General features: G+C 71.9%; 50 protein-coding genes (2 of these 50 running past the window's edge). 23 read left to right on the top strand and 27 right to left on the bottom strand.

The annotated features are described in order from the left end of the window. On the bottom strand, nt 1-1,216 hold the 5' portion of the coding sequence (locus ACFYRY_RS03665) for a TerD family protein (RefSeq protein WP_389141046.1). Its footprint begins 50 nt before the window's first position; the window shows 1,216 of its 1,266 coding nt (coding positions 1-1,216); the start codon lies at nt 1,214-1,216; its stop codon lies off the left edge, out of view. 297 nt (nt 1,217-1,513) lie between these two features. On the opposite strand from ACFYRY_RS03665, the gene ACFYRY_RS03670 reads away from it, so the two are divergent. The 4 genes from ACFYRY_RS03670 to ACFYRY_RS03685 all read left to right on the top strand — a co-directional run bounded on the left by ACFYRY_RS03670 (nt 1,514) and on the right by ACFYRY_RS03685 (nt 6,162). After that, nucleotides 1,514-1,960 carry a DUF6643 family protein gene (locus tag ACFYRY_RS03670; RefSeq protein WP_389139572.1) on the top strand — a complete coding sequence of 149 codons (447 nt, stop codon included), beginning with the start codon at nt 1,514-1,516 and terminating at the stop codon, nt 1,958-1,960. Nucleotides 1,961-2,002: 42 nt separating this feature from the next. Further along, nucleotides 2,003-2,830, top strand: a complete 828-nt coding sequence (locus ACFYRY_RS03675; RefSeq protein WP_389139574.1) for an MOSC domain-containing protein — start codon at nt 2,003-2,005, stop codon at nt 2,828-2,830. Nucleotides 2,831-3,009: 179 nt separating this feature from the next. After that, a complete protein-coding gene (locus tag ACFYRY_RS03680; protein WP_389139575.1) occupies nt 3,010-3,615 on the top strand; it encodes a hypothetical protein in 606 nt (201 codons plus the stop codon). A 111-nt stretch (nt 3,616-3,726) separates the two neighbouring features. Then, complete coding sequence (locus ACFYRY_RS03685) at nt 3,727-6,162, top strand: right-handed parallel beta-helix repeat-containing protein (protein WP_389139577.1); 2,436 nt, start codon at nt 3,727-3,729, stop codon at nt 6,160-6,162. On the opposite strand, the gene ACFYRY_RS03690 is transcribed toward ACFYRY_RS03685, so the two are convergent. Next, nucleotides 6,132-8,492: a hypothetical protein gene (locus ACFYRY_RS03690; RefSeq protein ID WP_389139579.1), complete on the bottom strand. Its 2,361-nt coding sequence runs from the start codon at nt 8,490-8,492 to the stop codon at nt 6,132-6,134. The two genes, ACFYRY_RS03685 and ACFYRY_RS03690, sit on opposite strands and share 31 nt — an antisense overlap. A gap of 291 nt (nt 8,493-8,783) precedes the next feature. Between ACFYRY_RS03690 and ACFYRY_RS03695 the strand changes: the two genes are divergently transcribed. Together ACFYRY_RS03695 and ACFYRY_RS03700 are read left to right on the top strand one after the other, a co-directional pair. Beyond that, nucleotides 8,784-9,614, top strand: coding sequence for a DeoR/GlpR family DNA-binding transcription regulator (locus ACFYRY_RS03695; protein WP_389139581.1), 831 nt, complete (start codon nt 8,784-8,786; stop codon nt 9,612-9,614). Nucleotides 9,615-9,676: 62 nt separating this feature from the next. Next, nucleotides 9,677-10,150: an SRPBCC family protein gene (locus tag ACFYRY_RS03700; protein ID WP_389139583.1), complete on the top strand. Its 474-nt coding sequence runs from the start codon at nt 9,677-9,679 to the stop codon at nt 10,148-10,150. 58 nt (nt 10,151-10,208) lie between these two features. On the opposite strand, the gene ACFYRY_RS03705 is transcribed toward ACFYRY_RS03700, so the two are convergent. Further along, nucleotides 10,209-11,330, bottom strand: coding sequence for a PLP-dependent cysteine synthase family protein (locus tag ACFYRY_RS03705; RefSeq protein ID WP_389139584.1), 1,122 nt, complete (start codon nt 11,328-11,330; stop codon nt 10,209-10,211). Nucleotides 11,331-11,673: 343 nt separating this feature from the next. Between ACFYRY_RS03705 and ACFYRY_RS03710 the strand changes: the two genes are divergently transcribed. Further along, nucleotides 11,674-11,997, top strand: a complete 324-nt coding sequence (locus tag ACFYRY_RS03710; RefSeq protein WP_389139586.1) for a hypothetical protein — start codon at nt 11,674-11,676, stop codon at nt 11,995-11,997. A gap of 187 nt (nt 11,998-12,184) precedes the next feature. Beyond that, complete coding sequence (locus tag ACFYRY_RS03715; protein WP_389139587.1) at nt 12,185-12,733, top strand: ATP-binding protein; 549 nt, start codon at nt 12,185-12,187, stop codon at nt 12,731-12,733. A 124-nt stretch (nt 12,734-12,857) separates the two neighbouring features. On the opposite strand, the gene ACFYRY_RS03720 is transcribed toward ACFYRY_RS03715, so the two are convergent. Genes ACFYRY_RS03720 through ACFYRY_RS03730 form a run of 3 tightly spaced genes read right to left on the bottom strand, consistent with a single transcriptional unit; the run spans nt 12,858 to nt 16,470 of the window. Beyond that, entirely contained in the window at nt 12,858-15,419 is a 2,562-nt protein-coding gene (locus ACFYRY_RS03720) for an ABC transporter permease (protein WP_389139589.1), read from the bottom strand. Continuing rightward, complete coding sequence (locus tag ACFYRY_RS03725; protein ID WP_389139590.1) at nt 15,416-16,174, bottom strand: ABC transporter ATP-binding protein; 759 nt, start codon at nt 16,172-16,174, stop codon at nt 15,416-15,418. Before ACFYRY_RS03725 ends, ACFYRY_RS03720 begins: the two co-directional genes overlap by 4 nt. Continuing rightward, nucleotides 16,171-16,470: an SHOCT domain-containing protein gene (locus ACFYRY_RS03730; protein ID WP_389139592.1), complete on the bottom strand. Its 300-nt coding sequence runs from the start codon at nt 16,468-16,470 to the stop codon at nt 16,171-16,173. Before ACFYRY_RS03730 ends, ACFYRY_RS03725 begins: the two co-directional genes overlap by 4 nt. Before the next feature lie 226 nt (nt 16,471-16,696). On the opposite strand from ACFYRY_RS03730, the gene ACFYRY_RS03735 reads away from it, so the two are divergent. The 3 genes from ACFYRY_RS03735 to ACFYRY_RS03745 are packed head-to-tail and all read left to right on the top strand — an operon-like array spanning nt 16,697 to nt 18,776. Continuing rightward, nucleotides 16,697-17,272 (top strand): TetR/AcrR family transcriptional regulator, encoded by a 576-nt coding sequence (locus ACFYRY_RS03735; protein WP_389139594.1) that lies wholly within the window; start codon nt 16,697-16,699, stop codon nt 17,270-17,272. A 14-nt stretch (nt 17,273-17,286) separates the two neighbouring features. Continuing rightward, nucleotides 17,287-17,871 (top strand): DUF4865 family protein, encoded by a 585-nt coding sequence (locus ACFYRY_RS03740; RefSeq protein WP_389139596.1) that lies wholly within the window; start codon nt 17,287-17,289, stop codon nt 17,869-17,871. Further along, a complete protein-coding gene (locus ACFYRY_RS03745; RefSeq protein ID WP_389139598.1) occupies nt 17,868-18,776 on the top strand; it encodes a phosphotriesterase in 909 nt (302 codons plus the stop codon). Before ACFYRY_RS03740 ends, ACFYRY_RS03745 begins: the two co-directional genes overlap by 4 nt. Before the next feature lie 52 nt (nt 18,777-18,828). Here the strand turns inward: ACFYRY_RS03745 and ACFYRY_RS03750 are convergent, their stop codons facing one another. From ACFYRY_RS03750 to ACFYRY_RS03760, 3 genes are all read right to left on the bottom strand, one after another. Beyond that, the gene (locus ACFYRY_RS03750) at nt 18,829-19,296 is read right to left on the bottom strand and encodes an RpiB/LacA/LacB family sugar-phosphate isomerase (protein ID WP_389139599.1); all 468 of its coding nucleotides are present in this window, start codon (nt 19,294-19,296) and stop codon (nt 18,829-18,831) included. A 66-nt stretch (nt 19,297-19,362) separates the two neighbouring features. After that, the gene (locus tag ACFYRY_RS03755; protein WP_389139601.1) at nt 19,363-20,601 is read right to left on the bottom strand and encodes an ROK family protein; all 1,239 of its coding nucleotides are present in this window, start codon (nt 20,599-20,601) and stop codon (nt 19,363-19,365) included. Nucleotides 20,602-20,637: 36 nt separating this feature from the next. After that, a complete protein-coding gene (locus ACFYRY_RS03760) occupies nt 20,638-21,288 on the bottom strand; it encodes an alpha-ketoglutarate-dependent dioxygenase AlkB family protein (protein ID WP_389139603.1) in 651 nt (216 codons plus the stop codon). 68 nt (nt 21,289-21,356) lie between these two features. On the opposite strand from ACFYRY_RS03760, the gene ACFYRY_RS03765 reads away from it, so the two are divergent. After that, nucleotides 21,357-22,490, top strand: a complete 1,134-nt coding sequence (locus ACFYRY_RS03765; protein WP_389141048.1) for a methyltransferase — start codon at nt 21,357-21,359, stop codon at nt 22,488-22,490. A 33-nt stretch (nt 22,491-22,523) separates the two neighbouring features. Here the strand turns inward: ACFYRY_RS03765 and ACFYRY_RS03770 are convergent, their stop codons facing one another. Both ACFYRY_RS03770 and ACFYRY_RS03775 read right to left on the bottom strand, forming a co-directional pair. Next, nucleotides 22,524-23,420, bottom strand: a complete 897-nt coding sequence (locus tag ACFYRY_RS03770) for a ketose-bisphosphate aldolase (RefSeq protein WP_389139604.1) — start codon at nt 23,418-23,420, stop codon at nt 22,524-22,526. 73 nt (nt 23,421-23,493) lie between these two features. Then, entirely contained in the window at nt 23,494-24,375 is an 882-nt protein-coding gene (locus ACFYRY_RS03775) for an SIS domain-containing protein (protein WP_389139606.1), read from the bottom strand. 428 nt (nt 24,376-24,803) lie between these two features. On the opposite strand from ACFYRY_RS03775, the gene ACFYRY_RS03780 reads away from it, so the two are divergent. Continuing rightward, a complete protein-coding gene (locus ACFYRY_RS03780; RefSeq protein WP_389139608.1) occupies nt 24,804-26,639 on the top strand; it encodes a glycoside hydrolase family 15 protein in 1,836 nt (611 codons plus the stop codon). A gap of 106 nt (nt 26,640-26,745) precedes the next feature. On the opposite strand, the gene ACFYRY_RS03785 is transcribed toward ACFYRY_RS03780, so the two are convergent. From ACFYRY_RS03785 to ACFYRY_RS03820, 8 genes are all read right to left on the bottom strand, one after another. After that, on the bottom strand, nt 26,746-27,345 hold the full coding sequence (locus tag ACFYRY_RS03785) for a hypothetical protein (RefSeq protein WP_389139609.1): 600 nt from the start codon (nt 27,343-27,345) through the stop codon (nt 26,746-26,748). After that, entirely contained in the window at nt 27,342-28,208 is an 867-nt protein-coding gene (locus ACFYRY_RS03790) for a carbohydrate ABC transporter permease (RefSeq protein WP_389139611.1), read from the bottom strand. Before ACFYRY_RS03790 ends, ACFYRY_RS03785 begins: the two co-directional genes overlap by 4 nt. Further along, nucleotides 28,205-29,149 carry a carbohydrate ABC transporter permease gene (locus ACFYRY_RS03795; protein WP_389139612.1) on the bottom strand — a complete coding sequence of 315 codons (945 nt, stop codon included), beginning with the start codon at nt 29,147-29,149 and terminating at the stop codon, nt 28,205-28,207. The genes ACFYRY_RS03790 and ACFYRY_RS03795 overlap by 4 nt, the downstream gene beginning before the upstream one ends. Beyond that, nucleotides 29,146-30,429 carry an ABC transporter substrate-binding protein gene (locus ACFYRY_RS03800; RefSeq protein WP_389139614.1) on the bottom strand — a complete coding sequence of 428 codons (1,284 nt, stop codon included), beginning with the start codon at nt 30,427-30,429 and terminating at the stop codon, nt 29,146-29,148. The genes ACFYRY_RS03795 and ACFYRY_RS03800 overlap by 4 nt, the downstream gene beginning before the upstream one ends. An 87-nt stretch (nt 30,430-30,516) precedes the next feature. Continuing rightward, nucleotides 30,517-31,293 (bottom strand): cupin, encoded by a 777-nt coding sequence (locus tag ACFYRY_RS03805; RefSeq protein WP_389139616.1) that lies wholly within the window; start codon nt 31,291-31,293, stop codon nt 30,517-30,519. Further along, on the bottom strand, nt 31,287-32,207 hold the full coding sequence (locus ACFYRY_RS03810; RefSeq protein WP_389139618.1) for a PmoA family protein: 921 nt from the start codon (nt 32,205-32,207) through the stop codon (nt 31,287-31,289). The genes ACFYRY_RS03805 and ACFYRY_RS03810 overlap by 7 nt, the downstream gene beginning before the upstream one ends. Then, complete coding sequence (locus ACFYRY_RS03815; RefSeq protein WP_389139620.1) at nt 32,204-33,319, bottom strand: Gfo/Idh/MocA family protein; 1,116 nt, start codon at nt 33,317-33,319, stop codon at nt 32,204-32,206. The genes ACFYRY_RS03810 and ACFYRY_RS03815 overlap by 4 nt, the downstream gene beginning before the upstream one ends. Nucleotides 33,320-33,468: 149 nt before the next feature. Then, a complete protein-coding gene (locus ACFYRY_RS03820; protein WP_389139621.1) occupies nt 33,469-34,239 on the bottom strand; it encodes a class I SAM-dependent methyltransferase in 771 nt (256 codons plus the stop codon). A gap of 254 nt (nt 34,240-34,493) precedes the next feature. On the opposite strand from ACFYRY_RS03820, the gene ACFYRY_RS03825 reads away from it, so the two are divergent. Continuing rightward, nucleotides 34,494-35,774 (top strand): sensor histidine kinase, encoded by a 1,281-nt coding sequence (locus tag ACFYRY_RS03825; RefSeq protein ID WP_389141050.1) that lies wholly within the window; start codon nt 34,494-34,496, stop codon nt 35,772-35,774. Beyond that, nucleotides 35,771-36,418, top strand: coding sequence for a response regulator (locus ACFYRY_RS03830; protein WP_389139623.1), 648 nt, complete (start codon nt 35,771-35,773; stop codon nt 36,416-36,418). The genes ACFYRY_RS03825 and ACFYRY_RS03830 overlap by 4 nt, the downstream gene beginning before the upstream one ends. A gap of 439 nt (nt 36,419-36,857) precedes the next feature. Here ACFYRY_RS03830 and ACFYRY_RS03835 read toward each other — a convergent pair whose 3' ends face one another. Then, a complete protein-coding gene (locus ACFYRY_RS03835; protein ID WP_389139625.1) occupies nt 36,858-37,475 on the bottom strand; it encodes a TetR/AcrR family transcriptional regulator in 618 nt (205 codons plus the stop codon). A 68-nt stretch (nt 37,476-37,543) separates the two neighbouring features. Between ACFYRY_RS03835 and ACFYRY_RS03840 the strand changes: the two genes are divergently transcribed. After that, nucleotides 37,544-38,878 carry an alpha/beta fold hydrolase gene (locus ACFYRY_RS03840; protein WP_389139627.1) on the top strand — a complete coding sequence of 445 codons (1,335 nt, stop codon included), beginning with the start codon at nt 37,544-37,546 and terminating at the stop codon, nt 38,876-38,878. A gap of 38 nt (nt 38,879-38,916) precedes the next feature. Here ACFYRY_RS03840 and ACFYRY_RS03845 read toward each other — a convergent pair whose 3' ends face one another. Then, a complete protein-coding gene (locus ACFYRY_RS03845) occupies nt 38,917-39,885 on the bottom strand; it encodes a helix-turn-helix domain-containing protein (protein ID WP_389139629.1) in 969 nt (322 codons plus the stop codon). Nucleotides 39,886-40,117: 232 nt separating this feature from the next. On the opposite strand from ACFYRY_RS03845, the gene ACFYRY_RS03850 reads away from it, so the two are divergent. The 3 genes from ACFYRY_RS03850 to ACFYRY_RS03860 all read left to right on the top strand — a co-directional run bounded on the left by ACFYRY_RS03850 (nt 40,118) and on the right by ACFYRY_RS03860 (nt 43,045). After that, the gene (locus ACFYRY_RS03850) at nt 40,118-41,032 is read left to right on the top strand and encodes an NAD-dependent protein deacetylase of SIR2 family (RefSeq protein WP_389139630.1); all 915 of its coding nucleotides are present in this window, start codon (nt 40,118-40,120) and stop codon (nt 41,030-41,032) included. A 48-nt stretch (nt 41,033-41,080) separates the two neighbouring features. Next, a complete protein-coding gene (locus ACFYRY_RS03855) occupies nt 41,081-41,953 on the top strand; it encodes an SDR family oxidoreductase (RefSeq protein ID WP_389139632.1) in 873 nt (290 codons plus the stop codon). Nucleotides 41,954-42,046: 93 nt separating this feature from the next. After that, nucleotides 42,047-43,045: a macro domain-containing protein gene (locus ACFYRY_RS03860; RefSeq protein ID WP_389139634.1), complete on the top strand. Its 999-nt coding sequence runs from the start codon at nt 42,047-42,049 to the stop codon at nt 43,043-43,045. A 60-nt stretch (nt 43,046-43,105) separates the two neighbouring features. Here the strand turns inward: ACFYRY_RS03860 and ACFYRY_RS03865 are convergent, their stop codons facing one another. The 3 genes from ACFYRY_RS03865 to ACFYRY_RS03875 form a co-directional block, all read right to left on the bottom strand. Continuing rightward, nucleotides 43,106-44,080, bottom strand: coding sequence for an alpha/beta hydrolase (locus ACFYRY_RS03865; protein WP_389139636.1), 975 nt, complete (start codon nt 44,078-44,080; stop codon nt 43,106-43,108). A gap of 225 nt (nt 44,081-44,305) precedes the next feature. Further along, entirely contained in the window at nt 44,306-45,529 is a 1,224-nt protein-coding gene (locus ACFYRY_RS03870; RefSeq protein WP_389139638.1) for an LCP family protein, read from the bottom strand. 58 nt (nt 45,530-45,587) lie between these two features. Continuing rightward, nucleotides 45,588-47,597: a bifunctional polysaccharide deacetylase/glycosyltransferase family 2 protein gene (locus ACFYRY_RS03875; protein WP_389141052.1), complete on the bottom strand. Its 2,010-nt coding sequence runs from the start codon at nt 47,595-47,597 to the stop codon at nt 45,588-45,590. A gap of 399 nt (nt 47,598-47,996) precedes the next feature. Between ACFYRY_RS03875 and ACFYRY_RS03880 the strand changes: the two genes are divergently transcribed. The 4 genes from ACFYRY_RS03880 to ACFYRY_RS03895 all read left to right on the top strand — a co-directional run bounded on the left by ACFYRY_RS03880 (nt 47,997) and on the right by ACFYRY_RS03895 (nt 51,844). Next, on the top strand, nt 47,997-49,127 hold the full coding sequence (locus ACFYRY_RS03880) for a GNAT family N-acetyltransferase (protein ID WP_389139640.1): 1,131 nt from the start codon (nt 47,997-47,999) through the stop codon (nt 49,125-49,127). 76 nt (nt 49,128-49,203) lie between these two features. Continuing rightward, nucleotides 49,204-50,382 (top strand): acyltransferase family protein, encoded by a 1,179-nt coding sequence (locus ACFYRY_RS03885; RefSeq protein WP_389139641.1) that lies wholly within the window; start codon nt 49,204-49,206, stop codon nt 50,380-50,382. Between the two features lie 153 nt (nt 50,383-50,535). Beyond that, nucleotides 50,536-51,090, top strand: coding sequence for a hypothetical protein (locus ACFYRY_RS03890; RefSeq protein ID WP_389141054.1), 555 nt, complete (start codon nt 50,536-50,538; stop codon nt 51,088-51,090). Between the two features lie 175 nt (nt 51,091-51,265). Continuing rightward, nucleotides 51,266-51,844, top strand: coding sequence for a hypothetical protein (locus ACFYRY_RS03895; protein ID WP_389139643.1), 579 nt, complete (start codon nt 51,266-51,268; stop codon nt 51,842-51,844). A gap of 137 nt (nt 51,845-51,981) precedes the next feature. On the opposite strand, the gene ACFYRY_RS03900 is transcribed toward ACFYRY_RS03895, so the two are convergent. The 3 genes from ACFYRY_RS03900 to ACFYRY_RS03910 all read right to left on the bottom strand — a co-directional run. Continuing rightward, on the bottom strand, nt 51,982-54,111 hold the full coding sequence (locus tag ACFYRY_RS03900; protein WP_389139645.1) for a SpoIIE family protein phosphatase: 2,130 nt from the start codon (nt 54,109-54,111) through the stop codon (nt 51,982-51,984). A 112-nt stretch (nt 54,112-54,223) separates the two neighbouring features. Further along, nucleotides 54,224-55,015 (bottom strand): response regulator, encoded by a 792-nt coding sequence (locus ACFYRY_RS03905; RefSeq protein WP_389139647.1) that lies wholly within the window; start codon nt 55,013-55,015, stop codon nt 54,224-54,226. Continuing rightward, nucleotides 55,012-56,178 carry the 3' portion of an ATP-binding protein gene (locus tag ACFYRY_RS03910; RefSeq protein ID WP_389141056.1) on the bottom strand. It continues 492 nt past the right edge of the window, so only the last 1,167 of its 1,659 coding nucleotides appear in the window; its start codon lies beyond the right edge, outside the window — the gene reads right to left on this strand; it ends in the stop codon at nt 55,012-55,014. Before ACFYRY_RS03910 ends, ACFYRY_RS03905 begins: the two co-directional genes overlap by 4 nt.

The raw sequence follows: 56,178 nt of genomic DNA on the forward strand, positions 1-56,178 counted from the left end.
CGGTCCGCTGCGGGCTCACGCCGCGTTCGGGCACCAGGTAGCGGGCCTCGCGCCGGACCACCAGGTCGCCGCCGGTGTTGGTGATCAGGGCGAGCGCGCACACCGTCGAGGGGACCGTGCACTCGTCGAGGGAGAAGTCGACGGGTGCGCCGTGCTGCGGTTGGAGCGTGACCGTGGCGTGCAGGTCGGCGAAGGAGCGCGCCCCTTGGTAGATGGTCACGAACACGAGGACCCGGCGGAAGGCCTGCGTGTGGTCGAGGTTCACGGTGAGGTTCTCGCCGCCGGCGACGGCGCCGGTGCGGTCGTCACCGTCGAGGTGGATGTACGGCGGCCGGTGCAGGGCTCCGAAGGCGTTGCCCAGGGCCTGCACGACTCCCTTGCTGCCGTCGCTGAGTTCGTACAGGGCACACAGGTCGAGGTCGAGGTCCGCGTGCGTGGCGACCGCTCGGCCGCGCTTGCTGCCCCAGCCGGAGAACTGTTTGTGGACCTCCCAGTTGAGGTTCACGCGCAGGGCGCCCGAGGTGCCGCCCTGCTTGGTGAGCGAGACGGACGGGGCCGCCTTGGTGAGCGTCACCTTCGTCAGGCGGACGGGTGCGGCGGGAGGCGCCGAGGGGGGCGGCGGAGGCGGTGCCGGTGTCGTGGGAGGTGCGGTGACCGGAGGTGCGACGGGTGCGGCGGGAGACGGGGCGGCGTGCTGGGGTTCGTCCACGGTGATGCCGTAGTCCGTGGCGAGGCCCGCCAGCCCGCTGCCGTAGCCCTGGCCCACGGCCCGGAACTTCCAGGCGCCCTGCCGACGGTAGAACTCACCGAGCAGGAAAGCGGTTTCGACGGTGGCGCCGGGGCTGTCGAAACGGGCGGTCACCGTGTCCCGCTCGGCGTCCCTGACCTCGATGTAGAGGTCGGGGACGGCGGCGAAGGCGGCGCCGTCGGCGGAGGCGGCCAGGACCACGGTCTCGATCGCGGGTTCCACGCGCGCGAGGTCGACGACCAGGGTGTCGGTCACCCTGCCGCCCTGCTCCCGCTTGCCCTCGTACCGGACGGCGCCCGAGGAGTGCACCGGCTGGTTGTAGAAGACGAAGTCACTGTCGGAACGGACCTTTCCGGCCACCAGCAGCAGCGCCGAGGCGTCCACGTCGGGCACGCCCGGCCCGGAACGCCAGCCCAGTTCGACGCGCAGGGCCGTCGTCGGCACCGGAGCGTTGGATCCTTTCGGCATCGACATGCCTGCCCCCATCACGTGTCAGCGCGCCAGGCCTTCCCGGTCCGCCCCGTCCTGTTGTCTACCCGTCAACCTATTGCCCGGGACGCCGAACTCCCATGAGCGGTGCGGGACGACGGTCCCCGACCCGTCGGTAACCCGCCCGGAACTCGGCTTTTACCAAAAAGTCGCCGGGCACGCCGCCCCTTTTTGCGAAGTTCGCTCACATTGGGGGTCCCGCGTCACCCCCGACACGTAAAACAACCCTCTTATCGGTCTCCCCAACCAGCACATCGTGGGCTTAACTTATGTGCCATGACCTCCCCCCGCTCCACTTATGGCGGCGGCTACTACTCCGCCTCCTTCCCGGACACCCCGATCTACGACTCGCTCGTGGCCGAGCGGGGTACCCCGCAGATCGCCCCGATCCGGGTCCCCGCCGAGTACGCCACGCCGGGCAGTCACCTGCCGGCGCTGCCGTCGGCACTGCCCGCCCTTCCCTCCGGCCCCTCCCAGCCCTCCTACGGTTATCCGCAGGCGCAGCAGCCGGCCCCGCTCCAGCAGGCGCCCGCCGCGTACATCCCGCAGCAGGCAGGCATGCCGCGCGGCTACCCGAGCCAGCAGCCCCAGCAACCGCGCCCGGCGGGGGCCGGCATGGGCACGGGCTACGAGGCGATGCGCCCCGCGGCTCCTCGCCCGGCACAGCCGAACTACCAGGATCCGTACAACCAGCAGCAGCAGCAGTACCGCGGCGGCTACTGACGCGTCTGGGGGGTTGTCGGCACCACCTGGCACGATGGCCTCATGGGGAACCCGCGACTGCAGTCGATTCACGTTCATCCGGTCAAGGCGTTCCGGAGCCTGGCGCTCCGGGAGGCCGACGTGGAGCCCTGGGGGCTTGCCGGGGACCGGCGTTGGGTGCTGATGGACGACGGGGGAAAGGTCGTCACTCAACGCCAGCAACCACGGCTCGCGCCTGCCGTCGCCGAACTCCTGCCCGGCGGCGGCATCCGGCTGTCCGCGCCCGGCATGGAATCCTTGACGGTTCCCGTTCCGAGGCCGAGCGGCACGGTGCCCGTGGACATCTTCCGGGAAACGGTCGAGGGAGTCCTGGCGGAGGGCGAGGCGGCGCACGCCTGGTGCAGCACGTATCTCGGCATCGACGTCCGGCTGGTCCACATGGACGACCCGGCCACGCGACGGCCGGTCGACCCGCAGTACGCCCTGCCCGGTGAGACGGTGTCCTTCGCCGACGGCTTTCCGCTGCTGCTCACCTCCGCGGCTTCCCTCGACGCCCTCAACTCCCTGATCGCCGAGGGTGATCACGCGCACGAGGGCCCGCTGCCCATGAACCGTTTCAGGCCGAACGTGGTGGTGGCGGGCACCGCGGCCTGGGCCGAGGACGACTGGTCGCTCGTCGCCATCGGCGAGGTCACCTTCCGGGTCGCCAAGGTGTGCGGGCGGTGCGTCGTGACCACGACCGACCAGGCCACCGCCGAACGTGGCCGGGAACCCCTGCACACCCTCGGCCGGCACCGCCGTCTCGACGGCAGACTCGCCTTCGGGCAGAACCTGGTGCCCCGCTCCCGCGGCACGATCCGGGTCGGCGATCCGGTCACCGTCCTCGAATAGGTCCGGAACCCGCTGTGGCACGGACCCCGGGAACCCGGCCCGGGGGTCCGGGCGTTGGAATGTCCGTGAGAAGTTCATGAGAGGTCCCGGCGCTGGTGATTTCGCTCTCTCTTTGACCGGGTCCGCGCGTGAACAGCTGTGTCGGGGGTTATCACGGAGCGGGAAGGGGGTGCGGGAGGGTGCGCGCAATCACCGGACTCTGGCGTTGGCGGCACAACCCGCTGCGCCGGGGAACCGATCTGGCGGAGGCCTGGCTGTCTCTGGCGGCTCTGCTGCTGGTCCTGGTCGCCGGCCCGGTGCTCGGCTGGCTGGTCGGCGGCGTCGCCCAGGACGCGCTGCAGCGCTCCGTCCGCCAGCAACACGAGTCCCGTCACGAGGTGACGGCGACCGTGGTCCGCGAACTGGGCCACTCCCCGCTGGACACCGACCCCGAGACCACCGCCGGGCGGGACCTGCGCAGCCGGGTGACCGCCGACTGGCGCGGACCGGACGGGACAGCCCAGCACGGCACGGTGCTGGCCGCGCTGCGCAGCCCGCACCCCGGCGACCACTTCACGCTGTGGACGGACCGGCACGGCCGCATGGCGGCCCGCCCGCTGGACTCCGCCACCGCCACGACCCACGCCGTGCTCGCCGGGGTCGGTGCGGCCCTGCTGACCGCGGGCGTCGTCGAGGCCGGCCGACGACTGGCGCTGTGGCGCATGGTCCGTCGCCGGTACGCCCGTTGGGACCGGGCCTGGGACCGGGCGGGCCCGGACTGGGGCAGGACCGGCACCGGCAGCTGACGGCCTTCCGGCTCTGGTCAACCCACGGTCTGCGCGCACGCTACGGTGGACCGGCCGAACGCATTCGGCATCGACAACCCGCGTACCACGAGGTGGGGGCACAGCAGCGCCATGGCACAGGGCACCGTCCAGGTGACGCACACCGGCACATCGAGGTGGCGGCGCCGCACAGGTGAGTACGCGTCGCTCGCCGCTGCCCTGGAGGCCGCGGCCGACGGCGACGTCCTCACCGTCGCCCCCGGCACCTACCGGGAGAACCTCGTCGTCCAGCGGGCGGTCACCCTGCGCGGCCCCGACGGCTCCCCCGGGTCGGTGCGGATCGCGCCCGTGGACGGGGTGCCGCTGACCGTACGGGCCTCGGCCGTGGTCCAGGACCTGCACATCGAGGGCCAGGACGCCGCCGCTCCCGCCCTGCTCGTCGAGGAGGGCTCGCCGGAGCTCACGGACGTACGGATCGTCACGCGGTCCGCGTCCGGCATCGAGGTGCGCGGCGGCGCGCGGCCGACGGTGCGCCGCTGCACCGTCGACAACCCGGCCGGCATCGGCATCGCGGTACTCGACGGCGGCGGTGGGGTGTTCGAGGAGTGCGAGGTCGTCGCGGCGGGCCAGGCCGGTGTCGCCGTACGCGGCGGCGCGCACCCGCGCCTGGACCGCTGCCGGGTGCACCACACCTCGGGGGTGGGCCTGTCGGCGACCGGTGAGAACTCGGCGCTGGAGGCGGTGGGCTGTGAGGTCTACGAGGTTCGCGGCAGCGGTGTCCAGGTCACCGGCCGGGCGACCGCCCACCTCACCGACTGCGATGTGCACCGCACCACCGCCGACGGTGTCACGCTCGACACGGACGCCGTGCTGACCCTGGCCGACTGCCGTATCCACGACATCCCGGAGAACGCGGTCGACCTGCGCTCACGTTCGGTGCTCACGCTGACCCGGACCACGGTGCGTCAGTTCGGCCGCAACGGCCTGTCGGTGTGGGACCCGGGCACGCGCGTGGACGCCAACCAGTGCGAGATCTTCGACAGCACGGGTGACTACCCGGCCGTCTGGGTCAGCGACGGAGCGACCGCCGTACTGGACTCGTGCCGGGTGCACGACGTGCCGGACGCCCTGTTCGTCCTCGACCGCGGCTCCCGCGCGGACGTCGTCGACAGTGATCTCTCCCAGGTCCGCAACACCGCCGTGTCGGTGAGCGACGGCGCCACCGCCCAGCTCGACGACTGCCGGATCCGGGACGCGGCGACGGGTGCCTGGTTCCGTGACCACGGTAGTGGCGGCACCCTCAACAACTGCACCGTGGACGCCACTCAGACCGGTGTGATCGTCACCAAGGGCGCCGACCCGACGATCGAGCGCTGCACGGTCGACTCCCCCGCGGAGGCGGGCTTCTACGTGTCGGCGGGCGGCCGTGGGAGCTTCCTGAACTGCCGGGTGACGGGCAGCGGCGGCTACGGCTTCCATGTGATCGACGGCTGTCGCACGACGCTGCGGAAGTGCCGCACGGAGCGGTGCGCGCGCGGCGGGTACGAGTTCGCGGACGCCCCGGACGCGGCATCCGGAGCGGGCCCCGTGGTGGAGGACTGCACCAGCGACGAGAGCGGCGGCTTGAGGCCGCCCACCGCGCGGGCGACCGCCGTGGAGACGGTGCCCCACTCGCCGAGTCTGCTGGGTTCCATCCCCGGGCAGCGCAGCACCGAGCAGGTCCCGCTGGTCGCCGCCGCGGAGCCTGAGCAGCCGGCGCGGACCTCGAAGGCGGTGCTGGGTGAGCTGGACGCGCTGGTGGGCCTGGACAGCGTCAAGCGCGAGGTGCGGGCCCTCACCGACATGATCGAGGTGGGCCGGCGCCGTCAGCAGGCGGGTCTGAAGGCCGCGTCGGTCAAGCGCCACCTCGTCTTCACCGGCTCCCCGGGCACCGGAAAGACGACGGTCGCCCGCCTCTACGGCGAGATCCTCGCCTCTCTCGGGGTTCTGGAGAAGGGCCATCTGGTCGAGGTGTCCCGCGTGGACCTGGTCGGCGAGCACATCGGCTCCACCGCGATCCGCACGCAGGAGGCGTTCGACCGGGCGCGCGGCGGAGTGCTGTTCATCGACGAGGCGTACGCGCTGTCGCCGGAGGACTCGGGCCGTGACTTCGGCAAGGAGGCCATCGACACGCTGGTGAAGCTGATGGAGGACCACCGGGACGCGGTCGTGGTGATCGTCGCGGGTTACACCGCCGAGATGGAACGGTTCCTGTCGGTCAACCCGGGTGTGGCCTCCCGCTTCTCACGGACCATCACCTTCAGCGACTACGACCCCGAGGAGCTGCTGCGGATCGTGGAGCAGCAGGCCGAGGAGCACGAGTACCGGCTGGCGCCGGGCGCCACGGACGCACTGCTGAAGTACTTCGCGGCGCTCCCCAAGGGCCCCGCCTTCGGCAACGGCCGTACCGCCCGGCAGACTTTCGAGGCGATGGTCGAGCGGCACGCGAGCCGGGTCGCGCACCTCGACGACCCGAGCAAGGACGACCTGACGCTGCTCTACGGCGAGGACCTGCCCGACTCGCCCTGATCCTCTCCTTCGCGTCGCGGGGTGGGCAGGTCGGGCCGGAGCCGGCCCAACAGCCGTTCGCGTTCCTCGGCGAAGGCGGGGTCGGCCTGGTAGTCGGAGTGTCCGAGGATCGCCGCGGGCAGGGGGTGGCGCGCCGTACGCCCGTACACGAGCGGGTCCTTGAGAGCCTCGCGGTCCACCTCGGGGCCGCAGGCGCCGGTCAGGCGGACGGGGCCGCCGATGGGGTCGGTGGACCTGTACAGGTTGCGCCAGCAGTCCACGTCCTGGTGCAGGGCGCTGAGCGCCGCGGGGCCGAAGTGGGCCGGGAACCAGCGGCCGTAGAGGCGCTCCAGCGGGGAACCGTAGGTCAGCAGCGCGACGCGTCTGCGGACGGACGGGGTGAGCTGCCAGGCCGCGGCGGCGGCGAGCACGCTGCCCTGTGAGTGACCGGAGAGGACGAGCCGGCCACCGGTGGCCCGGGTCCAGGTCGCCATCCGCCAGGTCAGGTCGGGGACGGCCCGCTCGGCGTAGCAGGGCGGGGCGAAGGGGTGGGCGGCGCGCGGCCAGAAGGTGCCGACGTCCCAGAGGATGCCGATGGTGCGGCGCGCGGAGGGATCCTTGTAGGCGCGTCGGCCCCAGGTGACGAAGAGTATGAACCCGAGTCCGATCAGCCAGGAGCCCAGCGCCTGAGAGGCCTCGGCGGCGCTCTCGACGACGGCGTACGACCGCTGGGCCGCCGCGCCGGGTGTCTGGTCGGTGGTCATCGCACCGACCAGGGCCGCGGCCCCCAGAAGCAGGGTCGCGGCGGAGGTGACGGCGACGATCAGGGGCGCGCGGTCGGTGAGGGTGGCCATAGCGCGGATGCGGGCGATGCGACGGGTGCGGGTGAGGTCCTGCGGCTCGTCGGGGTAGTCGCGCTCCACCGCGGCCATTTCGAGACGGCGCAGCTGCCAGGTACGTCGTGCCAGCCAGCCGAACAGCGCCAGCAGTCCGAGGAGCAGCGGCGGGATCACCGACGCCTGCCAGGTGAGCAGGACCGGCGGGCCGGGGATGTCGGTACCGGTGCCGTCCAGCCAGTCGGAGACCCGTTGGGAGACGCCGCCGGACATGACTCCGCCGAGCGCGCAGGCCAGCATCGCGACGGCCGGGCCGCCCAGCCCGCGCATCGCGGCGCGCGCGTCGGGGTGCGCGCGGTGCAGTACGCGGGCGACCACGCCGAGGGCGATCACCAGCAGGCCCTGAATCAGGGCGATGCCGCCGAAGGTCGTGTCGCCGGGGAGCCGGCCGGCCGACGTCCACTCGGGGCGCTCCCAGCCGGCGTACACCGCGGCGAGGACCAGCAGGGCGACGGCGGCGAGCGGCAGCCGTCGTACGAGATGCTGGTCGAGTTCCCGGTCGAGGCGGTGTTCGCTGCGGCCCCGGCGGCAGACCACCCACACCACGCCGGCCGCGGCCACGGCCAGCGCCGCCTCCAGGAGCCGGCCCAGGACGTCGAGGAGTGCGGGGCCGCCGGGCCGGTGGTCGAAGCGCGCGGCCGAGGTGCCCACCGCCGCGGCGACCGTCAGCAGGCCGGCGGCGGTGTGGGCGGCGCGCAGCCGGGCGACCAGGCGGCGTCCGTACCAGAACCCGGGCCGGCTCAGTGCGGTGCGGCCGGTCTCCTCCTCGGGCTCCGGGGGACGGGACATTGGCTGCTGGGACTCGTAGGCGCTCCAGGTGCGGTGGGACAGGTACCACAGCAGGGCGGTGAGGGCGGTCGGGATCAGGGCGGCGACCACGAGCCGACGTCCGGGCCTGCTCCACCAGCCGCCGTCCGAGACCACGGGTGACAGGAACCCGAGCCAGGAGTGCCGCTCGGCGCACGCGCGGGTGCCCGCGCACTGCCAGGCCGCGAGATCCAGGGCGACCTCGCAGGCGGCGGCGACCAGCAGCACGGTCAGGGTGAGGCCGGCGAGTCGTACCAGCAGGCCGTACAGGCGTACGGTCCGTTTGCGGCCCCGGGCGGTGGGGCGCATCCAGTGGGCGAGGTTGACGACCATGAACGGCAACAGCAGCAGCCACAGGGCGCGGGTGCCGTTGCCGGAGGTGAGGTTGCACCAGACGTACGCCTCCGGCACCGGCCGCCCGCGGTGGTCGGCGGGCCGGGACTCGGCGTCGGCGTCCTCGGCGCGCCGGAAGACCGCCGCGATGTCGTCGCCGGAGATCCGCACCGTGCGTGGATCGTCCAGCATCTGTTGGGGTGTGGTTCCGCCGACTCCGTGAACCAGGAGTTCCAGGGCGGTTCCGGCTTCCCCGGGTTGCGGAACGCAGTCGTCCGCTCTCCGGGTCGAGGCATTGTCCTGCGCAGGTTCCACTGTTCGCACTTCCCCCGTGACGTGCCGTCGGCATCTGTCCGTGCGGCACCAGGATCGCCCCTGGGAAGCGCGGCGCACACCCTCCGTCACGGATTGTCCCCGATCCGTGTGACAGCCGAGGCCCGGATGTCGCCCTCGCTGACATGCGGGAGTCCGGACGGTCAGTGGCGCGACCCGGCGCGGCGCGTGCGAGGATGGGGCGTCCGCGCACCGGGGACGGGCAAAATGGCCTAGTCGGAGCTGGTGCGCGTGGCGTGTCGGGCGGCTTGAGGCGAAAGGACCGGAGCGTACGTGAGCGAGAATCAGAACCTCCTCGCGGAGCAGCGGCGCGCCCTGATCCTGGACGAGGTCCGTCGCCGTGGTGGTGTCCGCGTCAACGAGCTGACCCGCAAGCTCGGCGTGTCGGACATGACGGTGCGGCGCGATCTGGACGCGCTCGCCCGCCAGGGTGTGCTGGAGAAGGTGCACGGCGGTGCCGTTCCGGTGGTCGAGGCGAGCACGCACGAGCCGGGGTTCGAAGCGAAGTCGGGTCTGGAGCTGACCGCCAAGGAGGACATCGCACGGGCCGCGGCGGAACTGGTCACGGCGGGCAGTGCGATCGCGCTGTCGGGCGGTACGACGACCTACGCGCTCGCGCACCAGTTGGTGGACGTGGCGGATCTGACCGTCGTCACCAACTCGGTGCGGGTGGCCGATGTCTTCCACGCGGCGCAGCGCACCTCGGGTCCCCGGCAGGGCGCGGCCACGGTGGTACTGACCGGCGGGGTGCGCACTCCGTCGGACTCGCTGGTGGGGCCGGTGGCCGACCAGGCGATCGCGGCGCTCCACTTCGACGTACTGTTCCTGGGTGTGCACGGGATATCGGTCGAGGCCGGCCTGTCCACGCCGAACCTCGCGGAGGCGGAGACCAACCGGCGGCTGGTGCAGTCCGCGCGGCGGGTCGTGGTGGTCGCCGACCACACCAAGTGGGGGACGGTGGGCCTGAGTTCCTTCGCGGCGCTGGAGCAGGTGGACACGCTGGTGACGGACGCCGGGCTGTCGGGCTCGGCCCGCGCGGAGGTGTCGGAACATCTGCGGCGGCTGGTCGTGGCGGGCGAGCCGGACGATGCGGCAGACGGGTGACTGACCGTCAGCTAGGGTGATATGGCCCGGTCAACTACCTCTCTTTCCGCGGGGGTTCGCCCATGGCTCGCCAACTGCGTCCGGTGGAACTTGAGTTCGTCGAGGTCGCGCCCGTTCGTTTTTTCTTCGAGCAGGAGATGTCCGCCGCTCCGGAGGCCGTCTTCGCTGCGCTCGCCGACGACGTGCCCGGCTGGTCCGAGTGGTTCGCGTCGGTGACGTCCGCCCGGCCCGTCGACGGCGGAGCCCGGCGTGACATCCGGCTCAAGGGCGGGGGCCGCTTCCTGGAGACGGTGATCGCCGTCAAGCCGCCCGAGGTGTACGGGTACCGCGTCGACCGGACCAACGCGCCGGGAGCCCGCGCGCTGGCCGAGGAGTGGCGGCTCATCCCCTCGGGCGCCGGTACCCGGGTGCGGTGGACCTTCGCCGCCGACGGGACGGCGGCTTTCCGGCTGGTGGTGAGGCTCGCCCGCCCGGGCCTCGGACGCGCCTTCCGGGGTGCCGTCACCTCGCTGGACCGGCGACTGGCCGCGCGCTGAGACCGGGGGGTCAGCGTAGAGAGGGCGTGCGGGCGGGGCTTTGGTCTTCAGGACCCTCCTAGCGCCAGACGCCCGTCTCCAGCAGCGAGGTGATGGCCGCGGAGTACGGCGCGATGTCCAGGCCCTGCTCGGCGAGCCAGGCGTCGGAGTAGTACTTGTCCAGGTAGCGGTCGCCCGGATCGCACAGCAGCGTCACGACGCTCCCCTGCCGGCCCTCGGCCACCATCTCGGCGACGATCTTCAGCGCGCTCCAGAGCCCGGTGCCGGTCGAGCCGCCCGCCCTGCGGCCGATGGCCCGCTCCAGGGCCCGTACGGCGGCGACGCTGGCGGCGTCCGGGACCTTCATCATGCGGTCGATCGCGCCGGGCACGAAGCTCGGCTCCATCCGGGGGCGGCCGATGCCCTCGATACGGGAGCCGCAGTCGCACGTGACGTCCGGATCGCCGGTGGTCCATCCCTCGAAGAAACACGAGTTCTCCGGATCGGCGACACAGATCCGGGTGTCGTACTGCATGTAGTGGACGTAGCGCGCGAGGGTCGCCGAGGTGCCGCCGGTGCCGGCCGTGGCGACGATCCACGCGGGCTCCGGGAACCGCTCCAGCCGGAGTTGGCGGAAGATGGATTCGGCGATGTTGTTGTTGCCGCGCCAGTCCGTGGCCCGTTCCGCGTAGGTGAACTGGTCCATGTAGTGGCCGCCGGTCTCCACCGCGAGGCGGGCGGACTCCTCGTACATTTTGCGAGAGTCGTCCACGAAGTGGCACTGCCCGCCGTGGAACTCGATCAGGCGGATCTTCTCGGCGCTTGTCGTGCGCGGCATCACGGCGATGAAGGGCACACCGATCAGCTTCGCGAAGTACGCCTCGGACACCGCCGTCGAACCGCTGGACGCCTCGATCACCGGGCACCCCCGCCGGATCCAGCCATTGCACAGACCGTAGAGGAACAGCGACCGGGCCAGCCGGTGCTTGAGGCTGCCGGTCGGGTGGGTCGACTCGTCCTTCAGGTAAAGGTCGATGCCCCACCGCTCCGGCGTCGGGAAACGGAGCAGATGGGTGTCGGCCGAGCGGTTGGCGTCGGCCTGGACCTTGCGGACGGCTTCTTTCAGCCAGCCGCGGTAGGCGGCGTCGCTGTGGTCGACGTCGAGGGTTTCGCCGGTCCGGGTCGGTTGGGGGGTACTCACGGCGGGGCTCCTTAAGCTGCGCGCCGACAGCGGGTCGCGCGGCCGACACGCCGATCATAGACACCTCCCGCACGCTTCTCACCTGCATAAACACACCTTTGAGCACCTCAAAGGCGCCCCTGGGGGAGTGCGGCGCGCAGACCTGGGGGCGCATTCACGCGAGTGCTCCGGACACTCTCGGCGAGGGGGCCGTGCACACTGGTGCTCGACGGCGGGGGCGGGCAGACTGCCCGACGGGACGAAGGTCCCGAGCGGGGGCGCACACTGGATCACGACGCGAACAGGACAACGGCCCATGCGGGAGCGGGGGTCGGTGCCCACACGCACGAGGGGGCGGGGCGGGATGGCGGAGCCTGAGTTCACGGCGACGGGCGTGCGGATCGGGAAGTGGCTGCGCTCGCTCACCCGGGCCGGGCAGGTCCGGATCAGCGACGGCAGGCTCGAGTTGCTGACCAGTTACGGCAGTGAGATCGACAGCGCGCCGGTCCAGGCGGTGCGCGCGTCCAGGCCCTGGTTCGCGCCGGAGGACCGAGCCCTGGCGGACCTCAACGGCAAGCGCTACCTGCTGACCCTCGGCGAGCACGATCCGGCCCCCGGCGAGCCGGGGCCGCCCGCGGCACGCCGGTTCATCGAGGCCGTGCGGAAGGCTGCGGGGCGTAGCCACTGAGTCACCATGAGTTGCGGGACCGCGCCCCTTACGTCACGCTGGTCTCACGTCACTCTGGGTTTACCGGCGACAACGCTGCGAACCAGCCCCGCCGGCCACGACAGCAGGCGGCTGTGGCACGCAGACACTTGCTGGATCGATCCGAACTCCGTGTTCTTCCGGACCTCTACGTCGGGGAGTCGCAGCCGTGATCAGTCACCCAAGCAGGCACTGCACGGTGGAGCTCCAAGCCCTGCCGTCGCGGATCGGCCAGGTCCGCAGAATCGTATCGGCGCAGTTGCGCTACTGGCATCTCGATCCACTCATCGACCGGGCGGCACTCGGTGTGACCGAGTTGTTGACCAACGTCCACCGGCATGCCAAGCCCGACAAGACGTGCACCGTGGAGATCGAGCTGGTGCTCGACCGGCTCAAGGTCTCGGTGCGCGACCACGACCCGCGTCTGCCGGTCGTGGGATCCATCGAGAACGCGGACGCGCTCGCGACCTGTGGGCGTGGGCTCGCGATGGTCGCCGCGGTGAGCGAGAGCTGGGGCGTGCGGCCGGACGGCGAGTCCGGCAAGGTCGTGTGGTTCACACTGCCGACGAAGACGTCGTCGTCCGCACGGACGAACTCCGCGCGTCCACCGCGGCGCAAGGTCGTCGAGAAGCCCGCGCACCGCTTCACGGAGGCCGAGCAGCCGGTCGACCCGCGCAGGCCGGAACACGCTCCCGCCCGGTCGGCCGTTGCCGGTTGACCGGGCGGTGACCACTGTGCCACCGGGGCGCTGCGCTCGTCGGCGCTGATCCCTCCAGTCGCGGCCACGCACACGGAGTTGGTCGTTCGGGCACCCTGGAAGTGGGTGTCCGCCTGCCGTGGCCTCACTCCGTGGCGATGGCTCGCAGCACGTCCAGGCGGGCCGCGCGTCGGGCCGGGCGCAGGCCCGCGAGGGCGCCGGTCGTGACGCCGATCAGCGCCACCACGCCGAGTCGCAGCGGTGACACCGCGAAGGCGAAGGCGCTGTCGCTCGTACCGTCCGAGGCCTTGACCAGCACCCACCCGAGGAAGGTGCCGAGGGTGAGCCCGCCGACCGTACCGAAGGCGGCCACCAGGACCGACTCCCAGCGGACCATGGCGCGCAGTTGGGACCGGGTCTGCCCGACGGCCCGCAGGAGGCCCAGTTCACGGGTGCGTTCGTGGACCGCCAGCGTCAGGGTGTTGGCGATACCGAGGAGCGCGATGAGCACCGCGAGGGCGAGCAGCGCGTAGACGAGGGTCAGCATCATGTCGATGCCTCCGGCCGAGGACCGCGCGTACTCGTCGCGGGTCTGCACGTCCGGGTTGCCGTACTGGTCGGCGACCTTCTCCACGGCGGCCTTGCCCGCGTCGGCGCTCACGCCGTCCTTGAAGGTGACGGCGAGAAGGGTGTCGGAGTCCTGGATGCGGTGCGGGGCCCACGCGGCGCGGGTGATGACGTAGTCGCCGGCGAGTTCGGACCGGCCGTAGACCGCACGGACGGTGAAGGTCTCCTTCGTGCCGTCGGTGAAGGTGAGGTCGGTCCTGTCGCCGGTCCTCAGACCCTGTGAGTCGGCCTCGCTCTCGGTGAGGGCGATGCCGTCCGTGCCGAGGCCGCGCAACGAGCCGTCGATCTTGCCGAGGTCGAAGGTGCGCTCCAGCGCGAGAGGGTCGGTGACGGTCAACGCCCGTCCCCTTCCGTCGACTTCGGCGACCCCGCGGCCGAGTCCCACGGCCGTGTCCACCTCGGGCAGCCGCTGGACCGCTCCGGCGAGCCGGGGGCTGAGACCGCTGCCGCCCGCTCCGAACGACGGGGTGCTGACGGCGACGTCACCGGCGAAGGACCGGGACACGGTCTGGTCCATGGTCGCCTTCAGCGACGCGCCGAACACCGTGAACAGCGACACCACGGCCACGCCGATCATGAGTGCGCCGGCGGTGGCCGCCGTCCGCCTGGGACTGCGGAGGGCGTTGCGCCGGGCGAGCTGGCCGGTGACGCCCCGCACCGTGTCGAGGGGGCCGCCGAGGACGCGTACGACGGTGGTGGAGGCGACCGGGCCGAGGACCACGAAGGAGGTCAGGGCCAGGACGGCGCCGGTTCCCGCCAGCCAGAGGGACGGTGACACCAGGACGCCGGTGAGGGTCACGGCGACCGCGAGGGCGGCCAGGCCCATGCCGGTGACGGCACGGGCGCGGGAGGCTCCGGAGGTGTCGACCGCGGTCTCGCGCAGGGCGGCCAGCGGCGCGGTACGGCCGGCTCGCACGGCGGGCAGCAGGGCGGACCCGAGACAGACCACGACGCCGACCGCGAGGGGCAGGACCATCGACAGAGAGCTGATCACCAAGTCCCCCTCGGGGAAGGGGAATCCGATGGCCGGGAACAGCGCCTGCAGTCCGGCCGCGATGCCGATGCCGCCCGCCAGACCCGCGGCCGACCCGATCAGGGCCACCGCGCTCGCCTCGACGAGGGTGACTGCGGTGACCTGTCGGCGTGAGGCGCCGAGAGCACGCAACAGGGCGTTCTCCCGGGTGCGTTGGGCGACGACGATCGCGAAGGTGTTGTGGATGGAGAAGGTCGCCACCAGCAGGGCGACGCCGGAGAACACGAGCAGGAAAGCGGTGAAGACGGTCAGGAACCGGCTGGCGATCATTTCGGTGTTCTCCTCGGCGGACTGCTGACCGGTGATGGCCTCGACCCCCTTGGGCAGCACGGAGGTCAACCGGTCGACGAGTTCCCGCTGGCTGACGCCGGGGTCGGCGCGTACCAGGATGCTCGCCGCCTCGCCGGGCCTGGCCGTGAGGTACCTCTCCGCGTCGGCCTGGGTCATGCCGGTGAAGGTCACCTGGGCCATGCCGTCCTCGCCGCCGAAGGTCGCGAGGCCGACGATGGTCACCTTGACGGGGTCGGGGGTGCGCAGGGTGGTCGTGTCGCCGATCCTCAGGTGGCCCTTGTCCGCGGTGCCGCGGTTGACGACGACCTCGCCGGACCGTGCCGGAGCGCGGCCCTCGGCGAGCCGGTACGGGTTGAGCTCGGGGTCGGTGATCCAGTTGCCGGCGCGGGTGGGCGGGCCCTGGCCGCCGATGGGCTTGCCGTTCGCGCCCACGAGCTGGCCGGTGCCCTGGATGTCGGGCGTGACGGCCGCGACGCCCGGGACCTTCTCGACGGTGTCCGCGAGGTCCGTGGCGACGGGCTGCCGTACGCCCTGGCTCTCCCCGGGAGTGGTGATGTCGTCGGCGCTGCGGACCACCGCGTCGGTGCCGCTGGTCGCGTTGCCGAACATGGTGTCGAAGGCGGCACGCAAGGTGTCACCCATGACGAGCGTTCCGGCGAGGAAGGCCACGCCGAGGAAGACCGCGAGGAACGTTCCCGCGAAGCGCCGCCTGTGGCTGCGCAGGGAGGACACGCTCAGACGTACGGCGGCGTTCATGAGGGCACCTCGAAGGCTTTCATACGGTCCAGGACCTTGTCGGCGGTCGGGGACTCCAGGCGGTCGACCAGGCGTCCGTCGGCGAGGAAGACGACCTCGTCGGCATGGGCGGCGGCGACCGGGTCATGGGTGACCATGACGACCGTGCTGGCCGTCCGGCGCACGGCGTCACCGAGGAGGCCGAGGACCTCCCCGCCGGAGCGGGAGTCGAGGTTGCCGGTCGGTTCGTCGGCGAAGACGACGTCCGGCCGGCCGGCGAACGCGCGGGCCACGGCGACGCGTTGCTGCTGGCCGCCGGAGAGTTCGGCGGGCCGGTGGTGGAGCCGCTCGCGCAGGCCGACGGCGTCCACCAGCGCGTCGATCCACTCCGGGTCGCCCCTGCCGCCCGCGAGGTCCAGCGGCAGGGTGATGTTCTCGGCGGCGGTCAGCGTCGGCACCAGGTTGAACGCCTGGAACACGAAGCCCACGCGGTCGCGCCGCAGCAGGGTGAGGCGACGGTCGTCGAGGGTGCCCAGCTCGGTGTCGCCGATGTGGGCGGCGCCCGAGGTGAGGGTGTCGAGGCCGGCCGCGCAGTGCAGCAGGGTGGACTTGCCGGAGCCCGAGGGCCCCATGATCGCGGTGAAGCGGCCGGCCGGGAAGTCGACGCTCACCCCGTCCAGGGCCCGCACGCCGGTGTCGCCGCCGCCGTACACCTTCACGGCGTCGACGACCCGGGCGGCGGGCCGCGTGCCGGTCGTGATCGTCGTGGCGGTCATGCCGCGCCGCCCTTGCCGGTACGGCCGAACTGCTCGTCCAGGACCGACAGCCGGCGCCAGTACTCGTCCTCGTCGATCTCGCCGGAGGCGAAGCGGCGGCCGAGCATCGCGATCGGTGAGTCGCCGGAGGGGCCGGAGGGGCCGGTGTCGGTCGTCGCGCGCCACGGTCCACGGCGGCCGCGCCAGACGGTGCGGCGCAGGACGGTGACGACGCCGATCACGACGGCCGCCCAGATCAGCGGGAAGAACAGGATCCACGGGCCGGGGCCGCCGTCCCAGTTCGCCAGGGTCTGCATCTCGGGTCATCTCCTCGGTGAGGTCTTTCGCTGATGTCTCGAGACTCCCGCCGGGGAGGGGGCCGGGTCGTCGTACGGCCGGCGACAGTACGCGTACCTCCCGGGGAGTACGCATGGACGTATCCGCTGCTTCTCAGACCGCTCCTCAGCAAGGGACCGACTTCAGCCAGGGATCGACTCCAGCAAGGGATCGACTTCTGTAACTACTAGTATGTACAGTCAGCGTATGAGCACTTCGGACCGACTGATCGAGTCCACCCGTGAGCTGCTGTGGGAGCGGGGCTATGTCGGCACCAGCCCCAAGGCCATCCTGGAGCGAGCGGGTGCCGGACAGGGCAGCATGTACCACCACTTCAAGGGCAAGCCCGATCTCGCCCTGGCCGCGATCCGGCGCACGGCCGAGGAGTTGGGGGCCACCGCGGAGGGAGCACTCGGCGGGCCGGGCACGCCGTACGAGCGGATCGAGGCCTACCTGCTGCGCGAGCGCGATGTGCTGCGCGGGTGTCCGATCGGGCGGCTGACGATGGATCCGGACATCGTCGCCAGCGACGAGTTGCGGGCGCCGGTCGACGAGGTGCTGGACCGGATCCGCGAGCGGATCGCCGGGATCGTCGAGGAGGGCAAGGAGCTGGGCCAGTTCGCGCCCGCGCTGGACGGCGAGGAGATCGCCGCGACCGTCCTCGCCACCGTCCAGGGCGGCTATGTCCTCGCCCGCGCGTCCGGTTCGCCCGCCGCTTTCGACGCGGGCGTGCGGGGACTGCTCTCGCTCCTCTCCCCCCAGGGCAATACCCGTACCCGGTAAAGGAGTTCCACGTCGTGCACGCCATGCAGTACGAACTCACCCTGCCCGCCGACTACGACACCGAGGTGATCCGCGAGCGGGTCCGACGCGTCGGGCATCTGCTCGACGACTGGGAGGGCCTCGGCTTGAAGACCTATCTGCTGCGCGAGCGCGGCGTGGACGGTTCGCCCGTCAACCAGTACGCGCCGTTCTACCTGTGGAACAGCGTGGAGGGCATGAACTCCTTCCTCTGGCAAGGCGCCTTCCAGCGGCTCAGCGACGACTTCGGGCGGCCCTCGGTGCGCCAGTGGACAGGGGTGGCGTACGAGGAGGGCGGCGCCGCCCGTGCCCCCGCGCGGGTGGCGGTGCGACAGCGCCGACCTGTCCCCGACGGCGCCGACTTGGCAGCCGTGATGGACGAGGCCGTACGGGAGACCGAACGGCTGGCCGGGGAGGACGGGGCGGTGCTCGCGGCGACCGCCGTGGACACCGGACGCTGGGAGCTGGTCCGTTTCTCGCTCTGGGAGCACCACACGCCCGGAGCCGAGGGAGATGTGTTCCGGGTGCTCCACATGTCGACGCCGGGGCGTGACCGGATGCGGCAGGGGCGCCAGTGGTGAGCGCGGTCCGCACGGTGCTCGGTGACGTCCTCCCCGACGACCTGGGGGTGTGCGACGCGCACGACCACCTGTTCTTCGGCAGCCCCCAACTGCCCGGCCAGGAACTGCGCAGCGTGCCCGCGGCGCGCGCCGAGCTCACCGCGTTCCGCGAGTTGGGCGGCGGCACCGTGGTGCAGTGGACGCCGTACGGACTGGGCAGGCGAGCCGCCGATCTGCCGCGGCTGTCCCGGGAGACCGGGGTGCACGTGGTGGCCGCGACGGGACTGCACCAGGCCGCGCACTACGACGATGGGGCCCTCCAGGAACTGCGCGGCCGGCTCGCCGAGGTGTTCGTCTCCGAACTGACGGAGGGCATCGGCACCTCGGGGGTCCGCGCGGGGCTGATCAAGGTCGCGGGCGGCTTCCACGCCCTCGACGCGCACGCCCGTTGGACCATGGGCGCGGCGGCCGAGGCCCACCACGCCACCGGAGCGCCCATCGCCGTCCACCTGGAGCTCGGCACCGGCGCCCTGGACGTACTGGACCTGCTGTGCGGCGAGTTGGAGGTGCCACCGGAACGCGTGGTCCTCGGGCACCTCAACCGCTCCCCCGATGCCGAGGTGCACCGGCAGGCCGCCGGGTCGGGCTGCTATCTCGCCTTCGACGGACCGTCCCGTGCGAACCACGCCACGGACTGGCGCATGCCGGACGCCGTGCGGGCGCTCGCCGACGCGGGCCACGGGGACCGGCTGCTCCTCGGCGGCGACACCACGACCGCGGCGGCCCGCGCGGCGAACGGTGGCCCGGGCATGCCGTACCTGCTGCGTCGGATGCGCCCGCGCCTCGCCCTCGCGGTGGGCGAGGAACTGGTGCGGCGGATCCTCACGGAGAACCCCGGCCGAGCCTTCGGCGTCCAGTGGCGCTGACCAGGAAGAGCTACGACCGGTCACCGGAGCCGGGCAGCCCCCTGGCGGGCGGTCAGTGAACCCCGCCGTGGCCGGCCCCGCCGAGGTCCATGTGCTCGATGTGCGCCACGTTCTCCCGGTCGTCGGCGTCCTGGCCGGCCTCGGCGGCGAACCAGGCGTCGAGGATCTCCTCGAGGAGGGGCTCGGAGGTGAGCCGCAGACTGAGGGCCAGGACGTTGGCGTCGTTCCAGCGGCGGGCGCCGTCGGCCGTGTAGGCGTCCGTGCACAGGGCCGCGCGTACGCCGGGCACCTTGTTCGCGGCGATCGAGGCACCGGTGCCGGTCCAGCAGCACACGACGGCCTGGTCGGCGGTCCCGGCGGCCACCTCACGGGCCGCGGTCGCCGAGCAGACGGCCCACCGGGGATCGTCGCCCGGTTTCAGCGCACCGTGAGTGACCACGTCGTGGCCGCGGGTGCGCAGCCGCGCCACGAGGCCGCGCGCGACAGGTTCGTCCATGTCCGAGGAGACGGAGATCCGCATGCGCCGAGCCTACTCGGGGCGGCGGACCCGGATCCTGGAGAGCGCCGAGGAGGCCGGAGCGGGCGGTCAGGTCAGCGCGCCCAGTGGATCGTCCAGCACCGGCTGCCAGGCCAGCTCCGCCGCGCCGACCAGGCTGTTGTGGTCGAGGGTGCAGGGCAGGATGGGGACGCCGCCGCTCTGCCCCCACAGGCTGCGGTCGGCGACGACCGCGCGCAGCCGGTCCGGGTCGGCGTCGAGAAGGGTGCGGTGGAGGCCGCCGAGGATGATGCGGTCCGGGTTGAGGATGTTCACCAGTCCCGCGAGGCCGAGGCCGAGCCGGTCGATGAGCACCTCGGTGGCGGTTCGGACGGACGGGTCGTCGTAGTGGCCGCGGATCAGGTCGTGGGCCTGCTGGAGCAGGGAGACCTCGGGTCCCGGGTCGCGTCCGGCGGCGGTGAGGAAGGCCAGCGGGTCGGCCTCGACGTCGAGGCAGCCGCGGCTGCCGCAGTGGCACCGGCGGCCCTCGGGGTGGACGGTGAGGTGGCCCACCTCCAGTGCCAGGCCCGAACTCCCGGTGTGCAGACGCCCGTCGAGCACCAGCGCGCCGCCCACGCCCCGGTGCCCGGTGGCCACGCACAGCAGGTCCCGGGCGCCGCGGCCGGCGCCGTGCCGGTGCTCGGCGAGCGCGGCGAGGTTGACGTCGTTGCCCGCGAACGCGGGAGGGGTGATGCCGGCCGCGCGCACGCACTCCTGGAAGATCCGGCGTACGGGCGCGCCGACGGGCCAGGCCAGGTGCAGGGGGTTGAGTGCCAGGCCCTCCGGCTCGGCGACGGCGGACGGCACGGCGAGACCCGCGCCGACGCATCTGCGTCCGGTGGTGCGCAGCAGTTCGGCCCCGGCGTCGACCACGGATTCGAGTACCTTCGCGGGGTCGGCGTCCACGGTCTCGCAGCCGGGTGCGGTGGCGACGATACGGCCGCCCAGACCGACCAGGGCCGCCCGGAACCCGTCGGCGTGCACCTGCGCGGCGAGGACCACGGGCCCGTCCTCGGCGACGGCGAGCCGGTGCGAGGGCCGCCCCTGCGAACCGGCCGCGGCGCCGGGCCTGGCGTCCACCCGGATCAGCCCGAGCGCCTCCAGTTCGGCGGCGACCGCACCGGCCGTGGCCCGGGTCACCCCGAGTTCGGCGGTGAGTACGGCGCGGGTCGGCGCGCGTCCGGTGTGCACCAGTTCCAGGGCGGGCCCGAGCGCACCGCGTCCCCGGTCCAACCGCGTCCTCGAGGTGGTTCCTTCCCCCGCCGCCCGGGGGTCCGCCTTCCCGCTCATGAGGGCGAGTCTCCCATGATCCGCATGTGCGGCGGCCTACAGGCCACTGACCCGGAGCGTGATGTTCAACCGTCCGGCGAGTCCCAACTCGGGCGGCGCGCTGCCCGGGTGCACCCGGGGCACCCCGTGATGGGCGAGCCGGGACGGGCCGCCGAAGACGAACAGGTCGCCGCTGCGCAGTTCGACATCGGTGTACGGGCGGGTGCGGGTCTCGGTGTTGCCGAAGCGGAAGACGCAGGTGTCGCCGAGGCTCAGCGACACCACCGGGGCGGGCGACTTCTCGTCGCTGTCGCGGTGCATGCCCATGCGGGCGTCGCCGTCGTAGAAGTTGATCAGCGCGATGTCGTACGCGGCGGCCGGGACCTCCGCGCTGCCGAGCGCGTCGGCCACGGCACGGCGGCCGAGCTCACCCAGCCAGTCGGGGAACGGCTTGACCGGCGCGCCGTCACCGTCGACGACGGTGCGGGCGTAGGCGTACGGATACCAGTGCAGGCCCAGGCAGACCTGGCGGGCGGTCATCGTGCCGCCGCCGGGGGTGCGGACGGTGCGCAGTCCGGCCGGTGGGCGGGCCCATTCCCGGCAGGCCGCCACCAGCTCGCGCTGCCGGTCCGGGTCCAGCCAGTCCGGCACGTGTACCGCGCCGGGCGCGATCCGCGTACGAGATCTGGGGAACAGCTCGGTGTCCATACTCTCCATCCTGCCCGAACAGTCCTGAGCTGCGGCTCGGCTAGCCTTGACGCACGATGACCGACCGTATGACGACGCCCTGGGGCGAGTTCCCGCTGTCCCGTTTCCCCGACGACCCCCGTGACCGGCTGCGTGCCTGGGACGCCTCCGACGAGTACCTGCTGCGACATCTCGCGGACGAGCGGATCCCCCTGTCCGGCACGGTCGTGGTGGTCGGGGATCGCTGGGGCGCGCTGGTCACGGCACTCGCGGCGCACCACCCGGCGCAGATAACCGACTCGTTCCTCACCCGGGAGGCGACCCGGGCCAACCTCGCGCGCCGCGGTGTCGAGGCGGGCTCGGTGGAGCTGCTGACCACGCGGGACACTCCGCCCGCCCGGGTCGACGTCCTGCTGGTGCGCGTGCCGAAGAGCCTGGCGCTGCTGGAGGACCAGCTGCTGCGGCTGGCGCCCGCCGTGCACGAGGGCACGGTCGTCGTCGGCACCGGCATGGTGAAGGAGATCCACACCTCGACGCTCCGGCTGTTCGAGCGGATCCTCGGACCGACCAGGACCTCGCTCGCCGAGAAGAAGGCGCGGCTCATCTTCTGCACGCCGGAGCCGACGCGGGAACGGGCCGGCACCCCGTGGCCGTACAGCTACGCCCTTCCCGACGGCATCGGTGCGGTGTCGGGGCGCACCGTCGTCAATCACGCGGGCGTCTTCTGCGCCGACCGGCTGGACATCGGCACCCGGTTCCTGCTCCGGCACCTGCCGGACACCAAGGGCATGCGCCGGGTCGTGGACCTGGGATGCGGCAACGGCGTCGTCGGTACGGCGGTGGCGCTGGCCGATGCCGAGGCCGAGGTGTTGTTCGTGGACGAGTCCTTCCAGGCCGTGGCTTCGGCGGAGGCGACGTATCAGGCGAACGGCGCGCCCGGGCACGCGGAATTCCGGGTAGGGGACGGGCTGGCGGGGGTGCCGGCCGGGAGCGTCGACCTGGTGCTCAACAATCCTCCGTTCCACTCGCATCAGGCGACGACGGACGCGACGGCGTGGCGGATGTTCTCCGACGCCGAGCGGGCGCTGCGTTCCGGCGGTGAACTGTGGGTGATCGGCAACCGGCACCTCGGGTATCACGTGAAGCTGCGCCGCCTGTTCGGCAACAGCCGGCTTGTCGCCAGCGACCCGAAGTTCGTGGTGCTGAAGGCCGTCAAGCGGTAGCCGGCCCCTCGTCAGGGGGCGGTTTGGGCGTCGTCACCGGGCGGCCGGAGCCTCATGTCGGCCCAGTGTCCGGATGATCTCCGCGACGGTGCGCACCATCGCCTCGCGTCCCACGGTGAGGTAGGAGCGCGAGTCCACCGCCTCGGGGTGGGCGGCGAGGAAGGCCCGGATGGCGCCGGTCATGGCGATGTTGAGGGCGGTGCCGACGTTCACCTTGGCGATGCCGCCCGCCGCGGCCGCGGTCAGTTCGTCGTCCGGCAGCCCGGACGAGCCGTGCAGTACGAGGGGCACGTCCAGCGCCCCGGCCAGCCTCTCGAGGAGGGTGTGGTCGAGGGCGGCGGTGCGTGTGGTCATCGCGTGCGAGCTGCCGATGGCGACGGCGAGCGCGTCCACGCCGGACTCCGCGACGAAGGCGCGGGCCTCGACGGGGTCGGTACGGGCGCCGGGCGCGTGGGCGTCCAGCGGGGCCGCGCCGGGGTCCACCCGGCCGTCCGGTCCGGTCTTGCCGCCGACCCGTCCCAACTCGGCCTCGATCCACAGCCCTTGAGTGTGCGCCCAGTGGGCGGCGGCTCTGGTCGCGGCGAGGTTCTCGGCGTAGGGCAGCCGGGAGGCGTCGTACATGACGGAGCTGAATCCGGCGCCGGCGGCCTGGCGCAGCAGGTCGTCGCTCTGGACGTGGTCGAGGTGCAACGCGACGGGAACGGCGGCGCGTTCGGCCGCGGCCACGGCGGCGCGGGCGAGCGGGAGCAGGCGTCCATACCTGAACTTGACCGCGTTCTCGCTGACTTGGAGGACGACGGGGCTGTCTTCCGACTCGGCGCCGGCGACGACCGCCTCGACGTGTTCGAGGGTGATGACGTTGAAGGCGGCGACGGCTGAGCGGGCCGCGGCGGCGCGGGTGACGAGCTCGCCGGTGGTCGCGAGGGGCACGGCTGGTCCTTCCCTGGTCTTCCGTGGTTCGGGGCTTCCGGGGACTTCCGGCATTCCCGGGGTTTCAGGGGTTTCAGGGGGCGAGGATCACCGAGCGGGTGAGGTGGCGCGGCCGGTCGGGGTCCAGGCCGCGGGCCGCGGCGACCGCCACGGCGAGACGCTGGACGCGGACCAGTTCGGCGAGCGGGTCCAGGACGCCCGCCACCCATGATCCGCCGGTCGCCCGCACCTGCTCGGCCAGCCCGCCCGGCGCCTCACCGAGCATCCAGGTGGCGGTGCCGCGGGTGGTGACGCTGATGGGGCCGTGCCGGTACTCCATCGCCGGGTAGGCCTCGGTCCAGGCGAGGCAGGCCTCGCGCATCTTCAGCCCCGCCTCGTTCGCGAGGCCCACGGTCCAGCCGCGCCCCAGGAAGGTGAACTGCGTGGCCTCGACGAGCCCTTCGGGCAGCGGGGTGGTGAGCGCCGTGCGGGCGTCGGTGACGACGGTGTCGGTGTGCAGGCCGAGGTGGGCCCGGAGCAGGGTCAGGGCGGTGGTGGCGAACCGGGTCTGGACGACCGAGCGTTCGTCGGCGAAGTCGAGGACCACGAGGTCGTCGGCGGCCGTCATGACGGGGGTGTGCGGGTCCGCGGTGATCGCGGTCGTGCGTGAGCGCCCCTTCAGCTCCCCCAGGAGTTCCAGTACTTCGGTGGTGGTGCCGGAGCGGGTGAGGGCGACCACCCGGTCGTAGGAGCGGCCGTGCGGGAACTCGGACGCGGCGAAGGCGTCCGTCTCGCCCTGCCCGGACGTCTCACGCAGCGCGGCGACGGACTGCGCCATGAAGTACGAGGTTCCGCACCCGACGAGCGCGACCCGCTCCCCCGGCGCCGGGAGCGCCCCGCCGTGTTCGGGCGCCTCAACCGCGGCCCGCGCCCAGCACTCGGGCTGGCTCGTCAGCTCGTCCTCGACATCGGTCATGCCGTACCTCTCCTACCGCTTCGTTCCATCGCGTTGATTTTTCTTGCAAGATATAGCCTTGTTTCAAACATAATCAAGCATACGAGCAAGGTGAGTACGCCTGAGCCGCCGGGACGGGCGCGGTCGATCGGGCCCGGCCGGATCACGAGACGGAGGTCGCGGTCAACGGGCCGCTGTGCGGGCAAGCCGGGAGAGTGATCGTCGCCGATGACTCGGGCACCCCGGGCCGCCGGGCCTTCGCCTGGACCCACGCGGCCGACACGGCCGACACGCAGGTCACCGGCGCGACGGCGGATCCGGCCAGGGTGCCGGTCCGGGAATGCGGGAGCGCAATTGATCGCGGTCCAGTGGTGTTACCGGCCCCGCGCTGTCCCCGGCCGCCTAAGCTGAGGCTGAGGCCGAGGGACGTGCCGGGCATGGAGGCTGCGATGGATGAACAACCGACCACACAGCACGTGTCTGGGGGCGGACGGTATCTGCCGATCGCCGAGCACGGGCTGATCGGCGATCTGCGCAGCGTGGCCCTGGTGGGCACCGACGGGACGATCGACTGGTACTGCTGCCCCTCCTTCGACGCGCCGAGCGTCTTCGCGTCCATCCTGGACACGGACAAGGGCGGCCGCTTCGAGCTGGCGGCGACCGTGCCGGCCACCACCAAGCAGTTCTACTTCCCCGACACCAACGTGCTGATCACCCGGTTCTTCACCGAGGACGGCGTCGGCGAGGTACAGGACTTCATGCCGGTCGACGGCGGCTCGGTGGAGACCGAACGCCACCGGCTGATCCGGCGGGTGCTCTGCGTGCGGGGGTCCATCCCGTTCCGTACCCGGGTGGCACCACGCTTCGACTACGGCGCCGAGCCGCACACCGTGCGGCTGGTCGGCGACGTCGCGGTGTTCGAGTCCGCGAAGCTCTCGCTCGGACTGACCGCGACCGTGCCGCTGGAGGTCGACGGTCTGGACGCGCGCGCCGACTTCAAGCTGTCGCAGGGCGAGTCGGCGGTGTTCGCGCTGGACCAGGTGGGCGGCGAGGTGACGCCGCGCCGGTGCGCGCGGACGGAGGCCGAGGAACAGTTCACCACCACGGTGGCGTACTGGCGGAAATGGCTCTCCGCGTCCAAGTACCGCGGCCGCTGGCGGGAGATGGTGCACCGCTCGGCCCTCACCCTGAAACTGCTGACGTACGCGCCGACGGGCGCGATCGTGGCGGCGCCGACCACGAGTCTGCCGGAGCAGATCGGCGGGGAGCGCAACTGGGACTACCGGTACGTGTGGGTGCGGGACGCCGCGTTCTGCGTGTACGCGCTGCTGCGGCTGGGGTTCACCGGCGAGGCCGAGGCGTTCATGAACTTCGTGACCCGGCACGTCAGTCCGGGCGACGGCAAACCCTCGGGCCCGTTGCAGATCATGTACGGCATCGACGGCCGTACGGATCTGACGGAGCGCGAACTCGACCACCTGGAGGGGCACCAGGCTTCCGCGCCGGTGCGGATCGGCAACGCCGCCGCCGAGCAGCTCCAACTGGACATCTACGGCGCACTGATCGACTCGATCTACCTCTACGACAAGTGGGCCAAGCCGATCTCCAGCGATCAGTGGGACGACGTGTGCGCGCTGGTGGACTGGGTGTGCGACAACTGGGACCAGCCGGACGAGGGCATCTGGGAGACCCGCGGCGGCCGCAAGAACTTCCTGTACTCGCGGCTGATGTGCTGGGTGGCGATCGAGCGGGGCATCCGCATGGCCAACCGGCGGGGTCTGCCGGCCGATCTGAACCGCTGGCGGGAGTCCCGCGACGCCATCTACCGGCGGATCATGAGCCGGGGCTGGTCCGAGACCCGTCAGGCGTTCGTGCAGCACGAGGACGGTGACGTGCTCGACGCGGCGGTGCTGATGATGCCGCTGACGAAGTTCATCGCGCCCACCGACCCCAAGTGGCTGTCCACCCTGGACGCCCTCACCCAGGAACTCGTGTCCGACTCGCTGGTCTACCGTTACGACCCGCAGGCGAGTCCCGACGGGCTGCGCGGCGACGAGGGCACGTTCTCCATCTGTTCGTTCTGGTATGTCGAGGCCATGGTGCACGCCGGGCGGATCGACGAGGCGCGACTGGCCTTCGAGAAGATGCTCACCTACGCCAACCATCTCGGTCTGTACGCCGAGGAGATCAGCCACACCGGCGAGCAGCAGGGCAACTTCCCGCAGGCGTTCACCCATCTCGCCCTGATCAGTGCCGCCTTCAACCTGGATCGCGCGCTCGGCTGACCTGGCCGGGGCGGCCGCGGTGATGGTCCGGTCGGGGACGTCCCCGACCGGACTTGACCCATTCACCCCCCGAGCGGCTCCACACCGCCGGTCTCCTGACGAGGCATCAGCTCTCGGGCCCCCCTGCCGATCGGACGTCGACAGCGGTGAGCGCCAACGCCAGCGGTCCCGGCGCGAGAAACGCGAGCGGGACCATCATCCACGCGCACAGGGCGGCGGTCGCCACCGCGAGCAGCACCAGACCACAGCCACCCGGATCCCGTACGACGTCCCTCGCCGCCCCGCGCACGGCGGCCGGCCAGTCGATGAGCGACTCGGGGCGGGCACAGGCCCTGAGGCCCACCACCAGGGCGCCGGTGCCGATCGCGCCGGCCACCACCGCGAACAGCGTCGCCCCCGGCAGCCCGGCCCCGGCCAGCGCCAGGTCCGCGACACACAGCAGCGCACCTGCCAGGGCAACGGCGCCGGCCGCCAGATCGCCCACCCGCAGCCGTCGCCGCAGGACCTCGACGTACCGCCCCGCGGTCGCGGGGCGCCCCTGCCCCACGCCCCGCAGCACCGCGCACGCGGTCGACAGGGCGGCCGGGGCGGTCAGCAGCGGCAGGCAGGCCACCGCCGTGGCCAGGCCGACGCTGAGCACGTCGGCGAACAGGGTCATCCGGGGCCCGAACAGCTCACCCGGCTCACGTGTCCGTTCCGAGCTCATCCCTTGACTCCGGAGCTGGCCATGCCCTCCACCAGGAACCGCTGGAAGGCCAGGAAGAACAGCACGATCGGCAGCAGCGCGATCACCGACATCGCGAACATCGGGCCGAACGACGACTGGCTGGACGCGTCCACGAACGACCTCAGGGCGAGCGTGAGGGTGAACTTGTCCGGGTCGAAGAGATAGATCAGCTGGGTGAAGAAGTCGTTCCAGGTCCAGATGAAGGTGAAGATCGCCGTGGTGATCAGCGCGGGCCGGGTGAGCGGCAGCACGACCTGGAAGAAGCTGCGGAACGGGCCGCACCCGTCGATACGGGCCGCCTCCTCCAGCTCACGCGGCAGACCACGCATGAACTGCACGATGAGGAAGACGAAGAACGCCTCGGTGGCGAGGAACTTCGGCAGGATCAGCGGCCAGTAGGTGTTCACCAGGCCGAGCTGGTTGAAGATGATGTACTGCGGGATCAGCACCGCGTGATGCGGCAGCATGATCGTCGCGATCATGAAGGCGAACAGCGGGCCCCGGAAGCGGAAGCGCAGCCGGGCGAAGGCGTAGGCGGCGAGCGAGCAGCTGAGCACGTTGCCGAGGACCGCGCCGCCCGCGATCAGCAGCGAGTTGGACAGCAGCCGCCAGATGGACACGTCGTTCACGCCGTCCATGGCCGTCGTGTAGTTCGACCACTCCAGGTGGCTGGGCAGCAGGTCGAGACTGGCGATGACCTCGTCGGCGGGCTTGAGCGAGGTGGCGAGCAGCCAGGCAAGCGGGTACAGCATGACCAGCAGGGCGGCCAGGCAGCCGAGGTGCAGGGCGACACGTCCCCAGCGAACGGGCTTGCGGGAAGCGGTGGTTGAGACGACGGTCATCGGTCCCCCTCGGACGCGTAGAAGACCCAGGAGCGCGAGGTGCGGAACAGGACCGCCGTGACGACACCGATGACGAGCAGCAGCACCCAGGCCATGGCGGAGGCGTAGCCCATGTGTGAGGCGACGAAGCCGCGGTCGTAGAGGTACATGGTGTAGACGAGGGTGGAGTCGGCGGGGCCGCCCTTGCCGGCGCTCACCGCGAACGCGGGCGTGAACACCTGGAAGGCCTGGATGGTCTGGAGCACCAGGTTGAAGAACAGCACCGGGGACAGCATCGGCACGGTCACGGACACGAACTGGCGCCATTTTCCGGCCCCGTCGACGGCTGCCGCCTCGTAGAGCTCGGCGGGTATCTGTTGCAGGCCCGCCAGGAAGATGACCATCGGGGCGCCGAACTGCCACACCGTCAGCAGCGCCACGGCCAGCAGCGCATAGCCCGGCTTGTTCACCCAGCCGCCGGTGCCGAGCAGGTTGTCCACCGTGCCGCCGTCGTTGAAGACGGCCCGCCAGACCAGGGCGATGGACATGGAGGCGCCGAGCAGCGAGGGGGCGTAGAACGCGGACCGGTAGAAGCCCTTGCCGCGCTTCATCGACTTCAGGGCGAGGGCCACGACCAGGGCGAGCGCGAGTTGGAGGGGCACGGCGACGACGACGTACGTCAGGGTCGTCATGACCGACCGCCAGTAGCGCGGGTCCTCGGTGAACATCTGCGTGTAGTTGCGCAGGCCCACCCATCGCGGAGGGTCGAACAGGTTGTAGTCGGTGAAGGACAGGTACAGCGACACGGCCATCGGCAGCAGGGTGAGGACGCTCGCGCCGAGGACCCACGGGGACAGGAACACCCAGGCGGCGCCCTCGCGTTCGCGTTTGGGGCGGCGCTTCGGGGCGGTGCCCGCCCGCGTCGGGCGGGCCGGGGGCGCGGGTATGTCGGTGGTGGTCATGACCTCAGCTCCGCCTTCGCCTCGGTGACGTAGTTCTCGGCCGCCTCGCGGGGCGACATGCGCTCGTACGACACCTGGTCGTAGTCGCGCTGGAAGGTGGTCTGCAGGGCGTTGTCGCCGGAGGGCGGGGCCTGCGGCGGATCCTTGAGGGTGCCTTCGAGGGACGACTGGAAGTCGGCGACGGTCTTGTCGAAGTCCTTCAGCTGGGACGCGGTGTTCTCACGGATGGTCTCGTTGACGGGGATCCCACGGGTGGCGCCGAGGATCTCGGCGGCGTCCTTGTCGTTGAGGAGGAAGTCGACGAGCTGCGCCGACTCCTTCGGGTGGCCGGTGTTGGCGGAGACACCGAGGAACATCGACGGTTTGAAGTACTGTCCGGGCGTGCCGTTCTCACCGGCCGGCATGGGCGCGAGGGCGATCCCGGTCGGGACGAGGGCGAGGTAACCGCTGGACGGAGCGTCCCAGTTGGTGTCCGAGATCGCCGTGCCCCGCCCGAGCGGGGTGTTCTCCACGGACCCGTCCAGCTGGGTGGTCTGCTCGGCGGGCGAGACGGCACCTTCGCGCCGGAGCCGGTCGGCGAAGGTCCACCACTCGGTCAGGTCGTCGGCGGTGAACCCGAGCCGGCCCTCCTTGGTGTAGAGGGCCTTGCCCCGGCCGCGCAGCCAGACCTCGAAGGCGTCCTCGCTCTGGCCCGGGTCGGTGGCTCCCGGCTTGCCCGTCCGCTTGGCCAACGCGCGTACGGACTGCGCCCAGTCGTCCCAGGTCCAGCCCTGGCGCGGGAGCGGAACGCCGGCCTTCTTCCACGCCCGCGCGTCGTAGACGACGGTCTCCGTGCCGCGGCCCTGCGGGACGGCGTACTGGGTGCCGTCCACCCGGCCGGTGGCCAGCAGGCCCGGGTCGATCTCGGACGTGTGCAGAACGGACTTCTGTTTCGCCAGGTCGAGCAGCACCCCACCGGAGGCGTACTGGTCGATCTGGCGGTAATCCAGCTGCATCACGTCGGGCGCGTCGCCCCCGGTGGCCTGCACCGCGAGCTTCTGCTTGTAGGCGTCGTAACCCGAGAACGACGTCTGCACCCGCACGTTCGGATGGCGCTTCTCGAACAGGGCGACGGCCTGCTGGGTGCGTTCCGCGCGGTCGGGGTTGCCCCACCACGTGTACCGCAGCGCGACCTTGCCGCCGCCGACCGACTCCCCGGATCCTCCGCATCCGGCCAGCACCGCACAGAGCGCTAGTGCGGCGGCCGATGCGCAGAACCCCTTTGTCCTGTGTCCGGGCATGCCGAGGTCACCTCATCCCTTCCTCGGACTTCTCATGACGGCCCCCCACGCCCCCCTCGCCCCCGGGGTCTTGCTACTCGCCCTTCCTCATCCCTGTTCGCCCTGGTACGGCAGCGTGGTCCCCGGCAGCGCGTACTCGTCCCGTCGGCCGCACATCCCGAAGCCCCCCAGCCGGGTGGGCGCGGCCTCGTACGCGGTCGCCTCGCCGAGATAACCCGGCGCGTCGTCCTCCAGCGCGTCCAGCTGGGCGCCGGTGCGTTCGGCGGTGGCCAGCGCACCGGCCCGCCACAGCTCGCGCCAGGCCGGCACCTTGGCGCGTACCAACCGGGCGGCGGCGCGCTGGAAATCGGCGTAGGGGCCGTTGTCGCCGGCGACGAGGGACTCCCGCAGGCCGAGGTAGCCCTCGACGGCGAGGTCCCGGCGGCGCCGGGCCGCCGCGGCGGTCTCCGGTCCGGTGCCGGGCGGGAGCGTGGCCGCCGCCGCGTACCTGTCCGGGTCCGCAAGCACCTCGGGCGGGAAGGTGAAGACGGCGTCGCCCGCCTCCGGCAGACCGCTGTTCTGCATCAGCACGGTGATCCGCAGGTCGCCGCCCTGCACCATGCGGTGCACGGTCCCCGGGGTGAACCAGGCGACCGATCCCGCCTCCAGGGGGATGTCCCGGTAGCCGTCGGGACTCAGGGTCTGCACCGCGCCCCGGCCGCCGGTGACGACGTAGGCCTCCGTGCACACCAGGTGCAGGTGCGGGCTGCCGCCGCACACCCCGTCCGCCGCCTCCCAGTCGTAGGCGCTCAGGTGGGACAGGCCCACGGCGCCGGGCAGCGGGTGCGGAAGGGCCGACTTCGCGGCTGCGGGCCCGCTCACCACGGCAGCCCCTCCAGGTACGTGCCGACGCGGTCGCCGTCCCAGGCGCCGTCCGCGACGATCACCCGGTAGCGGTAGGCGAAGGACTCGCCGGGCGGCAGCTCGAACTCCTCGAAGAACGCCCACGAGAACGCCACCGTGGGGAAGGGCTCCGAGCGCACGAACCAGTGCGAGGCGTGGACTGCCGACGTCTCGTCGAGGTTCTCCGGGGCGTGGGCGAAGACGAGGGTGGAGTGCCCGTCGGTCTCGTCGTGCTCGGTGGTGAAGGCGAGCCACGGGCCCTGGGAGCCCATCAGCTTGTCCGCGTCGGTGTCCGGGGCGAAGACCGTGCCGCCGGTGAAGTCGCGCGGTCCGCGCCACTGCAGACCCGTGTAACCGGCCATCTCACGGCCGGCGGTGGTCGGGGAGCCGAAGACCAGCGGTTCGTCCCGCAGGTTCGTCAGCCTGATCGACCAGTCCAGCGCCCAGGACCCGGCCTCCTCGTCCACCGAGTGGACGGCGAGACCTCGCTCCTCGCGCGCCCACTCGGCGCCGCCGTTCTCCACCCAGGTGAGTGCCTCGGTGAAGGCCAGCCGGTCGTCGTCGACCGTGAACGCGGGGAAGCCGTCGTGACGCATCGAGCCGACGCGCTCCGGGAGGGGGAGATACCCCTCGCCGTGCACGTAGCAGTTGCCGCCCCAGAAGTTCTGCCCGGACAGATGGCTCGCGGTCATCTGCAGGCCCTTGTGCCAGCGGTGGTCGTTGGGACGGTAGCCGGTCACCGTTCGCCCGGCGAGGGTGCGCACCGGGTGGGCGTAGGGCTTCCGGGACTCGAAGGCCTCGGGGTCGGGGCGGTAGACGTAGCGGAGGATCTCGGTGCCGTCCGCGGCCTCCACCGCGATGTGCTCGCCGTGGACATGGCTGACGCGGATGCTCATGCGCGCTCCTTGGGGGCCCAGTGGGGGTGGTCTCCGTGCATGGCCGGGTAGAACGGGTCGCCGGGGCCGATCTCCCCCGCGTGCACCGGGTCGCCGGTGAACGCCGCTTTGTAGAGGGCGGCGGCGAACTCGAGGGTGGCGCGGGCGTCGGCTCCGCTGGTCGGCGGCCTGACACCGTTGTCGTACGCGTCGAGGAGCGCACCGAGCTGTGCGGTGTGGGAGCTGGGCACGTCCTCGGCGGGGGCGCTCCAGGCGGCGGCGCGCTCGGCGGGGACGTGCGGGGCCGGGGTGTAGACCCAGTCCTCGTTGCGGTGGCCGTAGAGGTGGGTGAGCTCGACGGTCGCGTCCGCGCAGTCGATGCGGACGCGGCTGACCTCGTCCGGGGAGAGCACACTGTTGACGACGGTGGCGAGGGCGCCGTTCTCGAACCGGACCAGGGCCGTGGAGACGTCCTCGCTCTCGGTGTCGTGCACCAGGCGTGCCGCCATGGCCCGGACCTCCGTCCAGGGGCCGAGCAGGTGCAGCAGCAGGTCGTACTGGTGGATGCCGTGCCCCATCGTGGGGCCGCCGCCCTCGGTGGACCACTTTCCGCGCCACGGCACCGCGTAGTAGGCGGCGTCCCGGTACCAGGTGGTCTGGCAGTGAGCGACCCGGGGGGCGCCCAGCTCGCCGCTCGTGATCAGTTCGCGGGCGTGCACGGCGCCCGAGCCGTAGCGGTGCTGGAAGACCACGGACGCGTACGCGCCCGACGCCTCCTCGGCCGCGGCGATCTCGTCGTACTCCGCGAGCGACAGGGTCAGCGGCTTCTCGCACAGCACCCAGGCGCCCGCCTTCAGCGCCGCCACCGTCTGCTCCCGGTGCAGGGACGGCGGCGTGCCGATGAGGACCAGGTCGGGACGTACGGCCTCCAGCATCGCGTCCATGGAGGTGTATCCGGCGACCTCGCCGCCCGCCAGTTCCCGGAACCGGTCGAGGCGGTCCTGGTCGACGTCGACGGCGGCGACCAGTTCCGTCCGGTCCGCGTGGGCTCTGAGCGCGGGCAGATGGCTGCCGCTGACGATGGCACCAGTACCGACCACGGCGACGCGGCGACGGGCTGGGAGCGGGGGCATGCGGTACTCCTCGGACAGCTTCGAAGCAGACGCAGAAAGCGCTTGCTCCGAGGGAGCCTAGGGGGCGGGGAATGTCCGGACAACCCCCTGCGGTGATGTGGGAGCCGCTTTCACCACCACGACACCCCCCACCCACGGATCGCCGCCTTTCAGTGGGTGACGCGGATCTTGGACTGGCCGTGCGGGAGGTCCTCCCAGTCGTCCATGAAACGGGCCCGAAGGCCGTGCCGCTCGGCCAGGGCGAGGAGCGTCTCGGTGCGGTAGTAGAAGTCCTCGCGCAGGACGTGGTGTTCCTCGCCCTCCGTGCGGTCGAAGGTGAAGTCGAACCAGCCGCCCGGCGCGAGCACCCGGCCGACATGGGCCAGGCACTCCTCGATCACCGGGAGGGGCGAGTGGGAGAAGACGCTGTGCGCGTGCACGACGTCGAAGTGGGCGTCGGGCAGGAAGCCCAGTGTCAGGTCGCGTACCGGGGTCAGGGTGGGCAGTCGCTGTTGCAGGCCCATCTCCACGATGGTGTCCTGCGCGGAGACCAGGATGTCGGGCGAGATGTCGATGCCGTGGTAGTGCCCGGCCTCCAGGTGCCGGATGAACCGCCAGCCTCCCCGCAGGTTGCCGCATCCGATCTCCAGCATGCGGTGCTCGGGGCGTAGACCGTGGCCGACCAGGTAGTCGAACTGCATCGCTCCGAGGGCCAGCCACCGCTCCCGGTTGCGGCTGCCGACCGCCGCGTCGGGGTCGGCCCGGGTGTCGGAACGCATCACGGCCCGGTAGTAGGAGACGTGGTCGGTGTGACGGCGGCGCAGCCACATGTCCCGGGTGGCGCGGGCCAGATGGCGCGGGACGCGGTCGGGGTGACGCAGGGCGTAGCCGATGCGGTGGCCGAGGGCGGCACGGTTGACGGTGAGGTTCTTGCCGGGCATGGGGGCTCTCCTGCTTCCGGGTTGCTGGGTGGTGCGGGCCGTGCCACCAGCCTCGGTGCGTGAGCGGGGTGTCCGGCTCGGTCGACAGGATCGGGTCCGGGTGCGGATCGGACGGTGCCCATGTCAGCCGATCGGTTGGTGCGGAGCCGCGCCCGGCGCGTTAGACACGGAGGGTGAACCACTCCGATCCGACCGCCCCGGACGATCCGACCGATCCGACCGATCCGGCCGATCCAATCGACGCAATCGACCCAATCGACCCGGACGATCCGACCGATCCCACCGATCCGGACGAGCGTTGGCTGGCCACGACCGTCGATGTCGCGTTCCTCCTGCTGCTCGGCTCCTCGCTCGTCCGCTTCCTGACCCGCGACCAGGGCGGGCCCGGTACAGGGTGGGTGGTGACGCTGTTCGCGGGCTTCGGTCTGCTGTACGTCCTCGGGCGGGTCCGGGCCCCGGCCCCTCGCCCCGGCTGCGCGCCCACGCCCCGCCATCTGGTCTGGCTGGGCTCGGTGTGCACGGTCTGGGTCGCCCTGCTGGTCCTCGCGCCGAGTGCCACCTGGTGTGCGATGCCGCTGCTGTTCGCCGGTCTGCACGCGCTGCCGCCTCGGCTGGCCCTGCCGCTCGCCGGCGTCCTCACCGCTCTGGTCGTCGTTTCCGAGGTGCGTGGGGCGGACGGCTCGCTGAATCCGAACATGGTCGTGGCGCCCCCGGCCGTCGCCGCGGTCGCCACCGCCGTACTGGTCCATCTGCAACGTCAGGGAACCCGGCAGCGCGCCCTGATCGAGGACCTGGTCCGCACGCGCCACGACCTCGCGGCCACCGAGCGGCGAGCCGGTGTGCTGGCGGAACGCCAGCGGCTGGCGACGGAGATCCACGACACCGTCGCGCAGGGCCTGTCCAGCCAGCGGATGCTGCTCCAAGCGGCCGAGCGGGTCTGGCGGACGGACCCGGACACGGCCCGCGCGCACCTTCGCGACGCCGCCGCGATCACCTCCCGCAGTCTCACGGAGGCCCGCCGGTTCGTGCACGACCTGGCACCGGCCGACCTCGCCGAACACGCGCTCCCGGGCGCGCTCGCCCTGCTCGCGGAACGGGACCGCACCCCGGGCCTGGCCGTGGAGTTCCGACTCGACGGCGATCCCGGCCGACTGCCGGAGCGGGTCGAGGCGGCGCTCCTGCGCATCGCCCAGGGAGCGCTCGCGAACGTGCGCGAGCACGCGGCCGCGACCCGGGCCGCGGTGACCCTGACCTGCTTGGACGACCAGGTCTCCCTCGACATCGCGGACAACGGCCGCGGCTTCGACGTGGACGGGCCGCGCTCCGCGTCCACCCCGCACGATCCCCTGGCCCCGGAGGCGGTCCGGGAGCGGGGGCACGGGTTGCCGGCCATGCGCATCCGGGCCCGGCAGGCGGGCGGCACGCTCACCGTGGAGTCCGTCCCCGGCGAGGGCACGGTCGTGTCGGTGGCCGTCCCCCTGGCACCCTTGGCCTCCGCGCACCCCTCCGCCCCACGCAAGGAGCCCGTTCTGTGAGTACGCCGGTGCCCGCACCGCCCGTCCGGCTGCTGCTGTGCGACGACCACGCCGTGGTACGTGCCGGACTGCGCGCCCTGCTCTCCAGTGCCGAGGGCATCGACGTGGTCGGTGAGGCGGCCACCGGTGAGGAGGCGCTCGCCATGGCGGCCCGGCTTTGCCCCGACGTCGTTCTGATGGACCTCCAGCTCGACGGCGGCATGGACGGCGTGACGGCCACCCGGCGTCTGACCGGTGACGGCACCACGGGTCCCCGGGTCCTGGTGCTGACCATGTTCGACACCGACGCGGACGTCACCCGAGCCATCGAGGCAGGCGCCACCGGCTATCTACTCAAGGCCGAACAACCCGAGGAACTGTTCACCGCGATCCGTGACGCCGCCTCCGGCCGCGCCGCCCTCTCCTCACCCGTCGCCGACCGGCTGCTGACCCGCCTGCGCAGCCCGCGCCCCACCCTGTCCGCACGCGAACGGGAGATCCTCGAACAGCTCGCCCGCGGCCTGGGCAACCGGGAGATCGCCCGGGCCCTGTTCATCAGCGAGGCGACGGTGAAGACCCATCTCGGCCGCATCTACGGCAAGTTGGGCGTGGAGACCCGGGCCGGGGCGGTGGCGGTCGCCAAGGAGAAGCGACTGCTGGCCTGATGACTCCCGCCGCTGCCGGAGCCGTCGGGACAGCGTCGGTGATTGCCTGCGTGACGGGACGACATCGAGGTGTTGACCGGACTACCGAGCGACGCGCCGGGCCACTGCGCATCCCTCAGTCGGCCCAGCCAGTAGATGGTGCGCACCCGAACGAGCGCTGCCCCGTCCTACAGATGGATCCCCGCCAGAGGCCACGCCTCATCGAGATCACCCAGAACCTCCGAGAGCGCATCCGCGAAGCCCGCGCCGACGGCTGGCTCGGCGAGGTCGAGGGACTCCAGGTCAGCTTCACGCTGCGATGGCCAGGCTCAACAGCCTCAACAGATCTCCGACCGATGGCCGGCCGCAGCTGGTCGACCTTGGCATGCCGGTCTTCACCGACCACGCACCCTCTCCCCGGCAGGGACCGGGAGGGCCCCGCTAACCGGCCCTGATCCTGTCAATGAGCGAGTTCTGCTTGGCGAAGGCCGCGGAACACCTCCGGGGTCGTCCATCCGCGCAACGTGGCGTGAATCGCCGAGCGGAACGCGGCCTCGGCCGTCGCGGCGTCGAAGGCCCCGGCCAGTTCAAGAGTCACCAGCCCGTGGAGGGTGGCCCAGATCGACAGTGCGATCGACGTTGCCTCGCCGACGAGGACGGACGCTGTGACGGCGCGATCGATCGCCGCGAGGAGCGGACGGATCGGGTCACTGGCACCGACCTCCCCCGCCGGGTCGAAGGACTGCACACCACCGAACAGCACCGTGTACAGGTGGTTGTGTCCTCGCCCCCAGCGACGATAGGCGACGGCCAGCGCGTAGAGGTCGGCGAGCGGGTCCGCGGAGGTCCGCACCGCCGACACGTCCTGGAACAGGCCGGCGACGGCTCTGTCGCGCACCGCACCGATCAGCCCGTCCTTACCGCCGAACAGGGAGTACACCGCCGTCGTCGACGCCTCGGCGGCAGCGGCCACGGCGCGGACCGTCAGCGACTCCCGCGGACGGGTGGCGAGCATCTCGGTCGCGCACTCCACAAGCCGCTCTTTGACGGCCTCGTCGTTTGTTCTCGGCCTACCCACGGCCAGCAGCCTACCTCCTCTGATAACGTCGTTTTGAAACACCGTTCTGAAACTGTCGGAGGTCCGCCGTGCCCACGTCCGCCATACGTCTCGTCCGCTTCGCCGGACGCTTCCTACTGGCCCTGGCCGCCGTCACGATGCTGGTCGTCGTCTTTCTCGCACTGACCGCCCTCACAGATGGGGCAGGCTCGGGGCTCGCCGCGTGGTTGACGACCCTTGGAGTCGGAGCTGTCCTGGCGATGTGGCTGGGTCGGCGCCGCACTTGGCCGGCGCGGCTCGTGCCGTTCCTGCCGGTGGTCGTCGCGGCGGCATTGACGGCGTCGGTCTGTATCCCGACCGTGCCGACGGCCCGGCGATACCCGCCCGCCCTGCCCTTCGTGGCCACGCAGCACTGGAGCCTGGCCACAGGCAGCCGGGTAGCGGTGTACCACTACCCGCCCGCGAACCCAGGCACCCGGCATCCCATCCCGCTCGTGTACCTCAACGGCGGACCGGTCCGCGGCATCTCGGTGCTCGACCACCGGTTCCTGCAACTTCTGGCACGCCAGGGCTACGACGTCTACGCCTACGAACAGGCCGGTGGCGGACGAAGCGACCTGCTCCCCATGGGCCAGTACACGATCTCCAGGCCGGTCCGCGACCTCGCAGCCTTCGTCGACCGCCTGAACAAGGGCAAGGTCGACATCCTCGGATTCTCCTCAGGCGGAGCCATGCTCACCCGAGCCCTGGCCGACCCGGGCGTCGCCGCACGCTTGCACCGGGCGATCATCGCTGAGCCCGGCCCCATGGACGGCCCCACCGCACGCGTCGCCGGGCACAAGGGCCGAAAATCCGCACGGGGCCTCGCGCCGGCCATGACCGGACCGCGATCGACGCACGTCCCCCGGTACGCCGTGGCATTCGGCCTCATGCGACTCGGACTCCTCACCCCCGACACCGGACTGATCGGACAGGCCGAAGGCGACAACGCCTTCACCGCCGCAGACCTCGGCAGCGACACCGCATCCGCCTACTGCGCTCGCGACGCGCACCGCATCCCCGCCGAGGACACTGCGCAGAACTTCTCCTTCAGCCCCGCGGCCAGCCTCCGCATCCAGCAGACGGTCAAGGACTCACCCTCCATCGCCACGCACCTGAGGCGCTCCCGGACCCCCGCGATGCTGATGATCGCCGAGTGCTCCTCCCAGGTTCGTCAATGGGAGACCACCGTCCTTGCCAATGCCCCGGCCGTCCAGCGCACGCAGTACATGCCCGGAGTCGGACACCACATGTGGAACGGCCTCGACGACAACAACGACCGGGCCGTCGCCGTCATCACCGCCTTCCTTCAGGGCAAGCCGGCACCTCTGCCGAACTACCCGACCCGCGACGAGATCCCTGCTTTCCTGCGCGACCACAAATGAGTCCGGAAAAGGTGATTCCCCGCGGTGGCGAGGGGGCCCTACCCGCGTCGGTGTTCCACGGCAGGAGGGGCGATGCCCGAACCGGTGTCCTGACGGCCAGAACGCGACTCACTCGTCGCCAGTCCCCGGATCCCCTTGCGGAAGTCGATCGGGGAACGCCCCGTGCGTTGCGCGAAGTACTTGCTGAACTGGGAGGCCGTGACGAAGCCGAGGTGGTCGGAGATCTGCGCGGCACTCTCGTCGCCGTGCGCCAGCAGACGCTTCGCCTCCAGCACGACCCGGCGGTCGATGAACTCCTTCGCGCTGAGCCCGGCGTTGGCCAGGGTCGCCCGGGCGAGGGTACGGCCCGAGTAGCCGAGCATGCGGGCGTACTCCTCCACTCGTCGGGTGGCGGTGAAGTGCCGTTCGACCGCGTCACGGAACCGCAGGTAGGTCTCGTCCGGCTCCGGAGCGGGGCTGCCGACCGGGACGGTGAGGTGGGCCAGTCGCAGCAGGAGGACGGCGAGGAGGTGGCGCAGGGCCGCGATGTGCGCGTCGAGCGGCAGGTGACCGAGCGCCTGGAACTCGCGGCTCAGGTGTTCCGCGGCCATGGTCACCGCCTCGGCGTCGTCGGCGACGGGGGTGGTGACGACGGGTGCGTGCGGGTCGTCGACACGGGCGGTCGTTGCCGTGGCCGCGTCCAGCACGTCCTGCTGGAAGAGGATCAGAGTGCCCTCGGCCTCGGTCAGGTCTCCCCACTGTTGCACCTGTCCCGGGCGCACCCACAGCCAGGAGCCCGGTCGTAGGGCGTAGCCGTTGAAGTCGACGATGTGCCAGAGGTCGCCCGCGGTGAGCGTGAGCAGGTGATGGAAGTCGGGGCGCTGGGGCCGGGTCAGGGCGCACCCGGAGACGCGCCGCCGTAGCTCCGCCAGCGACATGACCTCGACACCGGCGGGCGTGCCCGCGGGCGCGGAGAACGGGATCTCCGGGATCTCACGCGGAGCATCATGTCGGTTTTGGGCCATCATCAGTCGGAAGTTTATCCGGCTTCCTCCCCGCGCTCTCCGTACGTTGGTCGTGCCGCCGCGGGAACGGAACGTCTCTGTGGCGGAAACCGGAAAGGACGGCGCGTGGCGACGACGGGAGAGGCGGTCACCACCACCGGCTGGGCGGCCCGCTGACCCGTGTCGAGGAACTGACCACGGCCTTCGACGCGTACCTGAACCAGGTGTCCGTGGCACCGGAAGGGACCCGTGTGTCGTGAACACCGTGCACCATGCCTCCGCGCCGACGGCGACCCATGCTCCCGGCCCGACCGCGACCGACGCTCACGCCTCGGCCGCACCGGCCCGCGAGACCGTCCGCGCCTGGCTGAAAGAGGCCGATCGGGTCCTGATCGCGGCCGGAGCGGGTCTGAGCGCGGCCGCCGGCTACGACTACGGCGACACCGAACGCTTCAGGGAACTGCTGCCGGCGCTGTACCGGCTCGGCCTGCGTTCGCGTTACCTGCTGGGCGTGCCGCTGCCCAAGGACATGATGTGGGGCTACTGGGCCGTCCACATCGACGACGTCCGCTACGGCGCCGAGCCCAACCCCCTTTACCGCACGCTGCGAGAGCTGGTCGGGGAGCGGGAACACTGGGTGATGACGTCCAACGTCGACGCCCTCTTCGCCCGCAACGGCTTCGCGGCGGACCGGGTCTTCACTCCGCAGGGCGACTACGGCCGCCTCCAGTGCACCGTCCCGTGCTCCCGCGACACCTGGTCCAGCAGGCCGTTCCTCGACACGATCCTCGCCGCGTACGACCGCGACACCGGCCGGGTGACCGACCCGCAGGCCCTGCCGCGCTGCCCCCACTGCGGTGCCGACGTCTTCCCCAACGTCCGGGTCGGCCCGGAGTTCGTCGACGACTCGTACCTGCCGGCGGGGCGGCGGCTGGCCCGGTGGCTCGACGACGCGCCCACCGGCAGCGCCTTGCTCGTGGTGGAGATCGGCGCCGGTTTCAACACCCCCGGCGTGATCCGCCGGCCCATGGAGAACCTGGTGCGCCAGACCCCTCGGGCCCGCCTCGTCCGGATCAACCCCGACCATCCCGACGTCCCCGCGGACCTCGGCGATCGAGCACTGTCCGTCCCCCTCGGAGCGGACCGGCTGCTCGACGGGCTCGATTCCTGAGGTGTGGCGGCAGCGTTCCCCCGTCACCACAGAAAGAGAAGGCACGTCATGTCCGAGACATCCGCGGTATCCCTCCCCACGATCGCTGTCACCGGCTCCACCGGCCGGCTCGGCGGGCGCGTCGCACGGCGACTGGCCGAGCGGGGCGTTCCGCAGAAACTGCTGGTCCGCGACCCTGCACGCGCTCCACGGCTCCCCGGCACCCTGGCGATGCGAGGTGACTACGCCGACCAGGACGCCGTGCGGGAGGCCCTCGCCGGTACCCGCACCGTCTTCATGGTCTCCGCCTCCGAGAGCGCCGACCGGCTCGCCCAGCACAAGAGGTTCGTGGACGCCGTCGTCGCGGCGGGTGTCCGGCACCTGGTGTACGTCTCCTTCTACGGTGCGGCACCCGACGCGACCTTCACCCTGGCACGCGACCACTTCCACACCGAGCGGCACATCCGCGCGAGCGGCCTGGCGTACACGTTCCTCCGGGACAACCTCTACGCGGAGTTCGTTCCCGACCTCGTGGGCGAGGACGGGGTCATCCGCGGCCCGGCCGGGCAGGGACGCGCCGCGTTCGTCGGTCAGGACGACATCGCCGACGCGGCCGCCGCGGTGCTGTCGCGGCCGGACGATCACGAAGGTGTGGCCTACGACCTGACCGGGCCCGAGTCGCTCACGCTGGACGAGGCCGCCGCGATCCTGTCCGAGCGGCTCGGCCGCACGGTCACCTACCAGCAGGAGACGGTCGAGGCGGCCTACGCCTCCCGTTCCTCCTACGGGGCTCCGCGGTGGCAGCTGGACGCCTGGGTGTCCACCTACACGGCCATCGCGTCCGGCGAACTCGACGGTGTCAGCGACGCCGTGCCCCGCCTCACCGGCCATCCCGCCACACCCCTGGCCGACGTCGTCCGCGCCGTGATCCACGAGCGGTGACCCACCCGTCGACGGCCCGGCATCCGCGCGCACCGACAAGCGGATGCCGGGCCGTCGGCACACCCCGTCCACCCGCCTCACCCGGAGCCTTCGATGATTCCGAGCCGCGCCGAACCCGATGCCCTCGCCGGGACCCGGGCACAGCCCTCCGCCCTGCCTCTGTCCGCCTACCGGTCATCCGTCGTCCTCGACGAACCCTTCCGCCCGACGGCGGCCCCCGCCCCCACCGGGACGCTGGACGCCCATGTGCGCTCGGCGCTGCGTCTGCTCAGCGGCGATCCGGCCGTCTCCCGGCTCGGACTTCGGTCCGACGCACTGAGGCGCCTCGCCGACGCCGAATCCCCTACCGGCGCCACAACGGGTCGCCGTGTGCTGCGCGCCCTGCTGACCGTCCGTGACCCCGGTCCGCTGCCGGAGGGCGTGGACCAGGAGCTGGACGCGCTGCTCGGCGCCGAGCGGCACCTGCGGCCCACCGTCTCGGCACTTGAACCGCCCACGATCGAAGAGGAGTTCCCCGGCACCGCCTTCCGGGCCGCGTCCGAGGCCGTGCTGTGGCGGGGAGACATCACCACGTTGGCAGCGGACGCCGTGGTCAACGCCGCCAACAGCCAACTGCTCGGCTGCTTCCGCCCTCAGCACCCCTGCATCGACAACGCCCTGCACAACGCCGCGGGGCCGCACCTGCGCGACGACTGCCACACGATCATCACGGCGCAGCAAGCCCCCGAACCCACCGGTACGGCCAAGATCACCCGGGGTTACCACCTGCCGGCCCGGTACGTCCTGCACACCGTCGGCCCTGTCGTCCAGGGTCGTCCGCACGCACGTGACGCGCAGGCGCTCGCCTCCTCCTACCGGGCGTGTCTGGATCTCGCCGCCGAGGTGGAGACCGTCCGCACCCTCGCCTTCTGCGCCGTGAGCACCGGCGTCTTCGGCTATCCCAAGGAGGAGGCCGCACCGATCGCGCTGGACACGGTCGCGGACTGGATCGCGGCGCGTCCCGGCCGTTTCGACCGCGTGGTGTTCACCGTGTTCGCAGACGACGACGAACGGGCCTACCGGCACGCCCTCGGCGTGGGTGCCCGCCCCTGACGCGATGCGTCACCTGTGCGTAGGTGGTGGTGCGGTCCTGGCTGATCAGACGGCTCGCGCTCACTCGGCCAGGAGCCGCCGCAGCCAGTTCAGGCGTGCGTCCAGAGCCGCGCGGGCCAGGGCCGCCTGCGGGGCGAAGCCCTCGAAACCGTGGAAGCCGCCCGGCCACACATGCAGTTCCGCCACTCCCCCGGCCTGCCAGATACGGGAGGCGTACGCGACGACTTCGTCCCGGAAGGTCTCCGCCGAGCCGACGTCGAGATAGGCCGGAGGCAGCCCGGACAGATCCTCGGCGCGGGCGGGTGCCGCGTACGGGGACACGTCCGGGCCACCTCGCCGGCCGCCCAACAGCGCGGTCCAGCCTGCCTCGTTGGCCGTCCGGTCCCAGACGCCGGAGCCCTGCATCTGGTGGGCGGACGGTGTGTCGTTGCGGTCGTCCAGCATCGGGCCCATGAGCAGCTGTCCGACGGGCCGCGGCCCCTTGCGATCCCTGAGCAGCAAGGTGAGCGCGGCGGCGAGACCGCCGCCCGCGCTGACTCCGGCGATGACGATCCGCTCCAGGTCACCGCCGATCTCCCGCGCGTGATCGGCCGTCCACGACAGGCCGGCGTACACGTCCTCGACCGGCGCGGGGTGCGGGTGTTCCGGTGCGAGCCGGTACTCGACGGACACCACCACCGCGTTCAGCTCCCGTGCCCAGTCCACGATCATGTCCACACCGGACCGGTTGTTACCGATCACCATGCCGCCGCCGTGGACGTGATAGATCACGGGCCGCGGGCCGCCGGCCGCCGTGGGGCGGCAGATCAGGAGCGGAACACCGGGGCATCCGTCAGGTCCTGGTACGACCCGGTCCTCGACCTCGAAAAACCCCTGGCGGCCCAGCTGTTCGTCGTCCGGGACCGCGGCGTCCAGCATCTGGCGCGCGTCAGCGATCCCCTCCGGACTGAGGTCCGGGAGGGTGCTGCCCTCGGCTGCCATCGCCTGCAGAACTGCGCCGAGTTCGGCGTCGAAGGGGGGCGGTTTCGGTGGCACGGTGTGTCCTCGCATGGTTGCTTCGTGGTGAGCGGCGGCCGGACGATGTCGTCGACGAGGTGGTACCCAAACATCCGGTCGGTGTGCGGCCGCCGGACGCCTGCTCGGCAGTTCCGTCAACGCCGCCGGAACGTCCTCCAGGGCAGGGTTCGCGTCACCATCGAGTCCAGCCGCTGGTCGGCGGCCCGCATCACGCGGGCCGCCTCGACGCAGCCGACGAAGCCGTCACCTCTGGCGTGGGGCGGTCACGGACAGGTCCTGCTTCAGCTCGCCGAAGAGTTTGCGTGCGCGGGCGGTGTCCCACTGCACGGCGGTGCCCTTGGAGGTGGTGACGTTCGGGTCGGAGACGGGCACGTTGAGCTGACGACCACCGCCGCCGGCGACGCCCCGCATGGCCTGGAACAGCGACATGAGCCGGGGCAGGTCGGTCGCCCTGTCGACGACGAGTGTGTCGAGGCCCGCGGTGACGGCCGGTACCGACTTGGCCGGGTCCAGGAGCGTGCCCGTGGTGGTCGCCTTGGCGGCGAGCGCGGTCAGGAACTTCTGCTGGTTCTGGGTACGGCCCAGGTCGCCCTGGGCCTCCTGCTTGCGCTGCCGGACGAACGCGAGCGCCTCGGCGCCGTCGAGGGTCTGGCAGCCCCGGGGCAGGTTCGCCCCCGAGGACTTGTCCTTGATGGGCCGGTCGAGGCACATGTCCACGCCGCCGACCGCGTCCACCACCCCCACGAACCCGGCGAAACCGATCTCGGCGTAGTGGTCGACGTGCAGTCCGGTGTTGCGCTCCACGGTCCGGACGAGCAACTCGGGCCCGCCCAGCGAGAACGCCGCGTTCAGCTTGTTCGGGGCGGCGCGGTAGCTTCTGCCGGTGCCGGGATCGACGTACGGCGGGAGGGTCACCCAGGAGTCGCGGGGGAGGCTCATCATCGTGGTGCCGCTCGCGCCGGTGTGCAGCAGGATCATGGAGTCGGTGCGGCGGCCCTCCGCCGAGCCGGTGTTCAGGTCCTTGCGGTCCTGGTCGGACAGACCCTCACGGCTGTCCGAGCCGACGACGAGGTAGTTGGTCCCCTTGCCGGGGGCCGCGCGGTCGGTGAGCGCGCCGAGGTCCACCTCCTGGTCGAGCCGGGTGTCGGCCCACACGTACGTTCCCGCGCAGGCGGCGAGCAGACCGCAGAGCAGGACGACCGTCGCCCGCACCGCCCGGCGGCGCCCGGAGCGGCGGGCCCTGGGCGCTCTGCTCCCCCGCTCCGGTTGATCGCGGGTGCCCGCCCCGCCGGTACGGCCCGGCGGGGCGGGCGAGGGCATGCCGGGCAGCGGTGCGGTGCGCGTCGAGGGCGGGGGCGCGTACGGCAGCACCCGGCCCGTGTTGACGTGTACCGGCCCGGTCATGCCGGCGATCGCGCCGTCGAGCGGGTCGTCGTCACCCGCCCGGTGGTCGGTCCAGTCGTCCATCGGCCTGTCCAGTCACTCGGAGCGTCGGGATCACCTCGGCTCCCTCGGAGCGTCGGGATCACCTCGTCGGCACGCTCTTGTACGGCGCGGGGCCTCCGATCTGTTCAGCCGCCGTGCCGGAACGCTTCATCCGCTGCCACTTCAGCCGGCTGCCGAGGAGCAGGGCGACCACGGACTGGAAGACCACCAGATACATCAGCTGCCGGTAGACGAAGATCTGCAGCGGCATCGACCACAGGGTCCGCCTGCGCTCGCCGTCCAGTCTCAACGCGTAAGCGGCGCAGACCAGTTGAATGCCGAGGAAGGCGAACCAGACCCCGGCCGACCGCAGCGGGTCGAGGAACAGCACGCCGTACAGGGCGTAGACGTCGATGACCGGTGCGAGCAGCGGCAGGACGACCTGGAAGAGCGCGAGGTAGGTCAGGCCGCGACGGCCGAAGCGTCCGGCCGTGCCCACCCCCACGACGGCGCCCCGGTGCTTGCCCATCGCCTGGATGGTGCCGTAGCACCAGCGGTAGCGCTGGCGCCACAACTGCCGCAGTGAGGTGGGCACTTCGGTCCAGGCGACGGCGGACTCCTCGTAGAGGACCCGCCAGCCGGCCCGCCACAGGGCCATCGTGAGGTCGGTGTCCTCGGCGAGGGTGTCCTCGCTGATCCCGCCGACGCCGAGCAGCGCGTCCCGGCGGAAGGCCCCGATGGCGCCGGGAACGGTCGTCATGCACTCCAGCACCTCGAACATCCGCCGGTCGAGGTTGAAGCCGAAGCAGTACTCCAGGTGCTGCCACTTCGCGAGCAGTCCCCGTCGGTTGCCGACCTTGGTGTTGCCGCTGACCGCGCCCACGGCGGGATGGGCCAGCGGCTGCACCAGCCGGTGCACGGCGTCGGGCTCGAAGACGGTGTCGGCGTCGACCATGACCACGATGTCGTGCCGCGTGTGCGCCAGACCCGTGTTGAGCGCCGCGGCCTTGCCCCCGTTGGGCGTGCGGATCACCTCCACCCGCGGGTCGTCGATCCCCGCGGCGATCTCGGCCGTACGGTCCGTCGAACCGTCGTCGATCACGAGGATCTGCAGGTCACGATGGGTGGATCCGAGGAGCGAGAGCACCGTGGAGGCGATGCCGGCCTCCTCGTTGTACGCGGGGACCAGCACGGTCACCGGTTCGGTCACCTCCCGCAGCCACGGCGCGCCGGGGGTGAAACGCTCCAGTCGGCGGACGTGGGCGCGGGCGAACAGGACGAGCAGGGCCAGGCGCAGCACGCCGAGCGCGCCCGCGATCCCGAGGACCCACGTCATGGCGTGCGAGAAGGCGCGCCCGAGGCCGGAACCCCAGATCAGGGCGGCGCCCTGCCAGCGGGCGAGGGCCGACACCGGGGTGTACGGGGTGAGGTCGAGTCCGTCGGTCACGGTGGTGAAGCGGTCGACGCCGCGGTCGGCGAGGAGTTTTCGGGTCTCCCGGTAGGCGGTCCCGGTCTGGCTGAACTGCCGGACCAGGCCCTGCGCCGGCTTGCGGGCGGCCTTGTCTGCGGTGACCAGGACATAGCCGCGGGCGGTGGCCTGTCGAGCCGCCTGCCACTCCCGGCCGCACAGGGTGTCCGGGGAGGTGGTGCGCGGCATCCGCAGCAGCGTGGTGTGCAGATTCGCGGTGCCGGCCAACGCGGCCTGGGTCAGGTCGAGTTCGGCGGCGAAGCGGGCGGGTGAGGCCTCGCCGAGGACGGCTCCGGTGTAGGTGTTCGAGCCGATCTCGTGGCCCTCGGCGCGGATACGCCGGACCAGGTCCGGGTGGCGTGCCGCCTGGGCACCGTAGAGGAAGAAGGTGGCGTGCGCCCGATGGCGGCGCAGCAGGTCGAGCAGGCGTGGGGTCCACACCGGGTCGGGGCCGCCGTCGAAGGTGAGGGCGACGGTGCGGGCGGGCATGGACGCGGTCTGTATCCCGTCACGGTTGATCCCGATCACCGGGCCGTTTCCGGCGGTGACCGCGTCCGGCGCGGGTGAGGTGCACGGGGAGCGTGTCTTCGCGGCGTCGACCTCGTGGTCGGTCCAGCCCTCGAAGAGCAGGGCCGCGAACATCGCGGGGAGGACGAGGATCAGTAACAGCCAGTGTCCGCGCGGGTCGCGGGACTGCTTGTGCCGGCCCCTCACGGAATATCGGCCCCCTTCCCGGGAGACGCCCCGTGCAGGGCCCGGGTGCCGTGCAGCAGCAGGGCGTTTCTCCTTCCTCTTGGGGCGCCCGAGCGCGGGAGGAGGGGGGACGTCGTGTTCCGCTTGCACTGCCTGAGCGGGCTGTTGTTGCGCATGGGGCGCGAGTGTAGCCACGGCACTGTCCGCGTGTGGCGTGATCGGCGAGGCTCACAGCAGACCCGGATCACCCGTTGCGGCAGACACCTTGACAGCGTGCGTACTGTTTCGCGACGTTTGATCTCGCCGAACAGTTCGGCCTTCCGGGGGGAGCGGTCGCGCATGCGGACCATGAGCAGACTGGACATCACCGTCCACAGAACCGGTGAACTCGACGCCTCGCTGCGCGGGGCCTGGCACCGGGCCATGGACGAGTCTCCGGAGTACGCGAACCCGTTCCTCGCGCCGGAGTTCGCGATCGGGGTGGGCAGACATCGGGGCGGGGCCCGGGTGGCGGTCCTGCGCGAGGGCGGCGAGCCGGTGGGTTTCCTGCCGTTCGAGCGGGGTGCCCTGGGGGTGGGCCGGGCCATCGCACTGGGGCTGTCCGACTGCCAGGCCCTGGTGCACCGTCCGGGGGTCACCTGGGACTCCGACGACCTCCTGCGCGCCTGCGGGCTGTCCATCTTCGAGTTCGACCATCTCGTCGAGGAGCAGAAACCGTTCGGCCGACATGTCACGGGGACGTTCGCGTCGCCGGTGATCGACCTGAAGCCGGGCGACGGCGACTACCCGGCGTGGCTGCGGGGCGCGTACCCCGGGCTGGCCAAGACCACGTTGAAGAAGGAGCGCCGGCTGGGCCGTGACGTGGGCGAGGTGCGGTTCGTCTACGACGAGCGGGACCCGGCGGCGCTGCGGACGCTGATGCGGTGGAAGTCCGCCCAGTACCGCAGGACGGGACGGATGGACCGCTTCGCCCGGCCGTGGATCGTCGATCTGACGAACCATCTGTTCCATGTCCGCGAGGAGCACTTCACCGGTGTGCTCTCCGTCCTGTACGCCGGTGACCGGCCGGTGGCCGCCCACTTCGGGCCGACGTCGAGCACGGTGTTCGCGGCCTGGTTCACCGCCTACGACCCCGAACTGCGTTACTACTCACCCGGATTGATCATGCACCTGCGGCTGGCCGAGGCGGCGGCCCGGCACGGTGTGCGGGTGATGGACATGGGACGCGGCGAGAAGGAGTACAAGGAGTGGCTCAAGACCCGCGACCTGCGGGTGGGTGAGGGGTTCGCGAGCCGCCGCCATCCGGTGGCGGCGGCGCACCGGCTGTGGCGCAGGCCGGTGCGGGGCCTGCGGAACACGGTGCTGGCCCATCCCGCGCTGCGCGACCCGGCAGACCGGCTGCTGCGGACGGTCGGCACCCTGCGTTCGTCGAGCCGGCCCGGCTCCGAGCGGGCCGGGTCCCCGACCGGTGAGCGCTGACACCGACCGACTGTGACATGTGCCATGCCTTCATCCGGACAGGTTTACGGCATCCCGAGTCGGTCAAGCGCTCGGGATGTCTCACCGTGACACCACGACCGTCACTCCGGCCGGCACCGGCACGGGCACCGTATCTTCGCAGGGCCCGCTGCCGCAGCACAGAGCGGCGGCTTCGGCCCGGCCCGCGCCTGAGCCGGCCAAGCAGCGCGACGCGTTCTTCGACAACGCCAAGTACCTGACCATCGTGCTGGTCGCGGCCGGACACGCGTGGGAGCCACTGCGAGACGGCAGCAGAGCCGCGTCCGCGCTGTACATGCTGGTGTACACCTTCCACATGCCGGCGTTCATCGTCATCTCCGGCTACTTCTCCCGGAGTTTCGACGCCAGTCCGGAGCGGATCAAGCGGCTGGTGACGCAACTGGTCGTGCCCTACGTCGTCTTCGAGACGGCCTACACCCTGTACACCCGGTGGACCGACCAGTCGCCCGACCGGGCGATCAGCCTGCTCGATCCGCTGTATCTGACCTGGTTCCTCGCGGCGCTGTTCATCTGGCGTCTGACCACTCCCCTGTGGCGGACCGTGCGGTGGCCGCTCCCCCTCGCGCTCGCCGTGGCCGCGCTGGCCACCCTGTCGCCCATCGGCGACGACCTCGCCCTGCAGCGCACCCTGCAGTTCCTGCCGTACTTCGTGCTGGGCCTGTGCCTGAAGCCGGAGCACTTCCACATGGTGCGCCGCCGAGGAGTGCGTCTGCTGGCGGTCGTGGTGTTCGCGGGCGGGCTCGCCATGGCCTACTGGGCGGCGCCGCGGATGACCGCCGGCTGGTTCTTCCACGACGACAGCGCCGTGGAACTGGGCGCGCCCGCCTGGTACGGGCCGCTGATGACCCTGGCGCTCTTCGGCTGCTCCCTGCTCCTTGTCGGGTGTTTCCTCTCCTTGGTACCGGGTCGGCGCACCTGGTTCACCGCCTTGGGCGCGGGCACCCTCTACGGCTACCTGCTGCACGGCTTCGTCGCCCAGGGCGCGAAGTTCTGGGGCTGGTACGAGCCCGCCTGGGTCCACCGGCCGCTCGGCGAGATCCTCGTCACCGCGGTGGCCGCCACCGTGGTGACCGTGCTGTGCACCCCGCCCGTCCGGCGGGTCTTCCGGTTCGTGGTGGAGCCGGGGACGGAGTGGGCGTTCCGGCGGACCGCGGGTACGAAGTCGGCACCGCGCCGGCCAGTGACGTTGTCGGGAGCTGGACGCCCAGGGGACTGAACGGGCGGTTTCGTGGTACAGACAGTGCACTGGACGCGATCTACGAGCGGGGGCGGTGCGGTGCTCGGCAGGGGCATGCGCAGGGGTGGCGGCAGCGGATGCGGTCGCGGTCGCGGTAGAGGCAGGGGTACGACCGGTGGGGCGACGGCCGTGATGGTCGCGGTGGGTCTGCTGGGGCTGGTCGGCTGTTCCTCAGGAGGCGACGGGGGTGCGGCGGGGCCGACGGGCACGGCGGACGGCAGGTCGACGGCTTCCGTCGCCTCGCCGTCGGCCGACTCGCCCTCGGCGTCGGCCTCGGCCTCGGCCTCCGAGCCGACGTCCCCCTCAGCCGCGGCCTCGGCTTCCGCCTCCGCCTCGGGGAGCCGCCCGTCGCCGGAGCAGAAGCTGGTGACGATGACGGTCAGCGGCGGCTTCGCCGGTGTCCGTCAGGAGGTGATCCTCCGCGGCGACGGCACCGTCACCGCCGACGACAAGGGCAGGCCGGTGGTGCACCGCACCAGCGCGGCCCAGTTCGCGAAGCTGCGCACGCTGCTCGGAGATCCGGCGCTCGCCGAGGTCCCCGCGTTCGCGATCGACAAGGGGGCCGCCGACACGTTCCAGTACGCCCTGCAGTTCAACGGCCGCACAGTCGTCACGGACCGCTCCTCGCCCCAGCCCGCCCTCGACCGCCTCATCGACGCCCTCAGCGCCTGGCTGCCGGGGCACTGACGTCGTCCGCGGCCGACGCGGGTTCGCGTGAACCGGCGCAGACCACACTCCCCCCACGGAGTGTGACCAGCGGAGTGTGACCAGGTCTTTCCGGGTACTCGGCACCGCGTCTCGGGGTACTCGGCGGTCCGTGGGGCGTCACCGGCGCGCCGCCGATCGCGAAGGGAGAGGCACGATGGACGACAGCGACAGCACGAACCAGACCGACACCGATCTGCTCGGTGTCTACCTCAATGATCACCTCGCCGGAGCCGTGATCGGTGTGGACCGGGCGCGGATGCTGACCAAGGCCGAGTCCGAACGGGACCCGGCGCTCGCGGACGCCCTGCGACCGATCGTCGACGAGATCACCGAGGACCGGGCCGGCCTGTTGGAGATCATGCGCGGGCTGGACGTCCCCGTACGCCGCCACAAGATCGCCGCCGGTCATCTGGCCGAGCGGGCGGGCCGGCTCAAGGCCAACGGCCGGATCGTGCGCCGCTCACCGCTCGCCCCCATGGTGGAGCTGGAGCTGCTGCGTCTGGGCGTGGAGGGGAAGGCCGCCGGCTGGCGCACGCTGCGCCGACTGGCCGACACCGACCACCGGCTCGATCGCGGTCGGCTCGACAACCTGCTCGAACGCGCCCAACGGCAGCGGGACACCCTGGAGCGGCTGCGGCTGCGGCAGATCACACAGACCTTCCAGCACACCGACACCGGGGACACCGCCACCGGGGACACGGCCGACGCCGGCGGCACCCCGACGTCCTCCTGACCAGACCTGCCGCGACGCCCCCGTTCAGGTGCTGACGAGCGGCTGAGGTGAGCGCTGCTTGCCAAGAAGTACCGGCGCCGTAGGCGGTGCGTGCGCCCCACGGGTCCTTCGGCCCGCCCCGTGTGCCGTCGGCCGCCTCACCTCCGCTCTCCGCGGCCCGCCTCATGGTGCAGCAGGAGGAGCGCGATGTCGTCCCTGCGCTGCTCGGTCGTACGGGCCTGTTCCAGCAGCCCGTCGATGAGCAGATCCAGGTCCCGGTCGTCGGCGCGGGCGAGCCGGTGTGCGAGGTCGGCGATGGAGTCGTCGAGGTCGGCGTCCGGTGTCTCGACGAGGCCGTCGGTGTAGAGGGCGAGCATCAGCCCCGGGGTGAGGGGGATCTCGGTCAGGGGGAATTCCGCGTCGGGGTCGATTCCCAGGAGCGGGCCGGGCGGGACGTCGAGGGGCCTGGTGTCGCCGCCGGGCAGGCGCAGGAGCGGCGGCGGGTGGCCGGCGCTGGCCAGGGTCACGCGTCGGCGGGTGAAGTCGAGGTGGGCGTAGAGGCAGCTGGTGAACAGGTCGTGGCCGAGATCGGTCAGGAGCCGGTTGGTTCCGCGGAGGACCTGGTCGGGAGACGTGCCGAGGGTCGCGTGGGCGTGGACACCGGTACGGACCTGACCCATCAGCGCGGCGGCGGCCGCGTTGTGGCCCTGCACGTCGCCGATGACGGCGGCCGCCGCGGTGTCGCCGAGTTCGATCAGGTCGTAGAAGTCCCCGCCGATGTCCATGCCGCGGGTGGCGGGCAGATAGCGGGCGGCGACTCGCCAACCGGTGACCTGGGGAAGGTTGCGCGGAAGCAGTGCCTGCTGGAGGCCGTGCGCGAGCTCGTGTTTGGTGTCGTACAGACGGGCGCGGTCGAGGGCCTGGGCGATGAGCCCGGCGAGCGAGGTCAGGACGGCGCGTTCCTCGGCCGGGAACGCGTGGGGGGCGTCGTAGGACAGGACGCAGCAGCCCACGGGCCGGCCGGAGATGATCAGTGGCAGGAAGGCCCAGGCCTGCTTGTCGCTGGTCTGGGCCGCCTCGGGGTAGAGGCGGCGCATCTCCTCCGGGTCGGGGAAGAACGCGGGCGCGCCGGTGTCCAGGGCGCGACCGGCCGGTGTGAAGTCGGTGTCGAGGGCGAGGCCGTCGAGACGCTCGATGATGTCCGGGGTGTAGCCGCGGTAGCCGGTGATCCGCAGCCGGCCGGCGTCGGCGGTGGACATCACCAGGCCCTGGGCGCCGAAGGCGGGCATGATCTGCTCGGCGACCAGGGCGATGACGTCCTGGACGCCGACGACCTCGGTCAGCGCGGCGGCCAGGTGGGTGAGCTGGTAGAGCTGTCCCGCGCGGGCCGGTGCCACGGCGCGGTTGGGCAGGCGGGCCGCCGGTACGGGCGGGGGCTGCGCACCGCTGGGCACGATACGGACGCTGATGCCGCTGGCGTCCGGGTAGAGGTGGAACTCCAGCCAGCGGTCCGGCGGCCGGCACGCCGTGAACGAGACGGGCTCACGGGTGATCACCGCGGCACGGTAGCGGTCCTCGTAGGTGGGTTCGTCGAGCCAGCGCAGGGACTGCCACGGCAGGGTCCCCAGCAGCCGGCCGGCGTCGCTGCCGAGGAGGTCGCAGGCACCGGAGCTGAGGTAGGTGAAGCGGCCCTCCAGGTCCACGGCGCAGCTTCCGCCGGGCAGGCGCTCCACGAAGTCGGCGGCGGCCGTGGTGGGGCTCGCGGAGCGGCGTCCTGCTCCGGTGACGACGCGGGGCCCGTCGTCGGCGACCGGTGGCCTGCCGTGCTCGACGGCTTCCTCCAGCAGCCGGGCCAGGCGCCCGCAACTGGACACGATGTGTTGCCGCTCCCGTCCGGTCATGTACGGCGGTCTGGCGGCCGGCCACATCAGCAGCAGCACACCCCATCGCCGGGCGCCGGTGACGGGCGCGGCGGCCAACGCCAACGGGTAGGGCAGCACCATCGCGGTGCGCGGATAGGAGTGGCTCATCTCCTCCTGGCTGCCCACCCAGACCAGCCGGTCCTCCCGGACCGCGACCGCCACCGGGGCCGGAGCGGCGATCGGTACGGTCGCCCACGGTGTCGCGAACTCGGCGGGCGCCCCGTACAGCAGGTCCACGGACAACGACTGCTGGTCCGGGGCGAGCAGGTAGAGCGCGCCGACGGACGCACCGGTCCGGCGCACCGTCTCCGCGAACTCGGCATCCAGCTCACCGGTGCCGGTGGCCGGACCACCCTCGCTCGTCACGAGGCACCTCCAGCGTCACCGGGACGATTCGCCCCTACGAGGACGCTACGCCCCCGGGGAGCGGTCGGCACACCCTCTCGTGGCCCCGGTGATCAGCGGACTCGGCCGCACGTCACGGCTGGGCGGGGCGCAGGCGCGTGGGCTGTCCGCGGAACCGGTAGCGGCGTTCCGGTCGCCCCGTGACCCCGTAGCGCAGGGACACCTCGGCGCTGCCGATGGTGTGGAAGTACTCCAGGTAGCGGCGGGCACTGACCCGGGAGACACCGACCGAGGTCGCGCACTCGGCGGCGGACAGGGTGCCCTCGGTGCCGCGCAGCGCGCGTTCGACCAGCTCGGCGGTCTCCACGCTCATGCCTTTGGGCAGCGTGCCCGTGGACGCCGGCCCGCTCGCGCCGGCCAGTACCCGGTCCACGTCGGCCTGGCCCCGCACGACGGCGGCGAGCAGTCGGCCGCGCTGCTGGGCGTAGCGCTCCAGCCGGGCGCGCAGTTCCTCGAACTCGAACGGCTTGAGGAGGTAGTCGACGACGCCGTTGCGGACGGCGCCGCGGACGGTGTCGGCTTCCCGGGCGGCGCTGATGACCATGACGTCGCCGTCGTGCCCGGCGGCGCGCAGCCGGGGAATGAGGTCCAGGCCGAAGATGTCCGGCAGGTACAGGTCGAGCAGGACGAGGTCGGGGCGGAGTTCGTCGACGGCCCGGGCGGCCTGTTCGCCGGTGTGGGCGACACCCACGACGCGGAACGGCTCGACGCGTTCCACGAAGGTGCGGTGGACCCTGGCCACCATGAAGTCGTCGTCGACCACCAGCACGTCGATCGTGTCGGACGTGGCTGACGGGTCGGACGCGGACACGCCGGACGTGGCAGTCGTGGCCGTCGTGTCGGACCCACCGGGCGCGCCGTTCATCCCCTCGCTCCTTCCGTCACCGCGTCGGTGAGGTGGTCGACGGTCATGCGTGCGGTGAACATGGCCCCGTCCGGGGTGTTGGTCACCGAGATCTCACCCCCGTGACGCTCGCAGACCAGACGGGTGAGCGCCAGACCGATGCCGCGCTCGCCCTCCTGGGCGGCCTTGGTGGTGAAGCCGTGCGAGAACACCTCCCGGGCGAGTTCCGGGGCGACACCCGGCCCGGAGTCGCGGACCACGATCTCCACACTGGAGGCGTCCTGGCGCAGTTCCACCTCGACCCAGGCCTCGCGGTCGTCGGGTTCGCGCACGGCGGCGGCGGACGCGGCGTCCACCGCGTTGTCGACGAGGTTTCCCACCACCGTCGCCACGTCGGCGGCGTCCTTCGGGGCGAGTCGGTCGAGTGCGGTGCTGTCCGAGATCCGCAGGCTGACCTTCCGTTCGGCGGCCAGGGACGACTTCGCCATGAGGAGGGCGGCGACCGCGGTGTCCCGGACCCGGCGGCTGAGGGTGACGTCCAGGGACTGCCGGCGCTGGTTCAACGCGCGGATGTAGCACACGACTTCGTCCTGTTCGCCGATCTGGATCAGACCCGAGATGGTGTGCAGCTGGTTGGCGAACTCGTGGGCCTGGGCGCGCAGCAGTTCTGAGGAGCTGCGGAAGGAACCGATCTCCCGCTCCAGCCGGGCGAGTTCGGTACGGTCCCGCAGCGTGGTGACCGAGCCGAGCGGGCGGCCGTCCTTGGTGACCGTCATCCGGTTCATCACCAGCACCCGGCCGTGCCGGACGACGACCTCGTCACGGCGGCCTCTCGCGCCCTCCCGGTCACCCACCAGGACGTCCCGCAGCCTTCCTTCGACGCCGAGTTCGGCCAGGCTGTGACCCTCGCAGTCGTCGGGCAGGTCGAGCAGACGCCGGCCCATGTCGTTGACCAGGGTGAGCCGGTGCTGCGGGTCCAGGGCGATCACGCCCTCGGCGAGTCCGTACAGCATCGCCTCACGATGCTCGGCGAGTCCGGCGATCTCGCGCGGCTCCAGGCCGAGGGTCTGCCGTTTGACGCGCCGGGCCAGCAGCCATGAGCCGGCCAGGCCGAGGCCGCTGGCGATGCCGAGGTAGGCGAGCAGGTACGAGGACGCTCCGCTGAGGCGCTGCCACACCGTCGG

It is taken from the genome of Streptomyces sp. NPDC005263, assembly GCF_042872365.1.
Lineage (GTDB): Bacteria > Actinomycetota > Actinomycetes > Streptomycetales > Streptomycetaceae > Streptomyces.

What these genes read in the sequence shown, in the direction of transcription:
- ACFYRY_RS03670 (WP_389139572.1), top strand. Translation starts at nt 1,514, where the DNA reads ATGACCTCCCCCCGCTCCACTTATGGCGGCGGCTACTACTCCGCCTCC.
- ACFYRY_RS03675 (WP_389139574.1), top strand. Translation starts at nt 2,003, where the DNA reads ATGGGGAACCCGCGACTGCAGTCGATTCACGTTCATCCGGTCAAGGCG.
- ACFYRY_RS03685 (WP_389139577.1), top strand. Translation starts at nt 3,727, where the DNA reads ATGGCACAGGGCACCGTCCAGGTGACGCACACCGGCACATCGAGGTGG.
- ACFYRY_RS03700 (WP_389139583.1), top strand. Translation starts at nt 9,677, where the DNA reads ATGGCTCGCCAACTGCGTCCGGTGGAACTTGAGTTCGTCGAGGTCGCG.
- ACFYRY_RS03710 (WP_389139586.1), top strand. Translation starts at nt 11,674, where the DNA reads ATGGCGGAGCCTGAGTTCACGGCGACGGGCGTGCGGATCGGGAAGTGG.
- ACFYRY_RS03720 (WP_389139589.1), bottom strand. Translation starts at nt 15,419, where the DNA reads ATGAACGCCGCCGTACGTCTGAGCGTGTCCTCCCTGCGCAGCCACAGG.
- ACFYRY_RS03725 (WP_389139590.1), bottom strand. Translation starts at nt 16,174, where the DNA reads ATGACCGCCACGACGATCACGACCGGCACGCGGCCCGCCGCCCGGGTC.
- ACFYRY_RS03730 (WP_389139592.1), bottom strand. Translation starts at nt 16,470, where the DNA reads ATGCAGACCCTGGCGAACTGGGACGGCGGCCCCGGCCCGTGGATCCTG.
- ACFYRY_RS03735 (WP_389139594.1), top strand. Translation starts at nt 16,697, where the DNA reads ATGAGCACTTCGGACCGACTGATCGAGTCCACCCGTGAGCTGCTGTGG.
- ACFYRY_RS03750 (WP_389139599.1), bottom strand. Translation starts at nt 19,296, where the DNA reads ATGCGGATCTCCGTCTCCTCGGACATGGACGAACCTGTCGCGCGCGGC.
- ACFYRY_RS03755 (WP_389139601.1), bottom strand. Translation starts at nt 20,601, where the DNA reads ATGAGCGGGAAGGCGGACCCCCGGGCGGCGGGGGAAGGAACCACCTCG.
- ACFYRY_RS03760 (WP_389139603.1), bottom strand. Translation starts at nt 21,288, where the DNA reads ATGGACACCGAGCTGTTCCCCAGATCTCGTACGCGGATCGCGCCCGGC.
- ACFYRY_RS03765 (WP_389141048.1), top strand. Translation starts at nt 21,357, where the DNA reads ATGACGACGCCCTGGGGCGAGTTCCCGCTGTCCCGTTTCCCCGACGAC.
- ACFYRY_RS03775 (WP_389139606.1), bottom strand. Translation starts at nt 24,375, where the DNA reads ATGACCGATGTCGAGGACGAGCTGACGAGCCAGCCCGAGTGCTGGGCG.
- ACFYRY_RS03780 (WP_389139608.1), top strand. Translation starts at nt 24,804, where the DNA reads ATGGATGAACAACCGACCACACAGCACGTGTCTGGGGGCGGACGGTAT.
- ACFYRY_RS03785 (WP_389139609.1), bottom strand. Translation starts at nt 27,345, where the DNA reads ATGAGCTCGGAACGGACACGTGAGCCGGGTGAGCTGTTCGGGCCCCGG.
- ACFYRY_RS03790 (WP_389139611.1), bottom strand. Translation starts at nt 28,208, where the DNA reads ATGACCGTCGTCTCAACCACCGCTTCCCGCAAGCCCGTTCGCTGGGGA.
- ACFYRY_RS03795 (WP_389139612.1), bottom strand. Translation starts at nt 29,149, where the DNA reads ATGACCACCACCGACATACCCGCGCCCCCGGCCCGCCCGACGCGGGCG.
- ACFYRY_RS03800 (WP_389139614.1), bottom strand. Translation starts at nt 30,429, where the DNA reads ATGCCCGGACACAGGACAAAGGGGTTCTGCGCATCGGCCGCCGCACTA.
- ACFYRY_RS03810 (WP_389139618.1), bottom strand. Translation starts at nt 32,207, where the DNA reads ATGAGCATCCGCGTCAGCCATGTCCACGGCGAGCACATCGCGGTGGAG.
- ACFYRY_RS03815 (WP_389139620.1), bottom strand. Translation starts at nt 33,319, where the DNA reads ATGCCCCCGCTCCCAGCCCGTCGCCGCGTCGCCGTGGTCGGTACTGGT.
- ACFYRY_RS03820 (WP_389139621.1), bottom strand. Translation starts at nt 34,239, where the DNA reads ATGCCCGGCAAGAACCTCACCGTCAACCGTGCCGCCCTCGGCCACCGC.
- ACFYRY_RS03845 (WP_389139629.1), bottom strand. Translation starts at nt 39,885, where the DNA reads ATGATGGCCCAAAACCGACATGATGCTCCGCGTGAGATCCCGGAGATC.
- ACFYRY_RS03855 (WP_389139632.1), top strand. Translation starts at nt 41,081, where the DNA reads ATGTCCGAGACATCCGCGGTATCCCTCCCCACGATCGCTGTCACCGGC.
- ACFYRY_RS03860 (WP_389139634.1), top strand. Translation starts at nt 42,047, where the DNA reads ATGATTCCGAGCCGCGCCGAACCCGATGCCCTCGCCGGGACCCGGGCA.
- ACFYRY_RS03870 (WP_389139638.1), bottom strand. Translation starts at nt 45,529, where the DNA reads ATGGACGACTGGACCGACCACCGGGCGGGTGACGACGACCCGCTCGAC.
- ACFYRY_RS03875 (WP_389141052.1), bottom strand. Translation starts at nt 47,597, where the DNA reads ATGTTCGCGGCCCTGCTCTTCGAGGGCTGGACCGACCACGAGGTCGAC.
- ACFYRY_RS03880 (WP_389139640.1), top strand. Translation starts at nt 47,997, where the DNA reads ATGAGCAGACTGGACATCACCGTCCACAGAACCGGTGAACTCGACGCC.
- ACFYRY_RS03885 (WP_389139641.1), top strand. Translation starts at nt 49,204, where the DNA reads ATGTCTCACCGTGACACCACGACCGTCACTCCGGCCGGCACCGGCACG.
- ACFYRY_RS03890 (WP_389141054.1), top strand. Translation starts at nt 50,536, where the DNA reads ATGGTCGCGGTGGGTCTGCTGGGGCTGGTCGGCTGTTCCTCAGGAGGC.
- ACFYRY_RS03895 (WP_389139643.1), top strand. Translation starts at nt 51,266, where the DNA reads ATGGACGACAGCGACAGCACGAACCAGACCGACACCGATCTGCTCGGT.
- ACFYRY_RS03905 (WP_389139647.1), bottom strand. Translation starts at nt 55,015, where the DNA reads ATGAACGGCGCGCCCGGTGGGTCCGACACGACGGCCACGACTGCCACG.